Annotated in this window: 41 protein-coding genes (1 of these 41 only partly in view); 26 read left to right on the forward strand and 15 right to left on the reverse strand. The window is 70.8% G+C overall.

The genetic code is table 11. The features are described 5' to 3' along the window. The 5 genes from ACFSVL_RS37040 to ACFSVL_RS37060 form a co-directional block, all read left to right on the forward strand. Positions 1-1,203, forward strand: partial view of an MFS transporter gene (locus tag ACFSVL_RS37040; protein WP_378311226.1) — the 3' portion only. It extends 285 nt beyond the left edge of the window; 1,203 of the gene's 1,488 nt are visible here — the last part of the coding sequence; its start codon lies off the left edge, out of view; it ends in the stop codon at positions 1,201-1,203. A 115-nt stretch (positions 1,204-1,318) separates the two neighbouring features. Further along, the gene (locus ACFSVL_RS37045) at positions 1,319-2,146 is read left to right on the forward strand and encodes a DUF1295 domain-containing protein (protein ID WP_378311227.1); all 828 of its coding nucleotides are present in this window, start codon (positions 1,319-1,321) and stop codon (positions 2,144-2,146) included. A gap of 102 nt (positions 2,147-2,248) precedes the next feature. Beyond that, positions 2,249-2,626, forward strand: a complete 378-nt coding sequence (locus ACFSVL_RS37050) for a hypothetical protein (RefSeq protein WP_378311229.1) — start codon at positions 2,249-2,251, stop codon at positions 2,624-2,626. A 1-nt stretch (position 2,627) separates the two neighbouring features. Continuing rightward, positions 2,628-3,674, forward strand: a complete 1,047-nt coding sequence (locus tag ACFSVL_RS37055; RefSeq protein WP_378311231.1) for a hypothetical protein — start codon at positions 2,628-2,630, stop codon at positions 3,672-3,674. A 1-nt stretch (position 3,675) separates the two neighbouring features. Then, positions 3,676-4,191, forward strand: coding sequence for a YbaB/EbfC family nucleoid-associated protein (locus tag ACFSVL_RS37060; RefSeq protein WP_378311233.1), 516 nt, complete (start codon positions 3,676-3,678; stop codon positions 4,189-4,191). A gap of 4 nt (positions 4,192-4,195) precedes the next feature. On the opposite strand, the gene ACFSVL_RS37065 is transcribed toward ACFSVL_RS37060, so the two are convergent. Next, on the reverse strand, positions 4,196-4,864 hold the full coding sequence (locus ACFSVL_RS37065) for a TetR/AcrR family transcriptional regulator (RefSeq protein WP_378311235.1): 669 nt from the start codon (positions 4,862-4,864) through the stop codon (positions 4,196-4,198). Positions 4,865-5,005: 141 nt separating this feature from the next. On the opposite strand from ACFSVL_RS37065, the gene ACFSVL_RS37070 reads away from it, so the two are divergent. From ACFSVL_RS37070 to ACFSVL_RS37085, 4 genes are all read left to right on the forward strand, one after another. Further along, complete coding sequence (locus ACFSVL_RS37070; protein ID WP_378311237.1) at positions 5,006-5,857, forward strand: 3-hydroxybutyryl-CoA dehydrogenase; 852 nt, start codon at positions 5,006-5,008, stop codon at positions 5,855-5,857. Between the two features lie 9 nt (positions 5,858-5,866). Then, complete coding sequence (locus ACFSVL_RS37075; RefSeq protein WP_378311239.1) at positions 5,867-7,021, forward strand: acyl-CoA dehydrogenase family protein; 1,155 nt, start codon at positions 5,867-5,869, stop codon at positions 7,019-7,021. Between the two features lie 379 nt (positions 7,022-7,400). Beyond that, positions 7,401-7,793 carry a hypothetical protein gene (locus ACFSVL_RS37080; protein ID WP_378311240.1) on the forward strand — a complete coding sequence of 131 codons (393 nt, stop codon included), beginning with the start codon at positions 7,401-7,403 and terminating at the stop codon, positions 7,791-7,793. After that, entirely contained in the window at positions 7,790-8,431 is a 642-nt protein-coding gene (locus ACFSVL_RS37085; protein ID WP_378311242.1) for a DUF3558 domain-containing protein, read from the forward strand. The genes ACFSVL_RS37080 and ACFSVL_RS37085 overlap by 4 nt, the downstream gene beginning before the upstream one ends. 269 nt (positions 8,432-8,700) lie before the next feature. Here ACFSVL_RS37085 and ACFSVL_RS37090 read toward each other — a convergent pair whose 3' ends face one another. Continuing rightward, positions 8,701-9,108: a winged helix-turn-helix transcriptional regulator gene (locus tag ACFSVL_RS37090; protein ID WP_378311244.1), complete on the reverse strand. Its 408-nt coding sequence runs from the start codon at positions 9,106-9,108 to the stop codon at positions 8,701-8,703. A gap of 88 nt (positions 9,109-9,196) precedes the next feature. On the opposite strand from ACFSVL_RS37090, the gene ACFSVL_RS37095 reads away from it, so the two are divergent. From ACFSVL_RS37095 to ACFSVL_RS37140, 10 genes are all read left to right on the forward strand, one after another. Then, positions 9,197-10,048 carry an NAD(P)H-binding protein gene (locus tag ACFSVL_RS37095; RefSeq protein ID WP_378311246.1) on the forward strand — a complete coding sequence of 284 codons (852 nt, stop codon included), beginning with the start codon at positions 9,197-9,199 and terminating at the stop codon, positions 10,046-10,048. 126 nt (positions 10,049-10,174) lie between these two features. Continuing rightward, positions 10,175-10,531, forward strand: coding sequence for an ArsR/SmtB family transcription factor (locus tag ACFSVL_RS37100; protein ID WP_182892028.1), 357 nt, complete (start codon positions 10,175-10,177; stop codon positions 10,529-10,531). Positions 10,532-10,549: 18 nt separating this feature from the next. After that, entirely contained in the window at positions 10,550-11,029 is a 480-nt protein-coding gene (locus ACFSVL_RS37105; protein WP_378311248.1) for an NADH-quinone oxidoreductase subunit B family protein, read from the forward strand. Then, entirely contained in the window at positions 11,026-13,026 is a 2,001-nt protein-coding gene (locus ACFSVL_RS37110) for a proton-conducting transporter transmembrane domain-containing protein (protein ID WP_378311250.1), read from the forward strand. Before ACFSVL_RS37105 ends, ACFSVL_RS37110 begins: the two co-directional genes overlap by 4 nt. Then, positions 13,023-13,985: a respiratory chain complex I subunit 1 family protein gene (locus ACFSVL_RS37115; protein ID WP_378311252.1), complete on the forward strand. Its 963-nt coding sequence runs from the start codon at positions 13,023-13,025 to the stop codon at positions 13,983-13,985. Before ACFSVL_RS37110 ends, ACFSVL_RS37115 begins: the two co-directional genes overlap by 4 nt. Then, positions 13,982-14,620 carry a hypothetical protein gene (locus tag ACFSVL_RS37120; protein ID WP_378311254.1) on the forward strand — a complete coding sequence of 213 codons (639 nt, stop codon included), beginning with the start codon at positions 13,982-13,984 and terminating at the stop codon, positions 14,618-14,620. The genes ACFSVL_RS37115 and ACFSVL_RS37120 overlap by 4 nt, the downstream gene beginning before the upstream one ends. Beyond that, a complete protein-coding gene (locus ACFSVL_RS37125) occupies positions 14,620-16,083 on the forward strand; it encodes a proton-conducting transporter transmembrane domain-containing protein (RefSeq protein WP_378311256.1) in 1,464 nt (487 codons plus the stop codon). The genes ACFSVL_RS37120 and ACFSVL_RS37125 overlap by 1 nt, the downstream gene beginning before the upstream one ends. After that, entirely contained in the window at positions 16,080-17,528 is a 1,449-nt protein-coding gene (locus ACFSVL_RS37130; protein WP_378311258.1) for a hydrogenase large subunit, read from the forward strand. The genes ACFSVL_RS37125 and ACFSVL_RS37130 overlap by 4 nt, the downstream gene beginning before the upstream one ends. Before the next feature lie 20 nt (positions 17,529-17,548). Then, positions 17,549-17,728: a hypothetical protein gene (locus ACFSVL_RS37135; RefSeq protein ID WP_378311259.1), complete on the forward strand. Its 180-nt coding sequence runs from the start codon at positions 17,549-17,551 to the stop codon at positions 17,726-17,728. Next, the gene (locus ACFSVL_RS37140) at positions 17,725-18,516 is read left to right on the forward strand and encodes a hypothetical protein (protein WP_378311261.1); all 792 of its coding nucleotides are present in this window, start codon (positions 17,725-17,727) and stop codon (positions 18,514-18,516) included. Before ACFSVL_RS37135 ends, ACFSVL_RS37140 begins: the two co-directional genes overlap by 4 nt. 22 nt (positions 18,517-18,538) lie before the next feature. Here the strand turns inward: ACFSVL_RS37140 and ACFSVL_RS37145 are convergent, their stop codons facing one another. The 3 genes from ACFSVL_RS37145 to ACFSVL_RS37155 form a co-directional block, all read right to left on the reverse strand. Beyond that, positions 18,539-19,078: a DUF6069 family protein gene (locus ACFSVL_RS37145; protein ID WP_378311263.1), complete on the reverse strand. Its 540-nt coding sequence runs from the start codon at positions 19,076-19,078 to the stop codon at positions 18,539-18,541. A 43-nt stretch (positions 19,079-19,121) separates the two neighbouring features. Continuing rightward, positions 19,122-19,715 carry an HdeD family acid-resistance protein gene (locus ACFSVL_RS37150; protein ID WP_378311265.1) on the reverse strand — a complete coding sequence of 198 codons (594 nt, stop codon included), beginning with the start codon at positions 19,713-19,715 and terminating at the stop codon, positions 19,122-19,124. Between the two features lie 86 nt (positions 19,716-19,801). Then, positions 19,802-20,938, reverse strand: a complete 1,137-nt coding sequence (locus tag ACFSVL_RS37155; protein ID WP_378311266.1) for a cytochrome P450 family protein — start codon at positions 20,936-20,938, stop codon at positions 19,802-19,804. An 87-nt stretch (positions 20,939-21,025) separates the two neighbouring features. Between ACFSVL_RS37155 and ACFSVL_RS37160 the strand changes: the two genes are divergently transcribed. Beyond that, complete coding sequence (locus ACFSVL_RS37160) at positions 21,026-22,087, forward strand: TetR/AcrR family transcriptional regulator (protein WP_378311268.1); 1,062 nt, start codon at positions 21,026-21,028, stop codon at positions 22,085-22,087. Between the two features lie 49 nt (positions 22,088-22,136). Here the strand turns inward: ACFSVL_RS37160 and ACFSVL_RS37165 are convergent, their stop codons facing one another. The 3 genes from ACFSVL_RS37165 to ACFSVL_RS37175 form a co-directional block, all read right to left on the reverse strand. Beyond that, positions 22,137-25,502: a S8 family serine peptidase gene (locus tag ACFSVL_RS37165; RefSeq protein ID WP_378311269.1), complete on the reverse strand. Its 3,366-nt coding sequence runs from the start codon at positions 25,500-25,502 to the stop codon at positions 22,137-22,139. A gap of 244 nt (positions 25,503-25,746) precedes the next feature. Then, positions 25,747-26,961, reverse strand: a complete 1,215-nt coding sequence (locus ACFSVL_RS37170; protein WP_378311271.1) for an MFS transporter — start codon at positions 26,959-26,961, stop codon at positions 25,747-25,749. Continuing rightward, complete coding sequence (locus ACFSVL_RS37175; protein WP_378311273.1) at positions 26,958-27,596, reverse strand: GntR family transcriptional regulator; 639 nt, start codon at positions 27,594-27,596, stop codon at positions 26,958-26,960. The genes ACFSVL_RS37170 and ACFSVL_RS37175 overlap by 4 nt, the downstream gene beginning before the upstream one ends. A gap of 93 nt (positions 27,597-27,689) precedes the next feature. Between ACFSVL_RS37175 and ACFSVL_RS37180 the strand changes: the two genes are divergently transcribed. Continuing rightward, on the forward strand, positions 27,690-28,574 hold the full coding sequence (locus ACFSVL_RS37180) for an ornithine cyclodeaminase family protein (RefSeq protein ID WP_378311274.1): 885 nt from the start codon (positions 27,690-27,692) through the stop codon (positions 28,572-28,574). On the opposite strand, the gene ACFSVL_RS37185 is transcribed toward ACFSVL_RS37180, so the two are convergent. From ACFSVL_RS37185 to ACFSVL_RS37195, 3 genes are read right to left on the reverse strand one after another with little or no spacing between them, the layout of a single operon-like run. Then, positions 28,567-29,355 carry an ABC transporter permease gene (locus tag ACFSVL_RS37185; RefSeq protein WP_378311276.1) on the reverse strand — a complete coding sequence of 263 codons (789 nt, stop codon included), beginning with the start codon at positions 29,353-29,355 and terminating at the stop codon, positions 28,567-28,569. The two genes, ACFSVL_RS37180 and ACFSVL_RS37185, sit on opposite strands and share 8 nt — an antisense overlap. Further along, the gene (locus tag ACFSVL_RS37190; protein ID WP_378311278.1) at positions 29,352-30,233 is read right to left on the reverse strand and encodes an ABC transporter ATP-binding protein; all 882 of its coding nucleotides are present in this window, start codon (positions 30,231-30,233) and stop codon (positions 29,352-29,354) included. Before ACFSVL_RS37190 ends, ACFSVL_RS37185 begins: the two co-directional genes overlap by 4 nt. After that, positions 30,230-30,598, reverse strand: coding sequence for a hypothetical protein (locus ACFSVL_RS37195; RefSeq protein ID WP_378311280.1), 369 nt, complete (start codon positions 30,596-30,598; stop codon positions 30,230-30,232). The genes ACFSVL_RS37190 and ACFSVL_RS37195 overlap by 4 nt, the downstream gene beginning before the upstream one ends. A 36-nt stretch (positions 30,599-30,634) precedes the next feature. Between ACFSVL_RS37195 and ACFSVL_RS37200 the strand changes: the two genes are divergently transcribed. The 3 genes from ACFSVL_RS37200 to ACFSVL_RS37210 are packed head-to-tail and all read left to right on the forward strand — an operon-like array spanning position 30,635 to position 32,802. Further along, a complete protein-coding gene (locus ACFSVL_RS37200; RefSeq protein ID WP_378311282.1) occupies positions 30,635-31,030 on the forward strand; it encodes a GntR family transcriptional regulator in 396 nt (131 codons plus the stop codon). Continuing rightward, positions 31,027-32,139, forward strand: a complete 1,113-nt coding sequence (locus ACFSVL_RS37205; protein WP_378311283.1) for a DUF1648 domain-containing protein — start codon at positions 31,027-31,029, stop codon at positions 32,137-32,139. Before ACFSVL_RS37200 ends, ACFSVL_RS37205 begins: the two co-directional genes overlap by 4 nt. 33 nt (positions 32,140-32,172) lie before the next feature. Continuing rightward, on the forward strand, positions 32,173-32,802 hold the full coding sequence (locus ACFSVL_RS37210) for a class I SAM-dependent DNA methyltransferase (RefSeq protein ID WP_378311285.1): 630 nt from the start codon (positions 32,173-32,175) through the stop codon (positions 32,800-32,802). 767 nt (positions 32,803-33,569) lie between these two features. On the opposite strand, the gene ACFSVL_RS37215 is transcribed toward ACFSVL_RS37210, so the two are convergent. Beyond that, positions 33,570-34,007, reverse strand: coding sequence for an antitoxin (locus ACFSVL_RS37215; RefSeq protein ID WP_378311287.1), 438 nt, complete (start codon positions 34,005-34,007; stop codon positions 33,570-33,572). 209 nt (positions 34,008-34,216) lie between these two features. Here ACFSVL_RS37215 and ACFSVL_RS37220 point away from each other — a divergent pair, with 209 nt between their 5' ends. After that, positions 34,217-35,311: a CaiB/BaiF CoA transferase family protein gene (locus ACFSVL_RS37220; protein ID WP_378311289.1), complete on the forward strand. Its 1,095-nt coding sequence runs from the start codon at positions 34,217-34,219 to the stop codon at positions 35,309-35,311. Between the two features lie 32 nt (positions 35,312-35,343). Here the strand turns inward: ACFSVL_RS37220 and ACFSVL_RS37225 are convergent, their stop codons facing one another. Next, positions 35,344-36,567, reverse strand: a complete 1,224-nt coding sequence (locus tag ACFSVL_RS37225) for a cytochrome P450 family protein (protein WP_378311291.1) — start codon at positions 36,565-36,567, stop codon at positions 35,344-35,346. 152 nt (positions 36,568-36,719) lie between these two features. Further along, positions 36,720-38,216: a purple acid phosphatase family protein gene (locus ACFSVL_RS37230; protein ID WP_378311293.1), complete on the reverse strand. Its 1,497-nt coding sequence runs from the start codon at positions 38,214-38,216 to the stop codon at positions 36,720-36,722. Positions 38,217-38,554: 338 nt separating this feature from the next. Here ACFSVL_RS37230 and eno point away from each other — a divergent pair, with 338 nt between their 5' ends. After that, positions 38,555-39,829 (forward strand): phosphopyruvate hydratase, encoded by a 1,275-nt coding sequence (gene eno, locus ACFSVL_RS37235; RefSeq protein ID WP_378311294.1) that lies wholly within the window; start codon positions 38,555-38,557, stop codon positions 39,827-39,829. A 48-nt stretch (positions 39,830-39,877) separates the two neighbouring features. Here eno and ACFSVL_RS37240 read toward each other — a convergent pair whose 3' ends face one another. Further along, complete coding sequence (locus ACFSVL_RS37240; protein WP_378311295.1) at positions 39,878-40,972, reverse strand: MFS transporter; 1,095 nt, start codon at positions 40,970-40,972, stop codon at positions 39,878-39,880. Positions 40,973-42,334: the final 1,362 nt, after the last annotated feature.

Genomic DNA, 42,334 nt, shown 5'->3' on the forward strand with positions numbered 1-42,334 from the left:
GCCGCCTTGGCGCAGCCGACGGTCCGAGGACGGCGCATGATCGCGGCGGTCGCCACGGCCGCGCTGACGATCGACATCAGCAAAACCTCGACGCTGGGCTTCGTCATCCCGGGCCTGCGCACGGAATACGGCATCGACGCCTCGACCGCGTCGCTGCTGGCGGTGAGCGGGCTGTCCGGTACCGCGCTGGGCGCGCTGGCGTTCAGCCAGCTGGCCGAGCGCATCGGCCGCCGGGCCTGTTATCTGCTTGCCACGCTCGGGTTCACCGCGACCAGCATGTGCGGCACCATGCCGGACTTCGGCGGCAACGTGGTGATGTGCTTCCTGATGGGCATCGCGGTCGGCGGGCTGGCTCCGATGCTGATCACGGTGCTCAGCGACCTCTTCCCGGGGCGCGGCAGGGGAGCGGTGGTGACCGGCCTGTCGATCGTCGCGACCGCGATCGGCTACCTGGTCGCGTCCGGTTCGGCGCTGTGGCTGGAGCCGGTGTTCGGCTGGCGCGTGCTGTGGCTCATCGGCGCGCCGACCGGACTGCTGCTGGCGGCCGCCGCGGCGGTCATCCCGGATCGGCGCGGCGTCCCCGCGCAGCCCGCGCCGGAGACGCACTGGCTGGTCCGGAACACGCTCACCACGCGGCTGCAATGGGTGTTCGCCTTCGCGATCGGCTTGACCACCTTCGGCCTGACGACCTGGGTGCCGACGCTGTCCCGCGTCGGCGGGCTCTCGCTGACCACCGCGAACGCTCTGCTCACCGGGTCCGCGGTGGCGATGGTGCTGTGCGCGGGACTGCTGGTGCTCGCCTATCGCCGGTTCGGCCCGACCGGCGTCACGGTCCGGCTGGCGGTCTGCACCGCGGTCCTGCTGCTGGCGCTCGCGGTGTCCGGATGGGCGGTCGCCGCGCCGTGGCTGTCGGCCGCGGTGCTGACGGTCGCGTTGCTGGGCGTCAACACGATGGCCGCGGTGTTCCTCCCGGTCGCGGCCGACGTGACCGAGGACGGGAAGCGCGGACGGGTCGCCGGGTCGGTGTCGTTCTTCAACCGGCTGGGCGGACTGGCCGGGCCGCTGGTGCTGTCGCTGCTGGTGACGTCGGTGACGGAGGTGCTGTGGTCGGTCGCGATCCTCGCGCTGCTGTGCGGTTCGGTCGCGGCGTACACCAGCGGGCGGCAGCGGGTGCTGCAAAAATCCCGGGCCGGGCAGACCTGACCCTGGCCGGTGCCGTCCCCCATGGCCGGAACCGCCGGGCGTCGCGGGCAGGATCGCTGCCTGACCGCCTGTCGCCGGGCGTCGCCGCGGCGGTTCCGGCAGTAGTGTCGCGGGCATGAACGCGTTCCAGGTGTGCCTCTGGGTGTTCGCGGGCGTGTGCGCCGGCTGCTGGCTGCTGTCGGTGCTCACCAGGGAGTACTCCTGGGTGGACCGGATCTGGTCGGTGGTCCCGGTGGCCTACGCCGGGATCTTCGCCGGTCACGCCGGGTTCGCCGACGCTCGGCTGAACCTGCTGTTCGCGCTGGTCTTCCTGTGGGGTGCGCGGCTGACGTTCAACTACGGCCGCAAGGGCGGCTACGCGCCCGGCGGCGAGGACTACCGCTGGGCGGTGCTGCGCGGCCGGATGGCCCCGTGGCAGTTCCAGCTGTTCAACCTCTTCTTCATCACGCTCTACCAGAACGCGATCCTGCTGCTCATCACGTTGCCCGCGTGGACCGCGCTCGACCATCGGACCCCGCTGGGCGCCGCCGACATCGTGCTCGCGGTCGTGTTCGTGGCCTTCCTCGCCGGCGAAACGCTCGCCGATCAGCAGCAGTGGAACTTCCACCAGCGCAAGAAGCGCGAGACCGCCGCCGGGCGCACCCCCGACCCGCGCTTCGCGCAGACCGGGCTCTTCCGGTTTTCCCGGCACCCCAACTTCTTCTTCGAACAAGCGCAGTGGTGGGTGGTGTTCCTGTTCGGCGTCTCCGCGGCGGGCGCTGTCACCTGGACGGTCGCCGGCGCGGTCCTGCTGACGCTGCTGTTCGTCGGCTCCACGATCTTCACCGAGAGCATCACCCTCGGCCGCTACCCGGAATACGCGGACTACCAGCGGCGCGTTTCGCCGATCGTGCCGTGGTTCCCGCGCCGTCGCGCGGCGGCGTCCACTTCGGACGGTACGTGACCGCAGTCACGTTAATGCCGTGAACCACCTCAGTGTCCGGTGAGTCGGAAGGGATACCGTACGCCCGGTACGGTCACGGTTCACGCGACTGGGGGTAGTTCCATGATCGGTTTCGAGACCGACCTCGACGACCTGCGCAAGGCGAGCGGGTTCGTCGCGGCCGCCGGGGACGCGGCGGAGACCGCGCGCGGCGGAGTGCGGCGGCTCGACCTGCCCGACGCGGTCAGCCCGGCCGCCATCGTCGGCTCGATCAACCCGTTCGGCGGCGGCCCGACCACCGCGTTCGGCGGCTCGCTCGGCATGCCCAAGGTCGCGGCGGCGTACGAAAACCACCGCGCGAAGGTGGAAGAAGCGCTCGCGAAGCTGGCCTACACCACGCACCAGACGAGCGAAGCGCTCAAGCGCGTGGCCGAGCTGTACGAGGCGTCGGACGCCGACGCGCAGTCCGCGGTGCGGGGCGCGGGCGGAGAGGTGCGCTGACGTGAGCGAGCAGGAGGATTACTTCGGGCTCAGCGGCGGCGGGGAAGGCCGTCCGCGGGCGGAGCTGCTCGAAGGCATCAGCGAAGATCTGCACAAGGGTGCCAACGACGCGCTCGACGGGCTGGAATTCCTGCGCTACGCGGAGTTTTTCAGCTTCGCCATGACGGAGGAGCTGTACGCCGCATACCAGGACAAGGTCACCGAGGTCTTCCGGGAGTTCTCCGAAGCCGACCTCAAGGACACCGGCGGCGGCCTGCAGGCGATGATCAACTCGTACGAGCCGGTGTGGAAGAACCTCAGCCGCGGGTCGCTCACCGAACTGCGCCGGGCGAAAGAACTGCTGGGCTCGTGGCGCGGCAACGCGGCCGAGGACGTGAAGACCTATCTCGACCGGCTGTCGGAGGCCTACGAGGCGCTCGCCGCCGAGATCACCGTCGTGGAGAGCGATCTCGTCGCCAGCCGCGACGGCGTGTGGGCCGCGCGGGACGACCTCGGCTCGCTCGCGCTGACGTTCCGGGAAACCGCGGAGAAGTACCAGAAGGCGAAGGCCAAGGAGGGCGAGATCTCCTGGTCGAAGGTCGCGGCGGTCGCGTTCACCGGCGCGCTGGTCGGGATGCTCGCCGTGGTCGCCACCCCGGCCGGAGCCGCGGCTGTCGGGGGCGAGCTGACGATGAGCGCGGTCGGCGCGCAGGCCGCGGTCGCGGGCGCGGGAGCCGGGCTCACCGAGGTGACGGCGCAGGCGTCGGCGAAGGTCGAGGGCGACAACGCGCACGACATCTTCGAGAGCTTCATCAGCGGCGTCGACAAAATCCGCTCGCACATGCAGGAGTCGGCGGGGCGGCTCGCGGACAAGATCCACGAGAAGTCGGTCAACCTGCCGCCGGTTCCGAACCCGCCCGACGTGAGCCCCGGCGACACGTTCGACCCGTCCAGCTTCGAGACCTCGAACACCTCGAAGGGCACCGAGAAGCGGGTCCGGGACAAGGGCGTCGACATCGCGCCGGACGGTTCGGTGTCGCAGCCGATGTCTCCGTCCACGCTGGACTGACGTGGCCGGTCCGGAAGAACTGCTCCAGGCGTTGTCCGCGTTGTCGGTCGAGGCGGTCTCGCCCGGCGACGCGGTCACCGCCACGGTCAACACCGACGGTGTCCTCACTGGACTGAAACTGTCCGCCGCGGTGCGGAATCTGCCGCCGGACGAGCTGGCCGCGCTGGTGCTGCGCACGTACGCCGAAGCACAGCGGGAATCGGCGAACCGGACGGCCGCGCTGCTCGCGCCGCTCGGCACCCGCGGATACGTGATGGACCGGCTGAAGTGGCGGGCCGGTTTCGCTCCGGAACCACCCGCCGCTCCCCGGCGACCCGCTCGACCCGTGGACCCAGAGCCGCCGAAACCCGTTGCCGCGCAGTCGAAACCGGCCGCTCCGGTCGTGCCGGTCGTCTCGGGGGAGGGCGACTACCTGCGCAACCGCTCCGCCGACCCCGAGCACCCGGCGGAACCGGACCGCCCGGTGAGCGACGAGGACTGGTACGAGGCGGGCGTCCGGTTCGACGAGGCCTGGTAGCCGCTCAGCCGAGCGCGCCCTCGTCGCCGAGCAGCTTGCGCAGCCCGGGCAGCACGGCGGAAAGGTCTTTGCCGGTACGGAAAGCGACGACCGTCGTCTCCGTCTCGCCGGTGCTGCCGAACAACGCGACGGTGTCGGCCATCGCGGAGTCGAACGCCGCTTCCGGGTCCGCCGCCTGCCCGCGCAGCCAGCGGCGCAGCACGTGGTTGTGCGCGGTCACCACGGCCGCCGCCATGAGTTCGGCGCGCAGCGCGGTCTCCTCGCCGCCGCCCATCCAGCGGTGGACGAATTCCTGGAACAGCCGCTGGTACTGGCGCGTGCCGGCGATTTCCCGCGCCCGCAGCGCCGGCACGCTGCGGGTGAGCCGGTAGCGCGCCAGCGCCAGGTCGCCCTCCGCGACGTAATGCCGCAGCACCAGCCGCGCGGCCTCGGTGACCGCGACGAGCGCGGTGCGCGGGTCGGAACCGGCCAGCCGGGCCTCGATCGCGCTCAGCAGCACCTCGTGGTCCGGGAAGATGACGTCCTCTTTGGACCGGAACGCGCGGAAGAACGTGCTGCGCCCGACGCGGGCGCGCTCGGTGATGTCGTCCACCGTCGTCTGGTCGTAGCCGCGCTCCTCGAACAGCGCGAACGCGGCCTCGGTCAGCCGTTGCTTGGCCGGTTTCTCGGGCATCGGGCTCACCTTTCGCACGCACGCTGCGGCCAGCCTAATCGCCTCCCGGCGCGCGGGTGCGGGGTGAGGTGGGCCACCCCGCTCTCGCCTACTCGCCGGTACTGAGTACCGTCATCATGAAACCAAGTACCGGAGGATGGGGTGAGGCACGTGGAGCGAGTCGGCGTGGTCGGCTGCGGCCAGATGGGTGCGGGGATCGCCGAGGTGTGCGCCCGGGCCGGACTGGACGTCGTGGCGGTCGAATCGAACCGGGCTGCCGCTGACGCGGGCCGCGCGCGGCTCGAGGCGTCGCTGGGCCGGGCCGAGCGCAAGGGGAAGATCGAATCCGCCGCCGACGTGCTGGAACGGATCCGGATCACCGAAGACCTGGACTCCCTCGCCGACCGCACGCTGGTGATCGAGGCGATCGTCGAGAACGAGGCGGTCAAGGCGGAGCTGTTCGGGAAACTGGACAAGATCGTCACCGCGCCGGACGCGGTGCTGGCCTCCAACACGTCCTCGATCCCGATCATGAAACTCGGCACCGCGACGCAGCGCCCGGCGCAGGTGCTCGGCATCCACTTCTTCAACCCGGTCCCGGTGCTGCCGCTGGTGGAACTGGTCCCGAGCCTGCTGACCGGCGACGAGACCACCGGCCGCGCCCGCAAGTTCGCCGAGGAAACGCTCGGCAAGCACGCCATCCTGTGCCAGGACCGGGCCGGTTTCGTCGTGAACGCGCTGCTGATCCCGTTCATCCTCGCCGCAGTGCGCATGCTGGAGTCGGGCTTCGCCACGAAGGAAGCGATCGACGAGGGCCTGGTCCGAGGCGCCGCGCACCCGCAGGGCCCGCTCGCACTGGCCGACCTGATCGGCCTCGACACCACGAAGGCCGTCGCGGAATCCCTGTACGAGGAATTCAAGGAGCCGCTGTACGCCCCGCCGCCGCTGCTGGCCCGCATGGTCGACGCCGGCCTGCTGGGCCGCAAAACCGGCCGCGGCTTCTACACCTACTAGGAGATCTCCATGAGCTTCGACCTGTTCAAAATCAACGAAGACCACGAAGCGATCCGCGAGGCAGTCCGCGCGGTCGCCGAAGAACAAATCGCTCCGCACGCCGCCGAGGCCGACGAACGCGAAGAATTCCCCAAAGCGTCCTACGACGCCCTGGTCGCGTCAGACTTCCACGCCCCGCATGTCCCGGAACAGTACGGCGGCGCCGGAGCCGACGCACTGGCCACCTGCATCGTGATCGAAGAAGTAGCGCGCGTGTGCGCCTCGTCCTCGCTCATCCCCGCCGTGAACAAACTCGGCAGCCTGCCCCTGATCCTGGCCGCCAACGAGGACCTGAAGGCGAAATACCTGCCCCCGCTGGCTTCCGGCGCCGCAGGATTCTCCTATGGACTGTCCGAACGCGACGCAGGCTCGGACACCGCCTCGATGCGCTGCCGCGCCACCCCTTCCGGCGACGACTGGATCCTCAATGGACAGAAGTCGTGGATCACGAACGCCGGCGTGTCGGAGTACTACACCGTCCTGGCAGTCACCGACCCCGACGGCCGCCGCGGCGCCAACGTCAGCGCTTTCGTGGTCGAGAAGTCCGACCCGGGCTTCTCCTTCGGTGCCAAGGAAAAGAAACTGGGCGTCAAAGGCTCGCCGACGCGTGAACTGCTTTTCGACCAGGTCCACATCCCCGGCGACCGAATGGTCGGCGAGCCGGGCGAGGGCCTGAAAATCGCCCTTCGCACACTGGATCACACCCGCGTGACGATCGCGGCGCAAGCGGTCGGTATCGCGCAGGGCGCGCTGGACCACGCACTGGCGTATGTCAAGGAACGCAAGCAGTTCGGCAAGCACATCGCCGATTTCCAGGGCATCCAGTTCATGCTGGCGGACATGGCGATGGCGGTGGAAACGGCGCGTCAGATGGTGTACACGGCCGCCGCGAAGTCCGAGCGGGGCGATGCCGATTTGTCGTTCTTCGGCGCTGCGGCGAAGTGCCACGCGTCGGATGTGGCGATGAGCGTGACGACGGACGCGGTCCAGCTGCTGGGCGGTTACGGGTACACGCGGGACTTCCCGTTGGAACGGATGATGCGGGACGCTAAGATCACCCAGATTTATGAGGGCACGAACCAGATCCAGCGCCTGGTGATGGCTCGGCAGCTGCTGAAGGGCTGAGGTTTCAGAGGTCGTTGCGGAGCCCCGCTGCCCAGAGTGGGTGGCGGGGCTGACAGCTACGCTGGCGAGACTTCCTGCAGAGAGCGAAACCGGCCTAACCGTTCTGAGGTCGCTGTTCACCCAGCGCCACCCTCCGCCAACCCGCTGCGGTTCGCCCTGCCTGGCCGAGTGCGCAGCGGGGTGACTTTGCTTGGTTCCGTCACCCCGCTGTGAGCAGTTGGTTACAGTAGCTCCCACAGGGGCCTCGGGACTGGTTGCCCTGGACGAGAGGTGGCGTGCGGTGCGGGGAGGGCGGGCATGGCTGAGAGCGACCCGGGGAAAGCGATAGAAACGGCGGGGTGGCTTTACCAGGCTGCCGATTACCGTCGTGGGCGCGGCGATGAACGTGGCCAAGGGAGTGTCAGACGCGGCTGCCGTGGCATCTGCCACGAAGGCGGGAGCCGGCTTCACCCTGAGCCAGGATGAAGCGCGTTCGCTGCTCGAGCGGGCGCGGCGGCTCCGGGACAACGCGGGAAAGATGCAGGCGAGTGCGGAAGCTTTGACCAGGCTCACTCCGCCGGCGGCTGACCCTGGCAGCGTCGGGTTCAACCAGCAGGCGGTCAATGCGTTCGAGGCGGGCAAGAGCGCGAACGAGAACTTGCATCGGTACATGACGGAGCTGATCAGCCGCCTGGAAAAGGCGTTGGGCATTGTCGGTGACTCGGACAGCCAGGCTGCGGCGGACGTCAAAACAGCAGGCAAGAGCGAACAGAGCGGGGGACTCGCGGTATGAGGGCTCGAGTTTTTCCTTGGGCAGCTGGTGCGGGGGCGGCAATCGCACTGGTTTCGGCGTGTTCCGGCGGTTCGGTACCGAACCCGGCGTCTTCCTCCGCTGCTGCTCCTTCTTCGCCGTCGGCGACGGGGAAGACACTGCCGTATGCAGGGGCGCCCAAGGTCGAGAGCCCGCTCCCTGATTCGGTGTTGTCGAGCCATCCGTGTGACGGTGGGCTTACGCCGGATCAGGTAGGCCGGATTCTGAGTCAGAAACCGCAGGGCGAGCATGGCGATGAGGCTGCTCTTGGCGCGCAGTGCCACTGGACCAACAGCGATGCTGGCGCGATCGTGAGTGTTCTGTACAGCACGAAGACCGCTGACGGATTGAGCGAGGTCTATGCGAACACGAAACCTAAGTCCACGGTTTGGCGACCGCTTCCTCCAGTGCAAGGATTTCCCGCGGTTGCTCATTCGACCTACAGCGCTGGCGGGTCGAAATCATTTTGCCAGGTGAGTGTCGGCGTCAGCGACCAGCACACCGTCGACGTGTCGATCACACTCGGCCAGGCAAAGGTCGGCAAGGCAGATCCGTGCGATGTCACTGCTCAAGTCGCGGACATGGTTATCGCCAATCTGAAGAAGAAGGCGGGTTCGTGACCGATGAGCCGCGCGGAGATCACGTAGCCTTGTGAAGGCACGAAGCGGAAGGGGCGAGGTTCTTCTGGCTTGGAAAGCGGCACCGTCGAGATGGCGGTGCCGCTTTCGCGTTCGCGGCAAGGTTGTGCGGGCCGCGGAAGAGGTCAAGAACACCAGAATCGTTCGCCGCAGGTGCCGCAGCCGGATGCCGTCGGTGTCGCCTCGGCGCGGCACTTCTTGCAAGTGAAGCGAACGGTCGGCATGGCGAGCCGACTTACGGCCGGCACCGCTCAAGAATCCGGCTTGTGCAACCGATCATGCCGCCTCTGCGCCTTGACAACATCCACCGTCCGCGCACCCACCCAGTCCAGCAACCCCCGCAGCGGCGTGGCCAGTTCCTGCCCCAGCTCAGTCAGCGAGTAAGTCACCCGAGGCGGCGTAGCCGGCTCCACCTCGCGCCTGATCAACCCATCCCGGGTCAGGGTGCGCAGGTTCTGCGACAGCATCTTCTCGCTGATTCCGCCGATCGTGTCGCGCAGTTCGTAGAAGCGCGCCGGGCGTTCGCGCAGCGAGAGCAGGATCAGCGTGCCCCAGCGGCTGCACACGTGGTTGAGCACGGCCCGCCCGGGGCATTCGCTGTCGAATGCGTCACCCAGTGCCGCCGCGGCACGGCGTCCTGCCTCGGGGCCTACTCCCATGCCCGGAGCTTACCTCGCGGTTCGTACTTACGAAAACATAGCCCAAAACCTACGGTGAGCCTCAGTGCGACACAAGGAGGTACTCCCCGTGACCAGTTTGGTGATCGGCGCGACCGGCAAGGTCGGGCGGCACGTGGCCGTCCAGTTGAGCGAACGCGGCCGTCCGGTGCGCGCGTTGGCTCGGCGGCCCGAGCAGGCGCAGCTGCCTGGCGAGATCGAGGTCGTCCCTGGTGATCTGTCTGATTTGGACAGTCTGCGCGCGGCGTTGAAGGAGGTGGAATCGGTCTTTTTGATGTGGCCGTTGATTTCTGGCGATCCGGCGGAGGCGATCGCGGGCACCATCGCGCAGAGCGCCCGTCGTCTGGTGCTGCTGTCCTCGGCTGCGGCGCAGAACGGCGGCGACCCGGGCAATGTGATCAGCCAGGTTCATCTCGCGGTCGAGAAGGCGATCGAGCGCACCAGTCTGGAGTGGACATTCCTGCAGCCGCACGGTTTCGCGGCCAACACCCTTAGCTGGGCGCCGCAGATTCGCAAGGACGGCGTCGTTCGCGGTGCCTACGGTTCGATGCATTCGACGCTCATCCACGAAGCTGACATGGCAGCGGTCGCGGTGGCCGCGTTGACCGCCGAGGGGCACGTCGGTGCCAAGTACGACCTCACCGGGCCTGCCGCGCTCACGCAGGTCGAGCAGGTCCGGGTGATCGGGGAGGTGATCGGCCGCGCGACCCGCTGGGAGGAGGTGTCCCGGGAGGCCGCGCGCGAAATGCTCCTCGAACGGATCCCGGCGAAGTACGCGGACGCCATGCTCGACGCCTACGCCAGTCTGGCCGGCCGCGAACCCGATCAGCCGACGACGACGGTCGAGGAGGTCACCGGGGTTCCGGCGCGGACCTATGCCCAGTGGGTCGCCGATCACGCGGCCGAGTTCGCGGGACGCTGACGGCCGGCCCCGGCGAACCGGCGGGAGCAAACCCCGCCGCGGCAAGGGTTCAGCAATTGCTAATATTCGCAATTGCTGAACCCTTCCGTCCCGTCCGCCGGGCGGGCCCGGACCGCAGGAGGCGCCGTGAGCAAGCCGCTCTACCAGCTGAAAGCCGAGTTCTTCAAAACGCTCGGCCATCCGGCCCGGATCCGGGTGCTGGAGCTGCTGTCGCAGCGCGAGCACGCCGTCGCGGAGATGCTGCCCGAGGTCGGGATCGAACCGGCGAACCTGTCGCAGCAGCTGGCGGTCCTGCGCCGGATGGGGCTGGTCACCACCCGCAAGGAAGGGTCGAGCGTCTACTACTCGCTGATCAGCCCGCAGGTCGCGGAGCTGATGGCGGTGGCGCGCGAGATCCTCACCGGCGTGCTGTCCGGCCAGGTCGAGCTGCTTGACGACCTGCGCACGGCGCAGGCGGGCAGCACGCGACCCGCGGAGCACTGAAGTGCGCGGGGGTGCGCGGTGCTGAGGCTGTGGCGTGCGATCCGCCGGACCGGGCGGGCCGCCGAACCCGCGCCGCCGCGGCCGGAGCCGTTGCCGCGAGCGCGTGAGCTGGGCGGTTCGGTCCAGTTGCGGCACGTCGACGCGGGATCGTGCAACGGCTGCGAGATCGAGATCGGTGCCGCGTTCGGCGCGGTCTACGACGCCGAGCGGTACGGCGCGCGGCTGGTCGCGTCGCCGCGCCACGCGGACGGGCTGCTGGTCACCGGACCGGTCACGCGCAATATGACCGAGCCGCTGAAACGCACCTACGAGGCCGTGCCGGGGCCGCGGACGGTCGTGGCGATTGGGGACTGCGCGCGCAATTGCGGCGTGTTCGCCGGTGCTTACGGCGTGACCGGCCCGGTGCGCGACGTCGTGCCGGTCGACCTCGAAGTGCCCGGCTGCCCGCCGCGGCCCGAGGCGATCGTCGAGGCGGTGCGAAAGCTGACGGGCCGGTGAACGTCGCGGCGACAGCGCTCGGGACGGCGGTGGCAAGCGGCGTGGCGGCAGCGCTGGTGAGCCTCGTGACTCCCGCCAGGGCCCGGACGCGCGTGTCCGGAATCGGCACGATGCTCGCGGGCGCGGCCGGGGTCGCGGCGGGTGCGGCGGCCCTCGCCGGGCAAACCGCGCACGCCAGTTTTCCGTGGCTGCTGCCGTTGTCCGGGTTTTCGCTCGAACTGGACCGGATGGGCGGCCTGTTCACCGCCGTCACCGGCGCGGTGGCGATCGCGGCCGGCCTGTACGGCATCGGGTACGCGCGAAACGGGCTGCGCGCCCGCACGGTGCAGGCGGTGCAACCGCTGTTCGTGGTGGCGATGCTGCTGGTGCCAGCGGCGGCGTCGGTCGGCACGTTCCTGGTGTGCTGGGAGCTGATGGCGGTCACGTCGCTGGTGTTGCTGCTGGCCGAGCACCGGCTGCGGCCCGCGGTCGCGTCGGCGGGCCGGTGGTACGCAGTCATGACGCATCTTGGGTTCGTGACTGTCCTCATCGGACTGCTCTGGTTCGCTGCGCTCGCGGGTGGCGACAGTTTCGCGGTACTGCGCGACGCTTCTCCGCCACCGGCCGCGGCGAGCGCGATCTTCCTGCTCGTACTGGCCGGATTCGGTTCGAAGGCCGGGATCGTGCCGCTGCACGCCTGGCTGCCGCGCGCGCATCCGGAGGCGCCGAGCCACGTGTCCGCGCTGATGTCGGCGGCGATGGTCAACCTCGGCGCATACGGCGTGCTCCGCGTCGGGTTCGATCTCCTCGGCGGCGGCCCGCGCTGGTGGTGGGGCGTCGTGCTCGCGCTGGGCGCGGGCTCCGCGGTGTACGGGATCCTCCAGGCGGCCATGGCGTCGGATCTCAAGCGCCTGCTGGGCTATTCGACGACGGAGAACCTCGGGCTGGTCTTCGCCGGGATCGGGGCGGCCGGGCTGCTCGCGTCCTCCGGCGCCCGGGTCGCGGCGGGGCTGGCGCTGGCTGCCGCGCTGTTGCACACCGTGGGACACGCCGCGTTCAAGACGTTGCTGTTCCTCGCCGCCGGGTCGGTCGTCCACGCGACCGGCACCGGCGACCTCGACGCACTCGGCGGCCTGCGCACCCGGATGCCGTGGACCACCGGCCTGTTCGGGCTCGGCGCGCTGGCCGCCTCGGCGCTGCCTCCCGGCACGGCATTCGTGTCGGAATGGTTGCTGCTGCAGGCTTTGGTGCACGGCCTTCCGGTCGCTGGAGTGGTCACTGCGGTCGCGATGCCGCTCACGATGGCGGCGGTCGCGCTCACCGCGGGCCTTGCGGTGGCGACGTTCGTCAAGGCGTTCGGCATCGGCTTCCTCGCGAAACCGCGCGGCACCGCTGCGGAACGAGCGCACGAAAGCCCGCTGTCGATGCTCGTCGGCATGGGCATCGCGGCGGTGGCGTGCGTGGTGCCCGCGCTGTTCCCGACGCTGGTGCTGCCCGCAGTGGGCGCGGCTGCGGGCTTCGGCGATCCGGCTGCGCGCGACCTGCTCACTGTGCGGCTGAACGGGGTCTCGGGCACGGTTTCCCCGTTGCTGATCGCCGGCGGCTTGCTCGGCGGCGCGCTGCTCGTGGTCGCGGCGGTGCGGATGCTCGCGTCGGGCCGGGCGCGCCGGGAAGCGCGGCTCTGGGACTGCGGCGGCGGTCCCGCGACGGCCAGGGCGGAGTACACCGCGACGTCGTTCGCCGAACCGCTGCAACGGGTTTTCGACAATGTGGTGCGCCCGGAGACCGATGTGGACGTCGGCCATTACGACGAAGCGCGCTACCTCGTGCGCCAGGTCGCCTACCGCCGGGAGGTGCCGGACCGGATCGAACGGGTGCTGTACCGGCCGGTCCTCGCCGCGGTCGCGACGTGGGGCCGCGCCGGGCGGCGGCTGGCCACCGGCAGCGTGCACCGGTACCTCGGCTACGGCTTCTCCGCGGTGGTGCTCGCGCTGATCCTGCTGGCGGTGACGCGATGACCGGGTTCGCCGTGGCCGGAGCGGTCGTGCAGACCGCGCTGGTGGTCGCCGGTGCGCCGGTGCTGACCGGCCTCATGCGGCAGGTCCGTGCCCGGCTGGAGGGACGCGCGGGCGCCGGCGTGCGCCAGCCGTGGCGTGACCTCCGGAAACTGCTGCGGCGCAAGGAATCGCTGACCCCGCGCGGTACCGGCCAGGTCTTCCGGACCACGCCGGTCTTGCTGATGGCGACGACGCTGCTCGTCGCATTCGCGGCTCCGTTCGTCACCACGGCGTCGGCGCTGCCGCCGGTGGCCGACCTGTTCGCGGTGGTCGCGCTGCTGGCGCTCGGCACGGTCGCGCTCGCGCTCGCCGCACTCGACACCGGCACCGCGTTCGGCGGCATGGGCGCGAGCCGGGAGATCACCGTCATCGCGCTGGTCGAGCCGACGCTGCTGGTCGCGATCCTGGCGCTGTCCGCGCGGGCGGGCAGCACCGACCTCGCCGCGATCGTTTCGTCCACAGTGGACGATCCGGCGCGGGTCGGGTCGCCGGTGAGCCTGCTGGCGGCGGTCGCGCTGGCGATCGTGGCGGTCGCCGAGACCGGGCGGCTGCCGGTGGACAACCCGGCCACGCACCTCGAGCTGACGATGGTGCACGAGGCGATGGTGCTGGAGTACGCCGGACCGGACCTCGCGCTGGTCGAGCTGGCGTCCTCGATGCGGCTGACGGTGTTCCTCGGCCTGCTGGCCAACCTGTTCGTGCCGTGGGGGATCGCGACCTCCGCGTCGCTGCCCGCGCTGCTCGTCGGCGTCGCGGCGTTCGCGGTGAAGGTCGGCCTGCTGGGCGTGGTGCTCGCGGCAGCCGAGGTGTTCTTCGCGAAGCTGCGGCTGTTCCGGGTTCCGGAGCTGCTGGCGGGCTCGTTCCTGCTCGCCCTGCTGGCGGTGGTGGCGTCCTTCGTCCTGCCGGGAGGGGTTTCGTGACCCAGTTGCTCTACCTGGTCTGCGGCGTGTTCCTGCTGACCGCGGTGCTGGTGCTGTGGCGGCGCGAGCTTCCGGTGCTGGTGCGGGTGCTCGCGGCGCAGGGCTGTGCGCTGGCCGGAATGGCCGCGGTGCTCGCGGACTCGGTCGAGGCCGGACTGACCGCGGCGGGGCTGCTGATCCTGCGCGCCGGTGTCCTGCCGTGGCTGGTCCGGCGGATGACCGCGCGCCAGGGCCCGGACCGACGCGAGACGCGTCCGGTCGTGAACGTGACAGCTTCCTTGCTGTCGGCCGCTTTGCTGGCGCTGGTCGCCTACGCGGTGTCGCGGCCGCTGGTGGAACTCGATCCTTCTCCGGCGTCGGCGGCCTCGCCGGTGGGCCTGACCGTGGTCCTGATCGGGTTCTTCGTGCTGGTGACCCGGCGGCGCGCGGTGTCCCAGCTCGTCGGATTCCTGGTGCTGGACAACGGGATCACCGCGACCGGCCTGCTGCTCGGCGCGGATCCGGGGCTGCTCGTGGAGATCGGGGTGTCGCTGGACGTGCTGCTGGCGGTCCTCGTGCTGCAGATCCTGTCCGGCCGGATGCGGCAGCTGTTCGGCGGCACGGACCTCGGCGAGCTGCGGGAGTTGCGCGACTGATGGCGATCCTGGTCTTGGCGGTACCCGTGGTGACGGCGCTCGGGTTCCTGGTGCCCGCGTGGCGGCGCGGGATGCTGTGGGCGGGCGCGGCGAGCGCGATCGCGAGTCTCGCCATCGCGATCGCGCTGGCCACGACGGTAGTGCGAGGCGGTCCGGTCACCGCGCTGGGCGGGCTGCTGCGGGCCGACGCGTTGTCGGCGTTTCTGCTGGTGGTGATCAGCGCGGTCGCGGTCCCGGCGACGCTCGCGACGCCAGGGCATTTCGCGGCCGAACGCGCCGCGGGCCGCGCGACCGCGCGCACGGCGGCGAGGCACGGCCTGCTGGTCCACCTGTTCCTCGCCGCGATGACGCTGGCCGTGCTCGCCGCCAACCTCGGCCTGCTGTGGGTGTCGATCGAAGCGACGACGGTCGTGACGGCCTTCCTCGTCGGCCAGAGCCGCACCCGGAAGGCGGTCGAGGCGGCGTGGAAGTACGTCGTGATCTGCTCGGCCGGGCTCGCGCTGGCGCTGCTGGGCACGCTCCTGCTCGGGTACGCGTCCGGACACGCCGGAGGCGGCCTCGATCTCGCCGGCCTGGCGGCGGGGGCGGACGGGCTCGACAGCGGCGTCACGCGGATCGCGGTCACCCTGCTGGTGCTTGGCTTCGGGGCGAAAGCGGGACTGGCCCCGCTGCACGCCTGGTTGCCGGACGCCCATTCGCAAGCGCCCGCTCCGGTGTCGGCGCTGATGTCCGGGGTGCTGCTCGCCGTCGCGTTCTACGCCGTGCTGCGGGTGAAGGTGATCTCCGACGCCGCGCTCGGTGCCGGGTTCGCCCGCGGCCTGCTGCTCGTGATGGCGCTCGCGTCGCTCCTGGTGGCCGCGACTTTGCTGCTCGCCCAACGCGATTACAAGCGGATGCTGGCCTATTCCAGCATCGAGCACCTCGGGCTGGTGTCGTTCGGCGCGGCCGTCGGCGGTCCGGTCGCGACGGCGGCGGTGCTGGTGCACGTGCTCGGCCACGGCCTGGTCAAGGCGGTGCTGTTCCTGGGCGCGGGCCGGGTCGCGCAGGGGACCGGCACGAGCCGGATCGACCGGGTGCGCGGGCTGGCCGCGCGCGGGCCGGTGCTCGCCGGCTGTCTCGGCGCCGGGGTGCTGGCGCTGGCCGGGATGCCGCCGTTCAGCCTGTTCGCCAGCGAACTGGGGCTCGCCCGCGCCGGTTTCGCCGGCGGCCTCGGCTGGGCGACGGCGGTCGTCCTGGTCCTGGTGCTGGTCGTCGCGGCGGCGCTGGCCGGGCACACGACGCGGATGCTGCTGGGCGAACCGCCCGGCGGCCCCGGTGCGGCGCGCGCTCCGGTGGCGGTGCCGTGGGCGACGCGCGCGGCGCTGGCGGTTCCGCTGGCGGCCGCGGCGGTGCTCGGGTTCTGGACCGGTCCGCTGGCGTCGTTGCTGGACGCGGCCGTGCAGGCTGGGGGAGGGGGCTCGTGAACGTACGGGAAGTGGCTCCCGCGGAGCTGCCCGCGGCGGCGGAATCGTTGCTGGCGGAGGGTTTCCGCGTCGCGCTCGTCTCCGGGCACGACGACGGCGACCAGCTGCGCGCGGTGTATCTGTTCCTGGCCGACGGCGACCGCCGGGCCGAGCTGCAGGTGCGGCTCCCGGCCGCTGACCCGAGACTGCCGAGCCTGGCCCGGTTGTCGTTCCCGGCCGGCCGGTTCGAGCGCGAAATGCGGGACCTGTTCGGCATCGTCCCCGACGACCATCCGCTGCCGCGCCGGCTGGTCCGGCATTTCCACTGGCCGCGCGGCTGGTACCCGATGCGGGCCGGGGCCGGCGCGCCGCCGGAGTTCGGCGAGGTCGCCGGGCCGTACCCGTTCCGCGCGGTGGAGGGGCCCGGGGTGTCGGAGATCCCGGTCGGCCCGGTGCACGCCGGGATGATCGAGCCGGGGCACTTCCGGTTTTCCGTGGCGGGCGAGACGATCCTGAACCTCAAGGCCCGGCTGTGGTTCGTCCACAAAGGACTGGAAGCGCTTTTCGCCGGCCGCACGCCCGACGCCGGGATCGAGCTGGCCGAACGGATCAGCGGCGACACCGCGGTCGGCCACGCGCTGGCCTACTGCCTCGCCGTGGAGGACGCGCTGGGCCTGGAAGTGCCCGCGGACGCCGCGCGGGTCCGGGCGGTTCTGCTGGAGCTGGAACGGATCCACAACCACGTGGCCGATCTCGGCGCGCTGTGCAACGACGTCGGGCACTCGGTGCTGAACTCGCATGCGCAGACCGTGCGCGAGAAACTGTTGCGGCACAACGAGGAAGTCACCGGACATCGGCTCCTGCGCGGCGGTGTACGGCTCGGCGGCGCCCGGCTGGCCCGGCTGCCGGACCTGGCGAAAGTGCGGGCATTGGCGGCCGACGCCGGGGAGATCGCCGCGCTGGCGGTAGAGCATTCCGTGGTCCGCGACCGATTCGCGGGCACAGCGGTGCTTTCGTCGCAACAGGCGGCAGACCTCGGGACGCTCGGCTACGTCGCGCGGGCCAGCGGCCTCCGCCGGGACGCGCGCTACGAGCACCCCTTCCTCGACCTGGGCGAACCAGTCCGGCACACACGGACCGACGGCGACGTCCTGTCCCGTTTCCTGGTGCGGGCCGAGGAAATCAGCCATTCGGCGGCGCTCGTGGAGCAGTTGACCGGATCGCTGGGCGCCAGCCGGCCGGTGCCCGCCGGTTCCGGTTCCGGGGTCGGGGTGGCCGAGGGCTGGCGCGGCACGATCGTGCACCGCGCCGAACTCGCCGGCGGAGTGCTGAGCCGGGTCAAGGTTGTCGACCCGAGCTTCTTCAACTGGCCAGCGCTGCCGGTGGCGCTCGTGGACACGATCGTCCCGGACTTCCCGCTCGCCAACAAGAGTTTCAACCTCTCCTACGCGGGCAACGACCTGTGAACCCATCGACCGGAGGCAGTATGCCGAGTGAATTCGTGCGGGAACTGAAGCGGGGCATCGCGGCGGCGCGCCAGGCGCTGGAATCCGCGGGCGAGGACGAAGCCGACGCCCACCGCGCGCGGCTGGCCGAGCTGCGGGAAATCGCGCGGCACAACGGAATCGACCTGGACGGTCCGGACGCGGGCGAGACCGGCCGATGAACGGGCTGCGGGCCGGACTGGCGATAGTCGGCGACAGCGCGCCGGGCGAGCCGGAACCCTCGCTGGCCCTGCTGCGCTCCGACGCACAAGCAATTCGGGAGCACACCGGCGTGCCGGCATCGGCTTTCACGGTGCGCTCGCGGAACGCGGGCGAACTGTCCGCCGCGCTGCGCTCCCTGCCCGAAGAGGTCGAAGCGGTCTACCTGACCGGGACGGAGCCTGCGAAAGCCCGTGCGGCACAACGAGACATCGCCGCGAGCGGCGGGGTGCCGGTGATCACCGAGGAGGAGACCTCGGGCATCGTGCTGACCGCCGCTGTGCTGACCCGTTCGCACCGGCTGCAGGTCGCACCGTTCGCGGCGACGGTCGTGGTGGCGGGCTCGGACACGATGCCGCTGCTGGTGCCGCTGCTGGTCGCGTCCGGGGTAGGGGAGGTCGTGGCCTGGCGCCGCGACGACGCGGCCGGGTACCCGCTGGCCGAGGTCGCCCGGAACGCGACCGTGGTGGTCGACGCGTCCGGAGACCTCGGCGGGACGGTGCTGGTGGCGCCGGACCGAAGCGCGGGACTGCTCCCGCTGCCCGGCCTGTTCGCGGCCTTGCGGCGGGGCTTGGTCGCGCGGCCGGTGAACGATCCGCTGTATCAGCTGGACGTGCACCGGGCGTGCGCACACGCGCTGACGACGCTGACCCCGGTGGACCGGCTGCTGCCGGAACTGTCGGATCCGGATGTGGCGGTCCGGGTGCTGGACGCGATCGAGGAGGCATTGCGGCCGCCTCGGAAGCGTTAACAGCGGATCGGGGCGGAACCGCTCAGCGGTCGTAATACGTGGTCGGCCCCTCCGGCCACTGCCGGGTAGGCGGCGGAGGCTCGGCCCGGTTGCGCCGCTTCCGCCGGTGCAGCGTCCGCGCGCTGGCCGCCATGCTGCTCACCAGGGAAGCGATCACCAGCCCGATCACCAGATTGATCGCCGCCGTCGCGATTTTCGCCTCCATGCCCACCGTCAGGGTGAGCGGCAGGACCACCGCGATGGCCGTCACCAGCACCATGATCCAGCCGAAGAACTGGCCCGGCGCGGGGGTCGCCACGCTCAGCAGGTGCATCAGGCCCGTCGCGAGCAGGGCCACGGCGGCCGCGGAGATCGCGTACGTCGGCGTGCTCGCCTTGCCCCACAGGCCGTCGCCCTTCGGGGCCAGTACCGGCACGTCGAAAATGCCGCGCGCGATCAGCAGGCCGACCACCGCCACGAGCGCCGCGACCACCGCGGTGGCCACTCCGCCCGCCCACAGCCGGGCCGCGTCGATTCCTGGCCGGGTGTCCTCCCCGTAATCGCCGGGGTACTGCTGCGCCATCGGCGGTCCCTCCGTCGCGGAAATGGTCGTCCCGATTGTCCCGCTACCGCGGCTGTTCCGCCGGGTCGGCGGATTTCGCCAGCGAGCGCAGCCGGAACGACAGGACCACCAGGGTTACCCCGTAAATCACCGCGTAAATCCCGATCAGCAGCGCGACGCCGAACGCGCCCGCGATCGGGTGGAACAGCACGAGCACCCCGGCGATCACCGAAAGCGCGCCCGCCACGATCAAAAACGCCTCGCCGGTGATCTGCTTGCGCAGCCGGATCGCGGCGACGATTTCCATGATCCCGGTGACGACCGCCCACGCCCCGACGAGCGTCGCCAGCACCAGCACGGTCACCCCCGGCCACACCAGCGTCAGCACCCCGGCGACCAGGCCCAGCACCCCGAGCAGCGCGTACGCGACCCGGTGCCCGCCGTCGCCCGGCCGGAACGCCTGCATCAGCGCCCCGGCCGCGTCGATCAGCACGTAGATCCCGAACAGGAAAGCCAGCGCCAGCACGGTGATCCCGGGCCACACCAGCGCCAGCACGCCGAACAGGACGCCCAGGATCCCGCGCGTGAGCACGAGCGGCCACGCGCGGCGGGGGTCGAGCACCGCGAAGCCGAGGACGGGCGGAGTGGGCGTGGTCATGGCTGCCTCCCGGGGTGTCGTGCTGACCTGGCGAAACGGTAGCCGGACCGGGGCCGCGCCGCCGGGACCTCACCCGATCGAGGGCGCTACCAAGCGACCGTCAGCCCGGCGAGGCGCCAGGTGCCAGGGTCGGGCACCCGCTTCGCCTCCAGCACCCGCAATCCGGGGAACCGGTCCAGCACCGCGGTCAGCGCCACCTCCGCCTGGACCCGCGCGAACGACGCGCCGAGGCAGAAATGCGGTCCGTGCGCGAAACCGAGGTGCGCGCCCGCCGAGCGGCGCACGTCGAAGCGGTCCGGGTCGGCGAACACGCGCGGATCCCGGTTCGCCGCCGCGATCGACGCGGTCACCGGCTCGCCCGCGCCGATCCGCACGCCGTGCAGATCGAGGTCTTCGGTCGCTCGCCGCGGAATCGTCAGCAGTTGCGAACCGCACCAGCGCATCAATTCTTCGACCGCGCCCGGCCACAATTCCGGCTCCGCACGCAGCACCGCGAGCTGATCCGGATGCGAAAGCAGGGTTTCCACGGAATTGGCGATGAAGTTCGCCGGCGTCTGCCCGGCCAATACGAGCTGCCAGACGAGCGCGACGGATTCCGTTTCGGTCAGGCCCGCATTCGTCAGATGTGCCAGCATCGCACTGTCCGGATGCGCGACCAGCGTCCGCGAACTGTCGATGATCCCGGGCACGGCGGTGGCGAACTCGTCGCCGGACACCTGGACGACCGCCGAGCCGTATTCGTGCCAGCGCGGCCGTTCGGCTTCCGGCACGCCGACCAGCGAGCAGATGACCTCCATCGGCAGCGGCCGCGCGAACTCGGTCAGCAGGTCGACCGGGCCTTCCGCGGGCAGCGCGTCCAGGTACCGGGCGACGATTTTCTCGATCTCCGGCCGGAAGTCCAGCGCGCGCCGGGCGGCGAACGCGGGCGTGGCGAGGCGGCGCAGCCGGGCGTGCTCGGCGCCTTCCATCTCCTGCATGGTCCGCAGATACGGACGGCAGTGCTCGGGCACGTCCGGACGCTGGTAGCTGGCCTCGCTCAGGGCGAAGCGCGGGTCGGTGAGCATCGCGCGCGCCTCGGCGTGCCGCGTCAGCACCCACATCGGCGGGAAACCGGGGCCGGTCAGCTTGGCGACCGGGCCCTGCTCGCGGGCGGCGCCGTAGGCGGTGAACGGGTCGCTCGTGACGGCCGGATCGGTCAGGTCGAGTTCGGGGACGGGGGACACCAGAGACCTCCAGATGTTCAATTCAGATGATCTCATCATATGAATGGTGGCGGTATCTTGGCAAGGAGCCGACCGGAAGGACCCACGATGGCGCGGCTGACCAGGGCGCAGACGCAGGAGCGCAACCGGGCGAAGGTGCTGGCCGCCGCCCGCGAGGAGTTCACCGAACGCGGGTTCCGCGACGCCAAAATCGACGTGATCGCCGAACGCGCCGAGCTGACCCGCGGCGCGGTCTACTCCAATTTCCCCGGCAAACGCGCGCTCTACTTCGCCGTGCTCGCGGCGGAGGCGGAGCGGTTCGCCGCCCGGCCGCCCGAACCGGACGCCGGCCTGACCCCGGCGGAGGTGCTCGGCGCGCTCGCCCGCGCCTGGGTCGCCCGGCTGCCGCTGGCCACCGACCCGGACGCGCGCCTCGGCGTCGACCTGCTGCCGGAAATCCTCGCCGACGAACTCACCCACCGTCCGTACGCGCAGTTGCTGCGGTTCGACGCGATCGTGCTCGGCCTGGCGCTGGAACGGCTTTCGCCGTCGTCCGGACGCCTGGTGCGGGTGGCGGAAGCGGCGCTGACGATGCTGCACGGGGCGAGCCAGCTCGCGGCCGCCGCACCCGGGTTCGGCGAGCCGTTCAACGTTGTGCGTGCCTGCGAAGCGTTGCCCACGCTGGGGTTGGCCGACACCTGGCCGGAGCCGCCGATCGTGCCGCAAGCGCGGGCGGCTGGGGAAACCTGGTCCCCGCCAGAGGTTTTCGACGCGCTGCGAGCGCGTCCGGCGCGCATCGACGGCGACGGCGTGGTCGCGGTGATCGGCCTGCACCGGCTGTCCGCGGTGGAGGAAGCCCTGCGCGCGGCCGAGGACGTCACGCTCGTCGTGGTGACCGGCCAGCCGGCGGAGCTGGTGCCGTTGACCAGCCTGGTGCTGGCGGATCTGCGGGGCCTGCTCAAGAAGTCCTGTCCGGAGCAGGCCTGGCCGCGCGTGCGGGTAGTCGTGGACGAGACCGGCGCAGTCGCCGCGGCGGCAGGCGTTTCGGCGGTCAGCGACGCGACCGAGACCGCCATCCGAGTCCACAATGGACGAATCCTGCTGCGTGCCGAGGGCTTCGGCGCCTGCCACGCCGCCGCGACGAGCACCGAGCCCGCGGAAAGTCCGTGAAGGGAACCCTGAGGGAATCAGAGTCCGTCAGGGTTCCCCTCACGGAACGTCAGCCGATGCGGTAGCTGTACGGCAGGGTCGCCAGCACCTCACCGGTTCCGACCTGCGGCAGACCGGTCACGCCGGTCGGCAGCGAGGGCACGGTCACGATGTTCAGGTGCCCGGCCACCTTGTCGCCGCGCTTGCCGGACGGCGTGATCGTCACCAGGACGGTCGCGGTCTCGCCCGGCTTCACCAGCTGCGGCGTGCCGCCGGTGCCGTTCGGGTCCACCGACTGGCCGTACGGGTCGCCGGTCGACGACGTCACCGAGCTGTCGAAGCCCGCGGTCTGGATCGACGCCGTGTAGCTGGAACGCCCGGCGGGCGCGCCTTCCTGGCCGAACGGGCCGATCTCCTGCACGTCGGCGAACCAGACGCCCTTGGTGACGTACCCGGTCTTCTCGCCGATCGTCGCGACCGACACCGTGCTCCCGTTCTGCGCGGACTTCAGGTCGCCGAGCACGTCGATGCCCGCCGCCGAACCCTGGATCTCCACCTGCGCGGGCACGGTCGAGGACGTCGCGACGGTGAACTGGCTCGTCTCCGGCGGGATCGAGTACACCGGCGCGTTGGCGTTCAGCTCCGGCAGGTCGACCTCGGTCGAACCCTGGATCGGCTGCGGCTGCAGCGTTTGCCGGGCCGCCGTGCGCGCGTCGATGCCGATCGCGATCGGCTCGACCCCGGTGTTGCGCACCGTCACCGGCACGGTCACCGCCTTGCCCGCCGGGAGCGACGCGGACTGCGGCAGCGCGGGAGCGCTGGCCGAGACCTGGTCGAAGCCGACGGTTCCGGTGAACGGCTGGTCGATTTGCTTGCCGGTCACCGGGTTCTGCACGACGAGCACGAGGTGCCAGCGGCCGGGCAGCGGGTTGGCGTCGACGAGCTGCAGGCCGGTGCCCTGCTTCAGCGTGGTGGCCGAATCGAGGTAGGCGTTGCTGTTCACGTCGGCGAGCTCGCCGTTCGGGTCGACCAGGACGCCGTTGAGCAGCGTGCCCGGATCCTGCAGTTTCACCGCGACATCGAGGTCCCGCTTGCCGCGCGGCACGTCGAATTCGTAGGAGAACGTCTGCGCGGGCGACACCGCGCGGGCGTTGCCGCCGGTGATCGTGCCGCTGAACGCGCCGGGGCCGTTCTTCGTCGGGATCAGCGCGCGCAGCACGGCCGACACGGTCGTCTGGTGGCCGTCGGAGCTGCCGAAGGTGATCGAGTAGTCCGCGTCGCCGCCGCTGGCCGGGGTCTGCAGCGAGACGTGCACCGGCTTCGTCTGGCCCGGCTTGAGCTGCAGGATCTGCGGCGACACCTGGCCGTACGGGACGGCGCGCTGCGCGGTGGTCGCCAGCTGGACGTCACCGGTGTAGCCGGCCGGTCCGGACGCCGAGTACAGCACCGCGGTCCACGTGCCCGCCGCCGGTCGCGCGACGTCCACGTTGGCGTAGTTCGCCGTCGCGGCTCCGCCCTGCGGACGGCTGTTGGCGACGAAAGTCCCGTCCGGCGCGAGCAGCGTCAGCCGCACCACCGGGGTGACCGACTGGCCATTGACCGTCTTCGGACTGCCCTGCCAGGCCATCCGCGCCAACAGCCGCTGCGCGCCGTTCGGCACCGAGAACGTGACCTTCTTGTACGCCCAGTTCGTGCCGTTGAAGTACGGGAACGTCGGCAGCTTGGTCGAGTCGAACGCGGTGGTCTGCGCCTGCGTGCCCATCGGGGCGAACGTCCGCGTGCCGGTGCTGACCGTCAGCGGCTTGGTGCCGGAGTTGGTGACCTTCACCGATGCCTGCTGCGTGCTGCCCGGCGCGCCTTCGAGCGTCAACTGGTCGGCCGACAGCGTGATGTTCGACGAGACGCCCGCCGGTGCGCCGGTCGAGCCCGGAGCGGTGAGCGAAGCCTCGACCGCCGCGCGCGCGTCGAGAAGGCCAGCGCCCTGCTCGTCGGCCGGGAGGTTGAGATCGCGGGCGGTGCTGGTGATGATCTGCTTGACCTGCGCGGGCGTCGGCGATGCGCCGCGGTGCGCGTTGCGGTAGCTCTGGATCACCAGCGCGGCGACCCCGGCGGTCAGCGGGGCGGATTCACTGGTGCCGCCGAAGGATTCCAGGTCGGTCGGCTGCGGAACGGTGTTGAAGTTGCGGCATTCCGCGTACGCCGGCGAGCAGTCGGCCCAGTTGCCCTCGCCGGGTGCGACGAGGTCGATGGTGCGGCCGTTCTGCGTGATGCCGGACGAGGACAGCGCGGAGATGTTGTCGCTCACCCATTTCCCGTTGGAGAACGGGAAAGCCGCGTAGCCGGTCTGCGCGTACAGCCGGTTGTCGGTCGTCGCGCCGGTGGAGATCACCAGCGGGTCGGTGGCCGGGCTGCCGATCGTGGACGTGGTGCCCGCGTCGCCGCTGGAGGCGGTCACCGTGACGCCCGCGGCCACGGCCTGGTCGTTGAAGACCTGGAAGAGGTTGCGGGAGCTGGAATCCGGGTATTGGTTGAGGCCGAGCGACTCGTTGATCACGTCGACGTGGGCGACGGTCACCGCGTAGTCGATCGCCTGCAGCACCGCGGAGTTGGTCGCGGTCTTGCCGAAAACGTTCAGCCCGACCAGGCTCGCGCCCGGCGCGACGCCCTTCACGACGATGTTGCAGCCCGCCGGAAGCGGGTGCTTCTCGTTCACGAACTTCGACAGGTCGTGCACCACGACACCCTGCGCGGCGATCGACGAAGCGTCGCCGAACGCCTCGGCCCCGGAGTCGGTCGTGTTCGGCCCGTCGCCGGAAAAGTCCTGGTAGTCCGAGAAAACGTGGCTGCCGTCGGGCCGGATGAAGTCGGCGTAGTTCGGGTCCATGTTGTCGGCGAGAAACGTGACCTTCACGCCGGCTCCGTTGGCCAGGTCGGATGCGCTCTTCCCACCGGTGGTGCTGTACGCGCGGATCGAGGTCAGCGCTTCGGGCTCCAGCAACGGTTTCGCCGGGTCAGCCGGGCAGGTCGCGTTCGGCGTGGCCTGCGCGGCCGGTCCGCCTGCCTTGGGCGCGGCGGCCGGTGCACTCGGTTTGGTGTCCGGCAGCGTCACTTTGCTGTCCGGCAGCACCTGCGCGACCGCCGGGTCGTGCGCGAGCTGCGCGGCCTGCGCGGGCGTGACGGTGGCGGAGAACGCGTTGCCCAGCGCGAAGTGCTTGACCTTGGCCGGTGCCGCGCCGGTGAGCTTGGCGAGCACCGAATCCTGTTCTTGGGTGGCTTTGGCGCGGCGAGTGTCCGAGGCCGCCTTCGTGGGCGGCGCGCTGGGCAACTGGTCCGCGAGGACGACGATCACCGATTGCGGCGCGCTGTCGGCTGTCGCCGCGGCAGCCTGCGCGGGCTGGGTGACCCCGGCCAGCACCAGGCTGCCGGTCGCAGCCATGACCAGGGCGCGAACGGATCGCGAGGAACGCCCCATGTGCGGTTCCCACTTCCTGCTAGAAGGGTTCGTGAGTTACCGGCCCCGACGAAATCGGGCGCACTCGTCGCACGCTCGTTTTCCCGGCAGTCAGAACTCTTTCCGAATCCTCCGCGGTCCACAAGAGACAATAGTGGGAAACAAAACCGGCAAACGGGACCGAATTTCCGCGCCGCCGCGCATTCGGTCCCGTTTGCCGGAATCCGGGTCAGTCCTGGGGCAGGTGCCGGCGCGAGTGCCGGGTCACCACAAGGGTTCCCGCGAGGGCGACCAGTGCGACACAGGCGAGCAGCACCGGGTAGCCCGCTACTCCGTTCAGTGCCGCTAAAAGTGACGGCAAGAGGAATCCGACATACGCCAGCGCGTAGTACACGCCGGTGAGTTCCGCGATTTCGCCGGGCCGGGCGAGGCGCTGCAATTCCAGCAATCCGGACACCACGACGATGCCGTAAGCGGCGCCGAGCACCACTGCCGCGCCGAGTGCGATCCACGGCGATTCTTCCGCCGCCGCGACGACGCTCAGGACAAGTCCGGCGCACAGCACCGTCATTCCGGTGAGCACAGCCCGGGCGCTGGTGGAGCGGTCGACCCGCTTGGCGATCGGCTGGATCCCGACGCCCGCGCCGATCGCGCAGACGGTGAGCAAGGTGGAGTAGGCCAGCGCCCACGACCCGGTCTTCGGCTGGACGAGCTGCGGCAGGATCGCGTACGCCACGCCGCACGAGCCGAAGATCCACGGCGCCGCGGGCAGGATCACCCGGCGGAACCGCGGATGCCGGGCGGTGGCGGGCAACGCGGCGCGGACCGAATCCGTCCGGGTGGTGAGCGTTTCCGGGCTGCGGGTGATCGCGGCCAGTGCGACCAGCGCGAGTCCGATGTGGACCAGATAGGGCAGGACCATCGGCCACGGACCCCACTGCGCGAGCACCCCGGCGACCCCGGGGCCGATGCCGAGCCCGAGCGTGAGGCACAGCGCGGCGCGGCGGGTGCCGAGGTCGGCGGCGCTGTGCGGGTCGGCGTCGGCGAGTTCCTTGATCCAGGTGGAGCCCACGGCCATCGCGACCGCCACCGCGATGCCGGAGAGGAACCGGCCGGCGGCGATCCACGCCACGCCGAGCGGGCCGAGCGCCAGCAACAGGCTCGCCAGCAGGGAAAGCGCGGTGCCGGCGAGCATCACCGGGCGGCGACCGTACCGATTGGACAGTCCGCCGGACAGCAGCAGCCCGGGCACGAGGCCGACGACGTACGCGCCGAGCAGGGCGTCGACCGTGAACGCGGAGTAGCCGGCGGCGTGGTACATCACGAGCAGCGGGGTGAACTGATTGCCGCCCCAGCCGGCCGCGAACACCGCCGCGGCGGCCGGGAACCAGGCGGGCCGGGTGGTGGCTTCGGGCAGGGGAGCGCGCTCAGCTGTAGTAGTCATCGACGGTGCACCGAATCCAGGTGGGCGCGCAGGGCGGGCGCGAAGGTGTCGGCCTTCGTCTCGGCCTGCGCGATGATGGTGAGCAGTTCTTCGTGTTCGCCGACGACCTGCGGCAGCCGGGCCGGGATCGGCGCGAGCGCGTGGACGTTCATCCGCCGCTGCCGGTCGGCGAGCGTCGAGTAGAAGGTGAGCAGCAGCGCATTGCCGCCGGCTTCGACGATCGTGCGGTGGAACAGCTGGTCCGCCTCGGCGAATGCGGGCACGTCGCCCGCTTCCGCGTGCCTGCGCTGCGTGTCCAGGACCGCGCGCAGCTTCTCCAGCGCGTCCGGAATCAGCTCCGGACGGCGGGCCAGCCGGTGTACTGCGGCGCTTTCGACGGCTTCGCGGGCTTCGAGCACGTCCTCGGCTTCGCCGGGGGTGATCGGCACGACGATCGCGCCGCGCTTCGGGATCAGGTTGAGCAGCCCTTCGACCTGCAGCCGCAGGAAGGCCTCGCGCACCGGCGTCCGGCTGACCCCGAGGCGCTCGGCTATCTCGCCCTCGCTGAACAGATGCCCGCCGGGCAGTTCGCCGGTGAGGACCAGCTCCTTGGTGAGCTGGTAGGCGCGGTCGGCGGCGGGTTTCACGGCGTTCACGGCTGCGACGCTAACATGCATCCCAGCTTGTATCTAAGGCGTTGTGACCTGCGGCTCAACTGTTCTGTCGGTGCCCTGTGCGATGCTCCGGGAGTGCGTTTGCTCCTCGATGCCCGGCCCACCGTCCAGCAAGCCGTCGATGCGGTCCGCGCGGCCCTCGCCGGCGGCCTCGACCCCGACCAGGATCCGCCGCGGTCCGTCGTCCCCGTGCCCACCGGGCAGTTTCTGCTGATGCCCGCCTTCTGGGACCGCTACGCCGGGGTCAAGGTCGCCTCCGTCGCACCGGACAACCCGGCGCGCGGCCTGCCGCGGATCCAAGGCCACTACCTGCTGATGGACGGCCCCACGCTCACGCCGATGGCGCTCCTGGACGGCGTCGCGCTCACCTCGGTGCGCACTGCGGCGGTCTCTGCGGTGGCGGCGGACCTGCTCGCCGAACCGGACGCGGAACGCCTGGTGGTGTTCGGGACCGGCCCGCAGGCGGAGAGCCACATCGAGGCGTTCCGGGCCGTGCGGCCGGTGCGCGAGGTCGTGGTGGTCGGCCGGAATGCGGAACGGACGCGAGCCTTCGCCGCGCAGTACCCGTTCGCGCGAACCGGAACGCCGGACGACGTAGCCGAGGCCGACCTGATCGTGTGCTGTACGTCGTCGCGGACCCCGGTCTTCGACGGCGCGAAGGTCCCGGAACACGCCACCGTGGTCGCCGTCGGTTCGCACGAGCCGGAAGCGCGGGAAGTCGACGATGTCCTGATTGGACGGTCCACAGTGGTCGTCGAGGGCATCGGCGCGGCCACTCGCGAGGCCGGGGATGTAGTGCTGGCACTGGAATCTGGTGCTCTGGTCGCAGAGGATCTGGTCCCGCTCGCCGCGCTGGCTGCGGGGCGAACGGTGCCGTCGGGGCCTCGGCTGTTCAAGAGCGTCGGGATGGCTTGGGAGGATCTGGTGGTCGCCGCGGCCACTTACGAAGCTGTCAGGTGACGTCCCGGCGGAGCGGGAAAGCGACCGCTAGCCCGGCGGCGACCAGTGCGTAGCCGAGGAGAACGAGCGCGCCGCCCGCGGTGGGCAGCAACTGTCCGCCCGCGTGGCCGGTCTGCTGGGCCAGCGCGTCGGTGAGGTAGCCGAATTCGGTGAGCGCGGCAGTCGCTCCGCCGGGCAGGTACGGGTAAATCGTGTTCACGCCGGGAATGGCGAGAAGCGCGATCTCGGCGACGTACAGGTAGCCGATCACGACTGCGAGCGCAGCGACCTGATTCCGCAGCAGCGCGCCGATTCCGACGCCCAGCACGGTGTAGATCGCCATCGCGGCGGCCATCCGGAGGAGCAGTTCGGCGACGGTCGCGGGTGCGAGACCGACTGTCACGCCGTGGAAAGCGGCGCTTCCGTACAGCGCGAGCCCGGCGGCTGTCGCGGTGACGACGCCGTAGCAGAGGCCGCCGACGGCGAACGCCGCGAGTTTCGCGGTGAGGATCCGCCAGCGGCGCGGTGCGAAGAGGAACGTGACGGAAATCGTGCGGTGCCGGTACTCCGACGTCATCGCAACAGTGCCGAAGACGGCCGGGAACAGGACTGTCACGGTCGCCATGCCGAGCACGTTCCGCACTCCGGCGGCGGTGTCGAGACCGGGCATCGGCGGCTGGACGTGCTGCGGGCCGATCAAGCCGATCAGCCCGACCAGGCCGCCGCCGCACGCCGCGGCGGTGATGAGCGCCCACAGCCACAGCCGGGTGGAGCGCAGGCGGCGGAGTTCCGCGGCGATCATCGGCGCTCTCCTGCGGTAAGGGCGAGGAAAACCTGTTCCAGGCCAGGCTTTTCCGGGGTCAGTTCGTGGATCCGCAGGCCGGCCGCGGCCGCCCGGTCCGCGATCTCGGCAGTGCTGAGCCCGGAGACGCGAAGGAGATCCGGTTCGATCCGCTCGGTGGTTCCGCCCAGCGCCCGGGCGAGGTCGTCGGCGTCGGGGGAGCGGACGAGCGCGACCGCCTCGGGCGCGACGGACAGCTCCGCGAGAGTGCCGGTGGCGACGAGGCGGCCGTCGCGGATGACCACGACCTGCCCGGCGATCTGCTCCAGTTCGCTGAGCACGTGACTGGAGATCAGCACGGTGCGGCCGCTCGCGGCGAACCCGGTGAGCAGGTCGCGCAGCCACGCCATGCCCTGCGGGTCCAGTCCATTGCCCGGCTCGTCGAGCACCAGCACCTGCGGGTCGCCGAGCAACGCGGTCGCGAGGCTGAGCCGTCGCCGCATGCCGGTGGAGTAGTCGCGCGATGGCCGTCCCGCGAAGGCCGTCATCTCCAGTTGCTCCAACACCTCGTCGACGCGTCGGCGAGGCAGCCGGGCCATCGCGGCGTAAACGCGCAGGTGCTCGCGCGCGGAGCAGGACGGGTGCGGGTCGGCCCCGTCGAGCACAGCGCCGACGGTGCGGACTGGATGCGGCAGCTCGGCGTACCGGACGCCGTCGATCGTCGCGGTCCCGGCGCTCGGCCGGACCAGGCCGAGCAGCATCCGCATCGTGGTGGTCTTGCCGGAGCCGTTCGGCCCGAGGAACCCGGTGATTTCCCCGGGACCGGCGGAAAACGTCAGGTCCGCGACCGCTGGTACCTCGCCGAACCGCTTGGTCAGGTTCTCGACCGCGATGCTCATGCGCGGGCCTTGATCGCCTCGGCGAGCTCGGCCGCGTCGGGCAGGCTGAGGAGCAGTTCGCGGTACTTCCCGCCGTCGAAGACGACCCGCAGCGCCGGGCCGGACCGGCGCACCGACACCAGCTGGCGCGTCCCGGTGCCGATCCCCCAGACGCCGACCTTGAACACCCCGCTGACCAGGATGCCGATCCGCCCGCCGCGCGTGCGGGCCAGCGGATTCCCGATCTGTTCGGCTGTCTCGATCCTGGCCAGCGGGACCGTGATCTCGTCCCGCCGCACCGCGAGCTGCTCCCAGCGGGCGAACCGCACCCGGAGCCCGTCGCCGACGATCTCGGCCGTTGCCATCGCCACCACCCCCTGCGTCATCTGTTCTATTAGATGTATAGCAGATATCCTGGACGGGTGCTGCTGACTTTGGATCTCGACAGCGAGGCTCCGATCTACCTGCAGATCCGCGACCGGGTGGTGGAGGCGATCGCCGACGGCGACCTCGCCGAGGGCGACACGCTGCCGTCCACGCGGCAGCTCGGCGCCGACCTCGGCATCAACTTCCACACCGTGAACAAGGCCTACGACCTGCTCCGCGCGCAGGGCCTGATCCGGATCAACCGCAAGAGCGGCGCGGTGATCCGCCGCGACGCCCGGTCCGGCCCGGCCGAACCCGGCTTCGCCGACGAATGGCAGGAACGGCTCCGGACGCTGCTGGCCGAGGCGGTCGCGCTCGGGCTGGATGCGGACGAGGTGACCGGCCGTTGCGGCGCGGTGCTTGAGTCCTTCCGTGTGAGGACTGTGTCGTGACGTCGTCGGTCTTGGTGGACCTGGCGCTGCTCGCTCTGCTGGCTGCCGCGTTCTGGTCGGCGCCCGCGCTGAGCCGTCCGACGATCCCGTTCGGCGTGCGGGTTCCGGCGGCGCGCGTTGCCGAGCCGGCGATCCTCCGCGCGCACCGTCTTTACGCCCGCGGAGTGCTGGTGGCGGGCACCCTCACGGTCGTCCTGGTCGCTTTCGCCTCGGCCGGACTGCGCTGGGAGTCGGCGGCAGTTTTCGCGGCCCCGGTCCTCGCGGCCGCTTGCTGCGGGCTCGGATACCGAGCGCACCGCACAGTCGCCGCCGCGAAACGCTCCGGCGACTGGTATTCCGGCACCCGCCAGGCCGTCGCGACCGACACCTCCCTGCGCACCGACCCCGTCCGTCCACAGTGGATATACCTGGCCCCGGCGGCGGTGCTGTCCGGGATCACGGCGGCGGTCGGAGCCTGGCGGTACGGCGATCTGCCCGCGACCCTGCCGATGCCGAACGGAGTGCTCATCGATGCCGCCCAGCGCGGCGAGACGACGTTCGGCCAAGCGTTCGCGACGGTCATCGCGCAACTGCTGATCACCGTTCTCGTCGGACTGCTCGGCCTCGCCCTCCCGCGTGCGCGGCCGGAACTCGATGCAGCGCAACCGGCCGCTTCGGCCGCCCGGTACCGGGTGTACCTCGCCGGCGTGCTGCGGTTGTTGTTCGGCACCGCCGGGTGCGTGACCGCGAGCCTGCTCGTGGCGTCGCTGCAGGTGTGGGAGATCGTCCCGGCCACGACGGGCGTGACAGTCGTCAGCTACCTCCCGCTCGCCGCCGCTGTGCTCGCGTGGGTGGCCTTCGCGTTCCGGGTCGGCGACGCCGGGCATCGGCTGCCCTCCGAGGACGAGGACTCCAGCCGCGTCCAGCGCGACGACGACCGGTACTGGCACCTGGCGGGCCAGGTCTACGTCAACCGCGGCGACCCGGCCCTTCTCGTGCACCGGCGCGCGGGCGTCGCCTGGACGCTCAACCTAGGCCACCCGATCAGCTGGGCGATCCTCGCGGCCATTGGGGCGTTCGCTGTGCTGGCCGGATTCGGCGTCATCGAACTGCCCGCCAAGGGCCGCTAGCCTGGGTTCCTTCGACGGCGAGGGGAGACCGGGATGTCCGAGGAGCTGACCACCGCGGAACTGTTCGACGCGATCGGTGCCAGGTACGAGGAGGCGTTCGGCCATCGGCCGGTGGTGGAAGCGGCGATGCGGGAGCTGCTCGCGGTACTGCCGCCGTCAGCGCGGGTGCTCGACGTCGGCAGCGGGACCGGCCGCCCCGCCGCGGCTGAGTTGGCTGCCGCCGGACACCGGGTGACTGGGATCGACGTGTCGGCGGAGATGGTGCGGATCGCGCGCGGGCAGGTGCCATCGGCGGAGTTCGTGCAAGCCGACGTGCGGGAATGGGAGTCGGACCCCGGGACATGGGACGCGGTGTGCGCGTTCTTCTCGTTCGTGCAGCTGCCGCGCGCTGAGACGGAGCAGGTCCTCGGCCGCATCGCCGGATGGTTGGCGCCGGGCGGAAGGTTCGCGCTGGTCACGGTACCCGCCGACATCGAAGATGTGCCGATCGACTTCCTCGGCCACTCGATCCGGGTGACGAGCTTCCCGGCGGACGCCCTGGCCGACCGGGTGCGCGCGGCCGGGCTGGAGGTCACCGGGACGCGGGCCGAGACGTTCGAGCCGGACAAACCCGGGGCGGAGCCGGAGGAGCACCTGCTGATCCTGGCCCGCAAACCCGTCTGACCGGATTCGGAAAAAGCGCCGCCGACCACGGGATCGTGAAATACCTTCAGTGGCCCGGACGGGCGGAGGGAAAAACGGGACGGCATTTTCGCGCGGTCCGGGTGAACACGCCGGGAATTGCGCGGAAAATGCCGTCCCTCCCGTTCGGTGCGGCCGGTTCGGTGGTCAGCCGAATGACACCGGGCCGCAGCCGGACGATTGCCGGACATTTGCCGGATCAGCGGGCCCGCTCGCCGCGGCGAATGCGGGCCGCCGATTCGCTTGACCGGATGTACGCCGGATCGGCGGGTCTGCTTGCCTCGGCGGACGCTAGCTGCCGATTCGCGCGGCCCGTGACTGATGCCCGCGGCTCCTGACTTGAGCGGTTCGCTTGCCGCCAGCCGACTTTCGCCGCTGACCGCGGTTGCCGACGCGCACGTTTCGGCCGCCGCCAGCTGACTTCTGCCGCGGACTGCGGGTGCCCGCGCGGTTCGCTTGCCGTGGCCGACTTCCGCCGCTGGCTGCGGTTGCCCGCGCGACTTGCTTGCCGCGGCTGACTTCCGCGGCTGGCTGCGGCCCGTTGATCCGCGCGGATTGCTTGCTGCGGTTCGCTCCGATCGCTGGCCCGCACGGTTCGCTTGCGGCGATCCGTCTGGGCGGCTGTCCGCTGCGGCTGGCTTCCGCGGCCGACTCAGGCCGCCGCCGCGCGCGGTTGGCTTGCCGCAGCCGATTCGCGCGGCCGTCGGCGGATGCGCCCGGCGCGAGGACTCCGGCCGGAGCCGCCGTCGTTACTGCTGGTTGCCCCACTGCTGCTCGCCCTGCTGGCCGCCCTGGTCGCCTTGGCCGTAATCGCCTTGACCGCCCTGGTCGTAGCCGCCCTGCTGGCCTCCTTGCTCGAAGCCGCCTTGCTGCCCGCCCTGGCCGAAGTCCTGCTGCCCGCCTTGCTGGAAGCCGCCCTGGCCGCCCTGGTCGCCCTGACCGAAGCCGCCCTGCTGGCCGCCTTGGTCGAAACCGCCCTGCTGACCGCCCTGGTCCTGCTCGCCCTGCTGCCCGCCGCCGAAGCTTTCCTTCAGCTTGTCCGCGCCCTGGCGGATCTGGTCGCCGTGCTGGCCGCCCGTTTTCTCGTCGACGAATTCGGCGGCTTTGTCGACGCCCTGGCCGACCTTGTCCTGGTTGTTGCCCGCGAATTCCTGGATCTTGTCCTTGGCCTGGTCGAAAAAGCTCATCGAAATCCTCCTTGATCTATTCGTGACACATGGATACCAGGCGGGTACCCGGCTGACGCGGCGGCGAGACGCCAGTCCCCGGTTCGGGTGAGGCGCGGCGCCGGTTCTGCCCGGGTCGGGCCACGGGTGGGTTACCCCACACGCCCGGGCGCGGGCCCGACCGGCCGGTAGGGTCGCGGCGGCACAGGCACCGGAGCCGAGGAGGGCACGTGGCGGGACCGTTGAGCGGGCTGAAAGTCGTCGAGCTGGCCGGGATCGGGCCCGGGCCGCACGCCTGCATGGTGCTCGCCGACCTCGGCGCGGACGTCGTCCGGGTGGAACGGCCGTCCGGGTCGCTCGACCTCAGCGGCGGCAAGCCGGACCCGCTGCTGCGCGGCCGCCGGTCGGTCGCGGCGGACCTCAAGACCCCCGAGGGCCGCGAACTCGTGCTGCGGCTCGCGGCGAAGGCCGACGTGCTGGTCGAGGGCCTGCGCCCGGGCGTCACCGAACGGCTCGGCGTCGGCCCGGACGACTGTTTCGCGCGCAATCCCCGGCTCGTCTACGGCCGGATGACCGGCTGGGGCCAGGACGGCCCGCTCGCCCAGCGCGCCGGGCACGACATCAACTACCTCGGCCTCACCGGCGTGCTGCACGCGATCGGCCGCGCGGGCGAGCGTCCGGTGCCGCCGCTCAACCTGGTCGGCGACTTCGGCGGCGGGTCGATGTTCCTGATCGCGGGCGTGCTCGCGGCGCTGTGGGAGTGCGGCCGGACCGGGCGCGGCCAGGTCGTGGACGCGGCGATGGTCGACGGCGCGAACGTGCTGTCCCAGATGATGTGGGCCTTGCGCGGCCTGGGTTCCTGGTCCGACGAACGCGGCACGAACCTCCTGGACGGCGGCGCGCCGTTCTACGACACCTACGTCTGCGCGGACGGCCGTTACGTCGCCGTCGGCACCCTCGAACCGCAGTTCTACGCGGCGCTCCTGAACGGTCTTGGCCTCGCCGGGGAAGACCTGCCGCCGCAGCTGGACCGCGACGGCTGGCCGGCGCTCCGCGCCACGTTCACCCGCGCCTTCCTCAGCCGCACCCGCGACGAATGGACCGAGGTCTTCGACGGCACCGACGCGTGCGTCACGCCGGTGCTCTCTCCCGACGAGGCCGCCGACCACCCGCACATCGCCGCGCGATCCGGGCTGATCACGCTGGACGGGATCGTCCAGCCCGCTCCGGCGCCGCGGTTTTCCCGCAGTGCGACAGGGGTGCCGTCAGCACCGCCGGTGCCGGGCGCGCATACGGAAGAGGTGCTGGCCGAGTGGGAGTCGTGAGCGGCAATCCCGGTTAGAACCGGGATAAACACTCACGAGGCCCTAAGCCGCACCGGCAACGTCACATGCCCGTTGGTGATAAACGACGGCACCGGCTTCAGCTGGTCCCCAGGCCGAGCCAGCGCCAGCTCCGGGAACCGTGCGAACAACGCGGGCAGCCCGAGTTCCGCTTCCATCCGGGCGAGCTGCGCGCCGAGGCAGTAGTGCACCCCGTGGCCGAACGCGAGCGTCGTCTTGTCCTTGCGGGACAGGTCGAATTCGTTCGCGTCCGGTCCGTGGTGGCCCTCGTCGCGCCCGGCCGGGCCGAGCGACGCGAGAATCGGGTCGCCCTCGTGGATGGTCGTGCCCTCGACCTTGATGTCCTCCAGCGCGAACCGCAGCGGCAGGTGCGAAAGCGGCGACTGCCAGCGCAACGTCTCGTCCACCACGTCCGACCAGGTGCGCGTTCCGTCCAGGACCTGCCGCAGCTGCGCGGGATGGGTCAGCAGCGCGGTCACGGCCTGGTCGAGCAGGTTGACCGTCGTCTCGTGCCCGGCGGTGATCACCAGGATCAGCGTGTCCACCAGCTCCGCCTCGCTGAGCCGGGAGCCGTCCGTGTCGCGGGCGGTGATGAGCGCGGTCGCCAGGTCGTCGCCCGGATCGGCGCGCCGCTCCGAGACCAGGTCGGCCAGAATTCCGTACAGCAGCTCGACATTGGCGGTCGCCTCTTCGGCGGTCGCGGTCGTCGCGAAGATCCCCGCGACCGCGGTGCGCAGGCCGGGCCGGGCTTGTTCGGGGACGCCGACCAGCCGGCAGATCACCTCGATCGGCAGCCGGTAGCAGTACTGTTCGCGCAGGTCGGCTTCCGCCGGTCCGGCGTCGAGGTCGGCGAGCAGGCCCTCGACGATCTCCGCGACCACCGGGCGCAGCGCGGCGATCCGGCCGGGCGCGAAAGCCTTGGACACCAGCGAACGCAGCCGCCGGTGCTCCTCGCCGTAGGCGGTGAACATGTTCTGCACCGAGACCCAGATGGCCAGCGGCCAGTCGGCGCCGATCTCGCCGTCGCGGTAGGCGGGCCAGTGCCGCCGGGCGTCCTTCGACACCCGCGGGTCGGCGAGCAGGCTGCGCAGCAGCGGCAGGCTGGTGACCGACCAGGCGAGCACGCCGCCCGGCAGTTCGACGACGGTCAGCGGCCCGCGTGCGCGAAGCCGGGCTCCCTCGCCGTGCACGTCCGGCGCCGCCGGGTCCAGCACGAAGGGGGTGACGGCGTGGTCCATCGGAACTCCTCGCGGCCCGATGGTCCACAAAGGACGGACGATGGGGGAGGTGTCCTCGCGGCCACCGGGTCCGGGAAAGAGCGTAGCGCGGCTAAGGATCGGCCTGCCCGGCTTGAGGGGTGGTCCGGACCAGCGGAGAGAAGGGGTTGACGTCAGCCGTCGGCGCGCTTGCGGTGCAGCGAGAACCGTTCGAAAACCGACAGTTCGCCGGTCGGCTTGTTCACGTTGTAGTAGGTCACGTGCAGGGTCGTGGCGCCGCCAGGACGGCGTCCCGGGTCCACGGTGAACGCGGCGAACCCGTAGGGGTGGTCGAGGTCGCGGACCGCACTCCACACCGCTTTCTCGCGCACGTAGGTCGGTTTCCGCTTGCCGGTGGCCGGATCCCGCTTGTCCGCGACGGCGGTCAGCACCTTTCCGGTGCCGTCCTTGAAGAAACTGCCGTTGGTGGTGCCCGAGACGCCGCCTCCGCCGAGAATCATGTGGACGGTCCCGTGTGTCGTGTCGATGTGGTCGGTCGCGTCGGACACCGGGTTCGGCGTGAGCGTCTCGCTTTCCGAGAGCACGCCGCGCACAGCGAGGGAACGTTCGTAGTCGTGCTCGTGTCCGCACAACACCAGGTCGACGCCGTAGCGATCGAACAGCGGGCCGTACTTCTCGCGAAGGCCGAGGTCGGCGCCGTTCGCGTCGGAGGTGCTGATCATGACCTGGTGCATCGCGACGACGATCCAGTCCACGTCGCGCGCCGCCCGCGCCGCCGCGAGTTCCTTCTCCAGCCAGGCCAGCTGGCGGCCGCCGGAGTAGCCGTTGACGTAGACGTCGCCGCCGTCCTGCAGGCAGTTGTCGTCGTTCTGCAGCACGATCACCCGCACCGAGCCGACGGTGAAGCCGTACCAGAGGCCGGCGAGTTCCGGGTCCGTTTCGGTGGACGGCAGCTGGAAGTACGCCTGGTAGGCATCCAGCCCGATCGCGCCGTTCTGCTTCTCGATCTCGTGGTTGCCCGCGGCGGGCATCCACGGCCGGTAGCGGGCCGAGCGGGTGTTGTTGGTGAAGAAGTTGTTCCAGGTGCGCACGCGGTCGACGTCGAGGTTGGCGTAGCAGAGGTCGCCGTTGAGCAGGTGGAACAGCGGCGCGACGGTTTCGATGCCGGTCACGATGTCCTTCGTCGCCGGGGTGGAGAAGAAGTCGAGCGCGGGCGCGCCCTTGAGGTCCCAGGTGACCTGCGGCGCGGACTGGTCGCCGAAGCTGGTGAAGGTGAACGCGGACCGGCCGCTGGGCGCGGTGCGGAAGGTGCCGGCGTCGGGCGTCGCGCCCTCGTGCTGGGCGATGTAGAGGTACTCGGTGTTCGGGCAGAGGCGGTCGATCTCGGCGTGGTGTACCCAGACCGTGCGGTTGGAGGTGCCGTCGACATAGCTGCGGGTGACCGCGGGCGCGTACGAGCCGAAGCCGGCGTCGAGCGTGCCGTAGAGGACGCGAGGGCGGCGGACCGGACCGTCGGTGAGCCACGAAACCACCATCTGCCGCGCCGGATCGCGGCCGAACGTGAGATGCAGACCTTGCACCGGTGTCGCGCCGCCGCCCGGGGTTGGCGCGAGCGGGGCGGCAGTTGCCGTACCAGAGCCGAGCAGTGGTACGGCGGCGCTTGCGCCCATTAGGCCTAATGCTCCTCGACGGCTGACGGTGTTGGACATGGCGGCGGCCTCCTCCGGCTCCCAGGCGGAAGCGAAGCTATGCTGGCCGCACGGCCCGCCGATGAACGCGAGCTGTCCGGGGCGTGAAGTGTCGCCCGGGCCGGCTCCGGTTCGTTCCCTTTGCCGGGAAACGGATTCCGGACTGTCCGAAGTGGATTCCCCCGGCTTCGCCTGATCGATTCAGAACCCTTCTGCTAGCCTCCGTTGTGACGTGCGGCTCGCCGTGGTGCCGCCAAGCTGTCCGGAGCGCTTCACGGAGCGTTCGCTGAGTGCTTCGGCTGGAACCTCCGAGGAGCGTTATGACAGGCATCGTCCGGGTCCGGGGCCGTGAGGTGCTCGACAGCCGGGGCAACCCGACGGTCGAGGTCGACGTGGTGCTGGCGGACGGGTCGGTGGGCAGGGCGGCGGTGCCGTCGGGGGCCTCCACCGGCACGCGCGAGGCCGTTGAGCTGCGGGACGGCGACGCGAAGCGGTTCCACGGCAAGGGCGTGCGCAAGGCGATCGACGCGGTGAACGGCGAGATCGCCGAAGCTGTGGCCGGCATGGAGGCCGAGGCGCAGGCCGACGTCGACCGCGCGCTGATCGCCCTCGACGGCACCGAGAACAAGGCGCGCCTCGGCGCGAACGCGACGCTCGGGGTCTCGCTGGCGGTGGCGAAGGCGGCCGCCGCGGCGAACACCCTGCCGCTGTACCGGTACGTCGGCGGGGTGTACGCGCACCTGCTGCCGATGCCGATGATGAACATCATCAACGGCGGCGCGCACGCGGACAACCCGATCGACTTCCAGGAGTTCATGATCGGCCCGGTCGGCGCGGAAACGTTCGCCGAGGCCGTGCGGATGGGCTCCGAGGTGTTCCACACGCTGCGGAAATCGCTGCACGAGGCGGGACACAACACGAATGTCGGAGACGAGGGCGGGTTCGCGCCGCAGCTGGGGTCGGCCGACGAGGCGCTCGAGTTCGTCGTCCGCGCGATCGAGAAGACCGGTTACGAGCCGGGCAAGGACATCGCGCTGCTGCTGGACCCGGCGGCGTCGGAGTTCTACCGCGACGGTGTCTACGACTACACCGGCGAGGGCCGCAAGCGCAGCATCGAGGAGCACGTCGCGTACCTGACCGAGCTGACCGAACGCTTCCCGATCGTGTCGATCGAGGACGGTCTCGCCCAGGACGACTACACCGGCTGGAAGCAGCTGACCGACGGCATCGGCGACCGCGTGCAGCTCGTCGGCGACGACCTGTTCTGCACGAACGTCGAGATCCTGCGCGACGGCATCAAGCGCGGCATCGCCAACTCGATCCTCATCAAGGTCAACCAGATCGGCACCCTGACCGAGACGCTGTCCGCGGTCGACACCGCGCACAAGGCGGGCTACTCGGCGGTCATGTCGCACCGCTCGGGCGAAACCGAGGACACGACGATCGCCGATCTCGCCGTGGCGACCGGATGCGGCCAGATCAAGACCGGTTCGCTGTCGCGGTCCGACCGCACGGCGAAGTACAACCAGCTGATCCGCATCGAGGAGGAGCTGGGCACCGAGGCTCGCTACGCGGGCTGGGACACCCTGCGCTGAGCTTGTCTTTTTCGGGGCGGCCCGGGTTTTCGCCCGGGCCGCCTTTTTCTATTTCTTTGCTTTGAGCACCATCGCCAGTGCCGTGAAGCCCGCACTCACCCAGAACGCCGCACGCGCATGCGCCGCGTCCAGGACCACGGCCCCCGCCACCGCAGGCCCGACCACCGCCCCGAGATTGAACGCCGTGGTCGCGATCGCGCCGGCCACCCGCGGCGCTTCAGCGCTGGCGGCAGTGACGATCGCAGCGATCAACGCGGACCCGACACCGAACGCCATCGCCCCGGCGACCAACGCGGCGACGATGAGCCCCGGAAGACTCTGCGCCGCGAAAAACGCCGCCACCCACACGGCGGTAAGCGCGATGGTGCCCGCCTTGAGGACCCTGGGACCCGCCTTGCCCGCAACGGTGACGCCGACAAACGAACCCACCCCGAACACCGCCAGCACGACCGGGACCCATCCCGCTGCCGCCATCGTGCCGAGATAGGTGAAGGCCGCGAACGTCCCGCCATTGACGAGAACCCCCTTGACCACAGTGACCACGACGCGCGGCTGCCTCAGCACCCGCCACTCGCGATACACCGGGGTGGTCGCCAGCGGATCGTCGAACGAGGCCGTCGCCAGCGCCGCGGCGGCCAGCGCGGTGATCGCCGCGATCGCCCAGAACGCGGACTGCCACCCGGCCCACTGCCCGAGCACCGTCCCGGCGGGAACGCCGACGATGCACGCGAGCGTCACCCCGGAAAGCAGGACGGAGGTAGCTCGCCCGACGCCCTCTGCTGGAACGAGCGATCCCAACGCCGCGAGCGAGACGGCGAGAAACCCCGCGTTGGCGAACGCCGCGAGGGCCCGGGTGGCGAGGAGGAGCGGGAAGTCGGTGGTGAGGGCGCCGATGACGTGTGCCGCGCAGAAGAGCCCGAGGAACGCGAGCAGGGCCAGCTTGCGGGGCAGCTTGCTGCCGAGCATCGCCAGCACTGGCGCGCCGACGACCATCCCGGCCGCGAAGAGCGACGTGAGCAGCCCGGCGGTGCCGAGGGAAACGCCGGTGTCGGCGGCGATCTGGGGGAGCAGGCCGGAAAGGATGAACTCGGACGTGCCTTGCGCGAAGACAGCGCTGGCGAGGACGAAGAGAACAGGGGGCAAGGGAATCTACTCCGGGAGATGGTGGCGTCGGTGGGACGCCTGGGGGTGAGGACGGTTTTGGGGCGGAGCGGGGGTGCGTCGGCCGGGGCTGGCAGTGCGCTGGGCTGACCTGGTGTGCTTGCCGTCTGGATGGGCCGGGCTCGATGCGGTGGCACCGTTGTGCCTGGCTCGACGCAGTGGCTGCCGTTGCACCGGGTTTGCCGTGGCGCGACTACCGGGGGCTTTGGCTCGGCGCGGCTGCGTCGGGAGGCCTCCTCAACGACACTGCGGCAAGCGCCTCGCCTGGCGCGGCTCTGCTGAGCAGTGCCAGCGACTGGACCGTGATGGCCACTCGGCTGCGTTGTGGAGGCTGGCCTGCGCACTTTTGCTGCAGTGAGCAGGCTTCCCGTGGCACGGCTGCGCGGTGAGGTTTGCCCGCAGCACTACTGCGGCGAGCAAGCTTCCCGTAGCACGGCTGCGCTGGTGAGGCTTCGCCATCGGCACCACTGCGGTGAGCAGGCCCCCGGACGCGGCTGCGTTGGGGAGGCTTGCCTGCGCACCTCCGCCGCGGTGAGCAGACTTCCCACGGCACGGCTGCGCCGGTGAGGTTTTGCCTGCGGCACCACTGCGGTGAGCAGGTTCCTCTGACACGGCTGGGCTAGGGAGACTCTGCCCGTGGCGATGCAGTGGTGAGCAGGCTTCGCCCCAACGTTGCTGCGCTGAACAAGCCTTCCCAGTGACACGGTCGCCGAGAGCAGGCTTCTCCCTGGCACGGCTGTGCCGAGCGGCTTTTGCCAGCGGCACCACTCGCGGCCTTCGCCGGTGGCGCTGCTGCGGGCAGGCTCCGCTCTGGCGCGGTCCGCTACCAGGAAGGCTTCGCCGGCACGTGGCCGCTGTACGCAGGCTTCGCCTTGGCGCGGTTGGTCGTGGCCAGACAATGCCGTTGGCGCGGCCGCATGAGCATGGCTCGTTGGCTGTGCTGATGGGTTGAGTGTCGTGAGTGTTGATGCCGGTTAGAACCGGCATCAACACTCACGAGAACTTGCCCGCGGCACAGCGCGTTGGCTCGACCGTGCGGTGTGGTGAAGCTTCCGCTGATCAGCTCAGCCCGGGAGTAAACCCGGCACCCGTCACTCCGCCGCCCAGCTTGCGGCTGGGCGGCTACCGTCTGCTGGCCTCCGGCGACGTCATGTTCTGGACCCTACCTTGCCTCGTGCGGGGAGTCGCGCGAAATTCGTTGTCTTGCTGCGCTCAGGGAGTCGCGCTTGGTCTGGTACCTCGATGTGGCTGGGGAGACGCGTGGTTCGTTATCTTGCCTCGCGGCCTCGCGGCCTCGCGGCCTCGCGGCCTCGCGGCCTCGCGGCCTCGCGGCCTCGCGGCCTC

Origin of the sequence: Amycolatopsis silviterrae (genome assembly GCF_042684085.1) — a bacterium.
In the GTDB taxonomy this organism is placed as follows: Bacteria; Actinomycetota; Actinomycetes; order Mycobacteriales; family Pseudonocardiaceae; genus Amycolatopsis; species Amycolatopsis silviterrae.

Bases quoted from the DNA above. Each gene is read 5' to 3' on its own strand.
- ACFSVL_RS37115 (WP_378311252.1), top strand. From the start codon at position 13,023: ATGACCGGGTTCGCCGTGGCCGGAGCGGTCGTGCAGACCGCGCTGGTG.
- ACFSVL_RS37085 (WP_378311242.1), top strand. From the start codon at position 7,790: ATGAGGGCTCGAGTTTTTCCTTGGGCAGCTGGTGCGGGGGCGGCAATC.
- ACFSVL_RS37080 (WP_378311240.1), top strand. From the start codon at position 7,401: ATGAACGTGGCCAAGGGAGTGTCAGACGCGGCTGCCGTGGCATCTGCC.
- ACFSVL_RS37230 (WP_378311293.1), bottom strand. From the start codon at position 38,216: ATGGGCGCAAGCGCCGCCGTACCACTGCTCGGCTCTGGTACGGCAACT.
- ACFSVL_RS37185 (WP_378311276.1), bottom strand. From the start codon at position 29,355: ATGATCGCCGCGGAACTCCGCCGCCTGCGCTCCACCCGGCTGTGGCTG.
- ACFSVL_RS37135 (WP_378311259.1), top strand. From the start codon at position 17,549: ATGCCGAGTGAATTCGTGCGGGAACTGAAGCGGGGCATCGCGGCGGCG.
- ACFSVL_RS37045 (WP_378311227.1), top strand. From the start codon at position 1,319: ATGAACGCGTTCCAGGTGTGCCTCTGGGTGTTCGCGGGCGTGTGCGCC.
- ACFSVL_RS37090 (WP_378311244.1), bottom strand. From the start codon at position 9,108: ATGGGAGTAGGCCCCGAGGCAGGACGCCGTGCCGCGGCGGCACTGGGT.
- ACFSVL_RS37140 (WP_378311261.1), top strand. From the start codon at position 17,725: ATGAACGGGCTGCGGGCCGGACTGGCGATAGTCGGCGACAGCGCGCCG.
- ACFSVL_RS37190 (WP_378311278.1), bottom strand. From the start codon at position 30,233: ATGAGCATCGCGGTCGAGAACCTGACCAAGCGGTTCGGCGAGGTACCA.
- ACFSVL_RS37225 (WP_378311291.1), bottom strand. From the start codon at position 36,567: ATGGACCACGCCGTCACCCCCTTCGTGCTGGACCCGGCGGCGCCGGAC.
- ACFSVL_RS37065 (WP_378311235.1), bottom strand. From the start codon at position 4,864: ATGCCCGAGAAACCGGCCAAGCAACGGCTGACCGAGGCCGCGTTCGCG.
- ACFSVL_RS37215 (WP_378311287.1), bottom strand. From the start codon at position 34,007: ATGAGCTTTTTCGACCAGGCCAAGGACAAGATCCAGGAATTCGCGGGC.
- ACFSVL_RS37075 (WP_378311239.1), top strand. From the start codon at position 5,867: ATGAGCTTCGACCTGTTCAAAATCAACGAAGACCACGAAGCGATCCGC.
- ACFSVL_RS37210 (WP_378311285.1), top strand. From the start codon at position 32,173: ATGTCCGAGGAGCTGACCACCGCGGAACTGTTCGACGCGATCGGTGCC.
- eno (WP_378311294.1), top strand. From the start codon at position 38,555: ATGACAGGCATCGTCCGGGTCCGGGGCCGTGAGGTGCTCGACAGCCGG.
- ACFSVL_RS37150 (WP_378311265.1), bottom strand. From the start codon at position 19,715: ATGACCACGCCCACTCCGCCCGTCCTCGGCTTCGCGGTGCTCGACCCC.
- ACFSVL_RS37125 (WP_378311256.1), top strand. From the start codon at position 14,620: ATGGCGATCCTGGTCTTGGCGGTACCCGTGGTGACGGCGCTCGGGTTC.
- ACFSVL_RS37050 (WP_378311229.1), top strand. From the start codon at position 2,249: ATGATCGGTTTCGAGACCGACCTCGACGACCTGCGCAAGGCGAGCGGG.
- ACFSVL_RS37195 (WP_378311280.1), bottom strand. From the start codon at position 30,598: ATGACGCAGGGGGTGGTGGCGATGGCAACGGCCGAGATCGTCGGCGAC.
- ACFSVL_RS37165 (WP_378311269.1), bottom strand. From the start codon at position 25,502: ATGGCTGCGACCGGCAGCCTGGTGCTGGCCGGGGTCACCCAGCCCGCG.
- ACFSVL_RS37170 (WP_378311271.1), bottom strand. From the start codon at position 26,961: ATGACTACTACAGCTGAGCGCGCTCCCCTGCCCGAAGCCACCACCCGG.
- ACFSVL_RS37145 (WP_378311263.1), bottom strand. From the start codon at position 19,078: ATGGCGCAGCAGTACCCCGGCGATTACGGGGAGGACACCCGGCCAGGA.
- ACFSVL_RS37160 (WP_378311268.1), top strand. From the start codon at position 21,026: ATGGCGCGGCTGACCAGGGCGCAGACGCAGGAGCGCAACCGGGCGAAG.